General features: G+C 69.0%; 63 protein-coding genes (1 of these 63 only partly in view). 34 read left to right on the forward strand and 29 right to left on the reverse strand.

Annotation, left to right across the window (positions count from 1 at the left end; translation table 11 throughout):
- Positions 1–411: 411 nt before the first annotated feature.
- On the forward strand, positions 412–630 hold the full coding sequence (locus tag AC1DMQ_RS13410; RefSeq protein WP_477034058.1) for a hypothetical protein: 219 nt from the start codon (positions 412–414) through the stop codon (positions 628–630).
- A 4-nt stretch (positions 631–634) separates the two neighbouring features.
- Here the strand turns inward: AC1DMQ_RS13410 and AC1DMQ_RS13415 are convergent, their stop codons facing one another.
- From AC1DMQ_RS13415 to AC1DMQ_RS13425, 3 genes are all read right to left on the reverse strand, one after another.
- Positions 635–883: a DUF2188 domain-containing protein gene (locus AC1DMQ_RS13415; RefSeq protein WP_477034059.1), complete on the reverse strand. Its 249-nt coding sequence runs from the start codon at positions 881–883 to the stop codon at positions 635–637.
- Between the two features lie 256 nt (positions 884–1,139).
- Entirely contained in the window at positions 1,140–2,147 is a 1,008-nt protein-coding gene (gene cobS / locus AC1DMQ_RS13420) for a cobaltochelatase subunit CobS (RefSeq protein WP_477034060.1), read from the reverse strand.
- Positions 2,148–2,273: 126 nt separating this feature from the next.
- Positions 2,274–2,666 carry an RcnB family protein gene (locus AC1DMQ_RS13425; protein WP_477034061.1) on the reverse strand — a complete coding sequence of 131 codons (393 nt, stop codon included), beginning with the start codon at positions 2,664–2,666 and terminating at the stop codon, positions 2,274–2,276.
- Positions 2,667–2,866: 200 nt separating this feature from the next.
- Here AC1DMQ_RS13425 and AC1DMQ_RS13430 point away from each other — a divergent pair, with 200 nt between their 5' ends.
- The gene (locus tag AC1DMQ_RS13430; RefSeq protein ID WP_477034210.1) at positions 2,867–3,607 is read left to right on the forward strand and encodes a phosphatase PAP2 family protein; all 741 of its coding nucleotides are present in this window, start codon (positions 2,867–2,869) and stop codon (positions 3,605–3,607) included.
- Between the two features lie 3 nt (positions 3,608–3,610).
- Here the strand turns inward: AC1DMQ_RS13430 and AC1DMQ_RS13435 are convergent, their stop codons facing one another.
- Complete coding sequence (locus AC1DMQ_RS13435; RefSeq protein ID WP_477034062.1) at positions 3,611–4,261, reverse strand: J domain-containing protein; 651 nt, start codon at positions 4,259–4,261, stop codon at positions 3,611–3,613.
- 59 nt (positions 4,262–4,320) lie between these two features.
- Here AC1DMQ_RS13435 and AC1DMQ_RS13440 point away from each other — a divergent pair, with 59 nt between their 5' ends.
- On the forward strand, positions 4,321–4,593 hold the full coding sequence (locus tag AC1DMQ_RS13440; RefSeq protein ID WP_477034063.1) for a BolA family protein: 273 nt from the start codon (positions 4,321–4,323) through the stop codon (positions 4,591–4,593).
- Positions 4,594–4,683: 90 nt separating this feature from the next.
- Positions 4,684–5,118, forward strand: coding sequence for a cytidine deaminase (cdd, locus tag AC1DMQ_RS13445; RefSeq protein WP_477034064.1), 435 nt, complete (start codon positions 4,684–4,686; stop codon positions 5,116–5,118).
- Positions 5,119–5,174: 56 nt separating this feature from the next.
- Here the strand turns inward: cdd and AC1DMQ_RS13450 are convergent, their stop codons facing one another.
- On the reverse strand, positions 5,175–7,208 hold the full coding sequence (locus AC1DMQ_RS13450) for an alpha/beta hydrolase family protein (protein WP_477034065.1): 2,034 nt from the start codon (positions 7,206–7,208) through the stop codon (positions 5,175–5,177).
- 321 nt (positions 7,209–7,529) lie between these two features.
- Between AC1DMQ_RS13450 and AC1DMQ_RS13455 the strand changes: the two genes are divergently transcribed.
- Entirely contained in the window at positions 7,530–10,547 is a 3,018-nt protein-coding gene (locus AC1DMQ_RS13455; protein WP_477034066.1) for a TonB-dependent receptor plug domain-containing protein, read from the forward strand.
- A gap of 120 nt (positions 10,548–10,667) precedes the next feature.
- Here the strand turns inward: AC1DMQ_RS13455 and AC1DMQ_RS13460 are convergent, their stop codons facing one another.
- The 3 genes from AC1DMQ_RS13460 to AC1DMQ_RS13470 all read right to left on the reverse strand — a co-directional run bounded on the left by AC1DMQ_RS13460 (position 10,668) and on the right by AC1DMQ_RS13470 (position 14,092).
- Positions 10,668–11,036, reverse strand: a complete 369-nt coding sequence (locus tag AC1DMQ_RS13460; RefSeq protein ID WP_165184675.1) for a response regulator — start codon at positions 11,034–11,036, stop codon at positions 10,668–10,670.
- Positions 11,037–11,039: 3 nt separating this feature from the next.
- On the reverse strand, positions 11,040–12,629 hold the full coding sequence (locus tag AC1DMQ_RS13465; RefSeq protein WP_477034067.1) for a sensor histidine kinase: 1,590 nt from the start codon (positions 12,627–12,629) through the stop codon (positions 11,040–11,042).
- Between the two features lie 179 nt (positions 12,630–12,808).
- Positions 12,809–14,092, reverse strand: coding sequence for an HlyC/CorC family transporter (locus AC1DMQ_RS13470; protein WP_477034211.1), 1,284 nt, complete (start codon positions 14,090–14,092; stop codon positions 12,809–12,811).
- 116 nt (positions 14,093–14,208) lie between these two features.
- Here AC1DMQ_RS13470 and AC1DMQ_RS13475 point away from each other — a divergent pair, with 116 nt between their 5' ends.
- The 4 genes from AC1DMQ_RS13475 (at position 14,209) to AC1DMQ_RS13490 (ending at position 17,490) form a co-directional block, all read left to right on the forward strand.
- A complete protein-coding gene (locus tag AC1DMQ_RS13475; RefSeq protein ID WP_477034068.1) occupies positions 14,209–15,147 on the forward strand; it encodes a LysR family transcriptional regulator in 939 nt (312 codons plus the stop codon).
- Between the two features lie 136 nt (positions 15,148–15,283).
- Positions 15,284–15,994 (forward strand): SDR family NAD(P)-dependent oxidoreductase, encoded by a 711-nt coding sequence (locus AC1DMQ_RS13480; RefSeq protein WP_477034069.1) that lies wholly within the window; start codon positions 15,284–15,286, stop codon positions 15,992–15,994.
- A 115-nt stretch (positions 15,995–16,109) separates the two neighbouring features.
- On the forward strand, positions 16,110–16,346 hold the full coding sequence (locus AC1DMQ_RS13485) for a tautomerase family protein (protein ID WP_477034070.1): 237 nt from the start codon (positions 16,110–16,112) through the stop codon (positions 16,344–16,346).
- Positions 16,347–16,437: 91 nt separating this feature from the next.
- Complete coding sequence (locus AC1DMQ_RS13490; RefSeq protein ID WP_477034071.1) at positions 16,438–17,490, forward strand: NAD(P)H-dependent flavin oxidoreductase; 1,053 nt, start codon at positions 16,438–16,440, stop codon at positions 17,488–17,490.
- Positions 17,491–17,501: 11 nt separating this feature from the next.
- On the opposite strand, the gene aroB is transcribed toward AC1DMQ_RS13490, so the two are convergent.
- Positions 17,502–18,611, reverse strand: coding sequence for a 3-dehydroquinate synthase (gene aroB, locus AC1DMQ_RS13495; RefSeq protein WP_477034072.1), 1,110 nt, complete (start codon positions 18,609–18,611; stop codon positions 17,502–17,504).
- Positions 18,608–19,225 carry a shikimate kinase gene (locus AC1DMQ_RS13500; RefSeq protein WP_477034073.1) on the reverse strand — a complete coding sequence of 206 codons (618 nt, stop codon included), beginning with the start codon at positions 19,223–19,225 and terminating at the stop codon, positions 18,608–18,610. Before AC1DMQ_RS13500 ends, aroB begins: the two co-directional genes overlap by 4 nt.
- 121 nt (positions 19,226–19,346) lie before the next feature.
- Between AC1DMQ_RS13500 and AC1DMQ_RS13505 the strand changes: the two genes are divergently transcribed.
- The 3 genes from AC1DMQ_RS13505 to AC1DMQ_RS13515 all read left to right on the forward strand — a co-directional run bounded on the left by AC1DMQ_RS13505 (position 19,347) and on the right by AC1DMQ_RS13515 (position 22,084).
- Positions 19,347–20,786: a hypothetical protein gene (locus tag AC1DMQ_RS13505; RefSeq protein ID WP_477034074.1), complete on the forward strand. Its 1,440-nt coding sequence runs from the start codon at positions 19,347–19,349 to the stop codon at positions 20,784–20,786.
- Positions 20,783–21,712 (forward strand): site-specific tyrosine recombinase XerD, encoded by a 930-nt coding sequence (locus tag AC1DMQ_RS13510; protein ID WP_477034075.1) that lies wholly within the window; start codon positions 20,783–20,785, stop codon positions 21,710–21,712. Before AC1DMQ_RS13505 ends, AC1DMQ_RS13510 begins: the two co-directional genes overlap by 4 nt.
- Positions 21,713–21,862: 150 nt before the next feature.
- Positions 21,863–22,084 (forward strand): alkylphosphonate utilization protein, encoded by a 222-nt coding sequence (locus tag AC1DMQ_RS13515; RefSeq protein WP_056758688.1) that lies wholly within the window; start codon positions 21,863–21,865, stop codon positions 22,082–22,084.
- Here the strand turns inward: AC1DMQ_RS13515 and AC1DMQ_RS13520 are convergent.
- The 4 genes from AC1DMQ_RS13520 to AC1DMQ_RS13535 form a co-directional block, all read right to left on the reverse strand.
- Complete coding sequence (locus AC1DMQ_RS13520) at positions 22,081–22,743, reverse strand: hypothetical protein (RefSeq protein ID WP_477034076.1); 663 nt, start codon at positions 22,741–22,743, stop codon at positions 22,081–22,083. The genes AC1DMQ_RS13515 and AC1DMQ_RS13520 overlap by 4 nt on opposite strands.
- Positions 22,743–23,060, reverse strand: coding sequence for a PadR family transcriptional regulator (locus AC1DMQ_RS13525; protein ID WP_477034077.1), 318 nt, complete (start codon positions 23,058–23,060; stop codon positions 22,743–22,745). Before AC1DMQ_RS13525 ends, AC1DMQ_RS13520 begins: the two co-directional genes overlap by 1 nt.
- Before the next feature lie 219 nt (positions 23,061–23,279).
- Positions 23,280–23,762, reverse strand: coding sequence for a VOC family protein (locus AC1DMQ_RS13530; protein WP_477034078.1), 483 nt, complete (start codon positions 23,760–23,762; stop codon positions 23,280–23,282).
- A 97-nt stretch (positions 23,763–23,859) separates the two neighbouring features.
- Positions 23,860–24,186 (reverse strand): DUF1330 domain-containing protein, encoded by a 327-nt coding sequence (locus AC1DMQ_RS13535; RefSeq protein WP_477034079.1) that lies wholly within the window; start codon positions 24,184–24,186, stop codon positions 23,860–23,862.
- A gap of 124 nt (positions 24,187–24,310) precedes the next feature.
- On the opposite strand from AC1DMQ_RS13535, the gene AC1DMQ_RS13540 reads away from it, so the two are divergent.
- On the forward strand, positions 24,311–25,444 hold the full coding sequence (locus tag AC1DMQ_RS13540) for an aminotransferase class I/II-fold pyridoxal phosphate-dependent enzyme (RefSeq protein WP_477034080.1): 1,134 nt from the start codon (positions 24,311–24,313) through the stop codon (positions 25,442–25,444).
- Here the strand turns inward: AC1DMQ_RS13540 and AC1DMQ_RS13545 are convergent.
- A complete protein-coding gene (locus AC1DMQ_RS13545; protein WP_477034081.1) occupies positions 25,416–25,898 on the reverse strand; it encodes an Lrp/AsnC family transcriptional regulator in 483 nt (160 codons plus the stop codon). The two genes, AC1DMQ_RS13540 and AC1DMQ_RS13545, sit on opposite strands and share 29 nt — an antisense overlap.
- A gap of 111 nt (positions 25,899–26,009) precedes the next feature.
- On the opposite strand from AC1DMQ_RS13545, the gene AC1DMQ_RS13550 reads away from it, so the two are divergent.
- From AC1DMQ_RS13550 to AC1DMQ_RS13575, 6 genes are all read left to right on the forward strand, one after another.
- The gene (locus AC1DMQ_RS13550; protein WP_477034082.1) at positions 26,010–26,609 is read left to right on the forward strand and encodes a glutathione S-transferase family protein; all 600 of its coding nucleotides are present in this window, start codon (positions 26,010–26,012) and stop codon (positions 26,607–26,609) included.
- A 192-nt stretch (positions 26,610–26,801) separates the two neighbouring features.
- Positions 26,802–27,806 carry an aldo/keto reductase gene (locus tag AC1DMQ_RS13555; RefSeq protein WP_477034083.1) on the forward strand — a complete coding sequence of 335 codons (1,005 nt, stop codon included), beginning with the start codon at positions 26,802–26,804 and terminating at the stop codon, positions 27,804–27,806.
- Positions 27,807–27,873: 67 nt separating this feature from the next.
- Positions 27,874–28,521, forward strand: a complete 648-nt coding sequence (locus AC1DMQ_RS13560) for a hypothetical protein (RefSeq protein ID WP_477034084.1) — start codon at positions 27,874–27,876, stop codon at positions 28,519–28,521.
- 58 nt (positions 28,522–28,579) lie between these two features.
- The gene (locus tag AC1DMQ_RS13565) at positions 28,580–29,605 is read left to right on the forward strand and encodes a mechanosensitive ion channel family protein (RefSeq protein ID WP_477034085.1); all 1,026 of its coding nucleotides are present in this window, start codon (positions 28,580–28,582) and stop codon (positions 29,603–29,605) included.
- 119 nt (positions 29,606–29,724) lie between these two features.
- Positions 29,725–30,081, forward strand: a complete 357-nt coding sequence (locus AC1DMQ_RS13570; RefSeq protein WP_477034086.1) for a polysaccharide biosynthesis/export family protein — start codon at positions 29,725–29,727, stop codon at positions 30,079–30,081.
- A 170-nt stretch (positions 30,082–30,251) separates the two neighbouring features.
- A complete protein-coding gene (locus tag AC1DMQ_RS13575; RefSeq protein ID WP_477034087.1) occupies positions 30,252–31,301 on the forward strand; it encodes an HpcH/HpaI aldolase/citrate lyase family protein in 1,050 nt (349 codons plus the stop codon).
- Positions 31,302–31,380: 79 nt separating this feature from the next.
- On the opposite strand, the gene AC1DMQ_RS13580 is transcribed toward AC1DMQ_RS13575, so the two are convergent.
- Positions 31,381–31,797 carry an OsmC family protein gene (locus AC1DMQ_RS13580; RefSeq protein ID WP_477034088.1) on the reverse strand — a complete coding sequence of 139 codons (417 nt, stop codon included), beginning with the start codon at positions 31,795–31,797 and terminating at the stop codon, positions 31,381–31,383.
- 88 nt (positions 31,798–31,885) lie between these two features.
- A complete protein-coding gene (locus AC1DMQ_RS13585; RefSeq protein WP_337687235.1) occupies positions 31,886–32,086 on the reverse strand; it encodes a hypothetical protein in 201 nt (66 codons plus the stop codon).
- 395 nt (positions 32,087–32,481) lie between these two features.
- On the opposite strand from AC1DMQ_RS13585, the gene AC1DMQ_RS13590 reads away from it, so the two are divergent.
- From AC1DMQ_RS13590 to AC1DMQ_RS13625, 8 genes are all read left to right on the forward strand, one after another.
- Positions 32,482–33,444, forward strand: a complete 963-nt coding sequence (locus AC1DMQ_RS13590; RefSeq protein WP_477034089.1) for an acetyl-CoA carboxylase carboxyltransferase subunit alpha — start codon at positions 32,482–32,484, stop codon at positions 33,442–33,444.
- 107 nt (positions 33,445–33,551) lie between these two features.
- The gene (locus AC1DMQ_RS13595) at positions 33,552–34,244 is read left to right on the forward strand and encodes a hypothetical protein (protein WP_477034090.1); all 693 of its coding nucleotides are present in this window, start codon (positions 33,552–33,554) and stop codon (positions 34,242–34,244) included.
- 91 nt (positions 34,245–34,335) lie between these two features.
- Positions 34,336–34,770 (forward strand): carboxymuconolactone decarboxylase family protein, encoded by a 435-nt coding sequence (locus tag AC1DMQ_RS13600; RefSeq protein WP_477034091.1) that lies wholly within the window; start codon positions 34,336–34,338, stop codon positions 34,768–34,770.
- Positions 34,771–34,963: 193 nt separating this feature from the next.
- On the forward strand, positions 34,964–35,941 hold the full coding sequence (locus AC1DMQ_RS13605) for an NAD(P)H-dependent flavin oxidoreductase (protein WP_477034092.1): 978 nt from the start codon (positions 34,964–34,966) through the stop codon (positions 35,939–35,941).
- A gap of 154 nt (positions 35,942–36,095) precedes the next feature.
- A complete protein-coding gene (locus tag AC1DMQ_RS13610) occupies positions 36,096–38,321 on the forward strand; it encodes a putative bifunctional diguanylate cyclase/phosphodiesterase (protein ID WP_477034093.1) in 2,226 nt (741 codons plus the stop codon).
- A gap of 163 nt (positions 38,322–38,484) precedes the next feature.
- Positions 38,485–38,955, forward strand: coding sequence for a recombinase family protein (locus AC1DMQ_RS13615; protein WP_477034094.1), 471 nt, complete (start codon positions 38,485–38,487; stop codon positions 38,953–38,955).
- A 10-nt stretch (positions 38,956–38,965) separates the two neighbouring features.
- Positions 38,966–39,802, forward strand: a complete 837-nt coding sequence (locus tag AC1DMQ_RS13620) for a helix-turn-helix domain-containing protein (RefSeq protein ID WP_477034095.1) — start codon at positions 38,966–38,968, stop codon at positions 39,800–39,802.
- A gap of 70 nt (positions 39,803–39,872) precedes the next feature.
- Complete coding sequence (locus AC1DMQ_RS13625; RefSeq protein WP_477034096.1) at positions 39,873–40,406, forward strand: DUF1579 family protein; 534 nt, start codon at positions 39,873–39,875, stop codon at positions 40,404–40,406.
- Between the two features lie 94 nt (positions 40,407–40,500).
- Here AC1DMQ_RS13625 and AC1DMQ_RS13630 read toward each other — a convergent pair whose 3' ends face one another.
- The 3 genes from AC1DMQ_RS13630 to AC1DMQ_RS13640 form a co-directional block, all read right to left on the reverse strand.
- Positions 40,501–41,520, reverse strand: coding sequence for a beta-eliminating lyase-related protein (locus AC1DMQ_RS13630; RefSeq protein WP_477034097.1), 1,020 nt, complete (start codon positions 41,518–41,520; stop codon positions 40,501–40,503).
- A gap of 53 nt (positions 41,521–41,573) precedes the next feature.
- Entirely contained in the window at positions 41,574–42,674 is a 1,101-nt protein-coding gene (locus tag AC1DMQ_RS13635; RefSeq protein ID WP_477034098.1) for a Zn-dependent alcohol dehydrogenase, read from the reverse strand.
- A gap of 232 nt (positions 42,675–42,906) precedes the next feature.
- Complete coding sequence (locus AC1DMQ_RS13640; protein WP_477034099.1) at positions 42,907–43,374, reverse strand: chemotaxis protein CheW; 468 nt, start codon at positions 43,372–43,374, stop codon at positions 42,907–42,909.
- Between the two features lie 234 nt (positions 43,375–43,608).
- Between AC1DMQ_RS13640 and AC1DMQ_RS13645 the strand changes: the two genes are divergently transcribed.
- A complete protein-coding gene (locus AC1DMQ_RS13645; protein WP_477034100.1) occupies positions 43,609–43,998 on the forward strand; it encodes a hypothetical protein in 390 nt (129 codons plus the stop codon).
- Positions 43,999–44,154: 156 nt separating this feature from the next.
- Here AC1DMQ_RS13645 and AC1DMQ_RS13650 read toward each other — a convergent pair whose 3' ends face one another.
- Both AC1DMQ_RS13650 and AC1DMQ_RS13655 read right to left on the reverse strand, forming a co-directional pair.
- On the reverse strand, positions 44,155–44,955 hold the full coding sequence (locus AC1DMQ_RS13650) for an inositol monophosphatase family protein (protein ID WP_477034101.1): 801 nt from the start codon (positions 44,953–44,955) through the stop codon (positions 44,155–44,157).
- A 154-nt stretch (positions 44,956–45,109) separates the two neighbouring features.
- The gene (locus tag AC1DMQ_RS13655; RefSeq protein ID WP_477034102.1) at positions 45,110–45,331 is read right to left on the reverse strand and encodes a hypothetical protein; all 222 of its coding nucleotides are present in this window, start codon (positions 45,329–45,331) and stop codon (positions 45,110–45,112) included.
- 60 nt (positions 45,332–45,391) lie between these two features.
- On the opposite strand from AC1DMQ_RS13655, the gene AC1DMQ_RS13660 reads away from it, so the two are divergent.
- Both AC1DMQ_RS13660 and AC1DMQ_RS13665 read left to right on the forward strand, forming a co-directional pair.
- Positions 45,392–45,784: a hypothetical protein gene (locus AC1DMQ_RS13660; RefSeq protein ID WP_477034212.1), complete on the forward strand. Its 393-nt coding sequence runs from the start codon at positions 45,392–45,394 to the stop codon at positions 45,782–45,784.
- Positions 45,781–46,632: a sigma-70 family RNA polymerase sigma factor gene (locus tag AC1DMQ_RS13665; RefSeq protein ID WP_477034103.1), complete on the forward strand. Its 852-nt coding sequence runs from the start codon at positions 45,781–45,783 to the stop codon at positions 46,630–46,632. Before AC1DMQ_RS13660 ends, AC1DMQ_RS13665 begins: the two co-directional genes overlap by 4 nt.
- Positions 46,633–46,635: 3 nt before the next feature.
- Here AC1DMQ_RS13665 and AC1DMQ_RS13670 read toward each other — a convergent pair whose 3' ends face one another.
- Together AC1DMQ_RS13670 and thiE are read right to left on the reverse strand one after the other, a co-directional pair.
- Complete coding sequence (locus AC1DMQ_RS13670) at positions 46,636–47,043, reverse strand: hypothetical protein (RefSeq protein ID WP_477034104.1); 408 nt, start codon at positions 47,041–47,043, stop codon at positions 46,636–46,638.
- A 76-nt stretch (positions 47,044–47,119) separates the two neighbouring features.
- On the reverse strand, positions 47,120–47,767 hold the full coding sequence (gene thiE / locus AC1DMQ_RS13675; RefSeq protein ID WP_477034105.1) for a thiamine phosphate synthase: 648 nt from the start codon (positions 47,765–47,767) through the stop codon (positions 47,120–47,122).
- 149 nt (positions 47,768–47,916) lie between these two features.
- Between thiE and AC1DMQ_RS13680 the strand changes: the two genes are divergently transcribed.
- Together AC1DMQ_RS13680 and bfr are read left to right on the forward strand one after the other, a co-directional pair.
- Positions 47,917–48,102, forward strand: coding sequence for a (2Fe-2S)-binding protein (locus AC1DMQ_RS13680; protein ID WP_056440858.1), 186 nt, complete (start codon positions 47,917–47,919; stop codon positions 48,100–48,102).
- A gap of 365 nt (positions 48,103–48,467) precedes the next feature.
- Positions 48,468–48,947, forward strand: a complete 480-nt coding sequence (bfr, locus tag AC1DMQ_RS13685; protein ID WP_477034106.1) for a bacterioferritin — start codon at positions 48,468–48,470, stop codon at positions 48,945–48,947.
- Positions 48,948–48,992: 45 nt separating this feature from the next.
- Here the strand turns inward: bfr and AC1DMQ_RS13690 are convergent, their stop codons facing one another.
- Positions 48,993–49,490, reverse strand: coding sequence for a GNAT family N-acetyltransferase (locus tag AC1DMQ_RS13690; RefSeq protein WP_477034107.1), 498 nt, complete (start codon positions 49,488–49,490; stop codon positions 48,993–48,995).
- 81 nt (positions 49,491–49,571) lie between these two features.
- On the opposite strand from AC1DMQ_RS13690, the gene AC1DMQ_RS13695 reads away from it, so the two are divergent.
- Together AC1DMQ_RS13695 and AC1DMQ_RS13700 are read left to right on the forward strand one after the other, a co-directional pair.
- Positions 49,572–50,162 carry a TspO/MBR family protein gene (locus AC1DMQ_RS13695; protein WP_477034108.1) on the forward strand — a complete coding sequence of 197 codons (591 nt, stop codon included), beginning with the start codon at positions 49,572–49,574 and terminating at the stop codon, positions 50,160–50,162.
- 73 nt (positions 50,163–50,235) lie between these two features.
- Positions 50,236–50,877: a DUF2799 domain-containing protein gene (locus AC1DMQ_RS13700; protein WP_477034109.1), complete on the forward strand. Its 642-nt coding sequence runs from the start codon at positions 50,236–50,238 to the stop codon at positions 50,875–50,877.
- A gap of 4 nt (positions 50,878–50,881) precedes the next feature.
- Here the strand turns inward: AC1DMQ_RS13700 and AC1DMQ_RS13705 are convergent, their stop codons facing one another.
- The 4 genes from AC1DMQ_RS13705 to bufB form a co-directional block, all read right to left on the reverse strand.
- A complete protein-coding gene (locus AC1DMQ_RS13705; RefSeq protein ID WP_477034110.1) occupies positions 50,882–51,208 on the reverse strand; it encodes a DUF2834 domain-containing protein in 327 nt (108 codons plus the stop codon).
- A 67-nt stretch (positions 51,209–51,275) separates the two neighbouring features.
- Complete coding sequence (locus tag AC1DMQ_RS13710) at positions 51,276–51,746, reverse strand: DoxX family protein (protein ID WP_477034111.1); 471 nt, start codon at positions 51,744–51,746, stop codon at positions 51,276–51,278.
- Positions 51,743–52,513: an HvfC/BufC family peptide modification chaperone gene (locus AC1DMQ_RS13715; protein WP_477034112.1), complete on the reverse strand. Its 771-nt coding sequence runs from the start codon at positions 52,511–52,513 to the stop codon at positions 51,743–51,745. Before AC1DMQ_RS13715 ends, AC1DMQ_RS13710 begins: the two co-directional genes overlap by 4 nt.
- Positions 52,506–52,599 carry the final stretch of an MNIO family bufferin maturase gene (gene bufB / locus AC1DMQ_RS13720; protein WP_477034113.1) on the reverse strand. It continues 737 nt past the right edge of the window, so 94 of the gene's 831 nt are visible here — the last part of the coding sequence; its start codon lies beyond the right edge, outside the window — the gene reads right to left on this strand; the stop codon is at positions 52,506–52,508. The genes AC1DMQ_RS13715 and bufB overlap by 8 nt, the downstream gene beginning before the upstream one ends.

Raw genomic sequence — 52,599 nt, forward strand, 5'->3', positions numbered from 1 at the left:
AATACACGCGCTAATACACGCGCTTTGTCCCCGTTCGACGCCGACGGCGGGCGGGCTCCCCAACGATGGAAGTCCCCGGACCGCGCGAGTAACCCCCTCGCGCCTGTCCCCGCTCGATCGCCCCCCGCCGCCGCATTGGTCGCTGGCCTTGCGCCCTTTCCATGCGACGAGGTGGGATCAGGATACGGGCGCCGCGAAAGGGTGAGGGGAATAAAGATTTAAGCCAGCAAGATCAGCGCTCTAGCGGCGAACGCCGTGCGGAGTTCAGGTGCGCCCATGGGTCTGCGCCCGTCGACCCCCACGTGGAATGTCGGGAAGCTGACCGACGGCGCTTTCGCCATCGCATTAGGCTCGCGGCCTAGCGAAGGGCCGTCGTCATGGCGTTCCTTCGCCCTGGGCGGGCGAGCGCATATGGGGCAGACCTACACCTTCGTGGCCTTGACGACCGACGGCCGCTCGCCGTTCCTCGACGTGCGGGTGCTCGACGCCGGCGAAGACCTCGCCGCTCACGCCCGCAAGCTGCTGGCCGAGCATCGCAGCTGCTCGCGGATCGAGGTCTGGGACGGCCAGGTCCGCCTGATGGTGGTCGGCTGCGACCTCGCGGATGTGGGCGAGGTCGCGCCGGACTGAGGGCCTACTTCTTGCCGTCGACCACCTGGGTCGTGGGGCGGTCGTCGCCGGCCGACAGTTCGTTGTGCCACTGACCCCGGGCGTCTTCGTAGGAGATGCCGGTCTCTTCGCCGGCCACGCGCTGCTCGCCGGCCGCGCGCTGCGCCGCGTGGAGGGCGGCGTCATGGGTCTTGAAGGTCTCGGAGAACACGTCGCCCACCTTGTAGGCCCAGCCGCCGTCGTGCTCGACGATGTTGTAGGTGATGTCGGTCATGGGCATGGCTCCGTTCAGATTGGCTCACAGAAACTGCGCCTCGAAGGCCACGGTTCCAAGCGGGAAGTCTTGGACGGATGGGCTTTGATCCTTCTCCCCTTGCGGGAGAAGGTGTCGGCGCAGCCGACGGATGAGGGGTTTCTCAAACGACGCCGCCGCGACTGGCCTTTCGGCTGATCGCGGCGGTTCGAATCTTCAACCCCTCACCCGACCTCCTTCGGAGGCCACCCTCTCCCGCGGGGGGAGAGGGAAGATCTTAAGCCACCTTCACCCGCGCCGCGCTCTCGGGCAGGTCGGTCCCGAACGCGCGCTGGTAGAACTCGGCCACGGTCGGGCGTTCCAGCTCGTCGCACTTGTTCAGGAAGGTCAGGCGGAAGGCCAGGCCGATGTCCTTGTCGAAAATCTCGGCGTTCTGGGCCCAGGTGATCACCGTGCGCGGGCTCATGACGGTCGAGATGTCGCCGTTCATGAAGGCGTTGCGGGTCATGTCGGCGACGCGGACCATGGCGGCGATCGTGCGCTTGCCCTCGGCGGTGTCGTAGGACGGGTTCTTGGCCAGGACGATGCCGGCCTCGACGTCGTGGTCGAGGTAGTTGAGCGTCGTGACGATGCTCCAGCGGTCCATCTGGCCTTGGTTGATCTGTTGGGTGCCGTGATAGAGGCCCGTAGTGTCGCCCAGACCGATGGTGTTGGTCGTCGAGAACAGCCGGAAATAGGGATTGGCGCGGATCACCCGGTTCTGGTCCAGCAGGGTCAGCTTGCCGCCGGCCTCCAGCACGCGCTGGATGACGAACATCACGTCCGGGCGGCCGGCGTCGTATTCGTCGAACACCAGGGCGATCGGGCGTTGCAGGGCCCACGGCAGGATGCCTTCTCGGAACTCGGTGACCTGCTTGCCGTCCTTCAGGACGATGGCGTCCTTGCCGACCAGGTCGATGCGCGAGACGTGGCTGTCGAGGTTCACCCGCACCAGCGGCCAGTTCAGCCGGGCGGCGATCTGCTCGATGTGGGTCGACTTGCCGGTGCCGTGATAGCCCTGGACCATCACCCGGCGGTCATGGGCGAAGCCGGCGCAGATCGCCTTGGTCGTCTGGGGATCGAACTTGTAGGCGGTATCGACCTCGGGGACGTGGCTGTCCTTGTGGCTGAAGAACGGAACCTTCATGTCGCTGTCGACGCCGAACGCGTCACGAAGCGTGACCCACTTGTCGGGGGCCAGGGTGATCAGGGGATCGGCGGCGTGGCTGTCGGTCAGGTCGGGCATGCTTTCCGATTACCGCCTTGACCCCAGGGAGGGGAAGGGGCGAGGGGCCTTTCAGGCTTGAAAAAACGCAAACGCCCCGGGCGGCGAAGCCGTCCGGGGCGCTCGATGAGGCTCCTGGGAAAGGGCCTAGTTGTTGGCGATGATCACCGAGGCGATCAGGCCGGTGGCCACGGCGGCCAGGATGTAGCTGTCGTCCACGCGCTGCCAGCGATAGCCGCGGGGCGGGGCGCGCAGGCCGTGACGACGATAGTCGTTCACATAGTAGCGGTTGTCGCGATAGCGGGCGTCCAGGCGCTGGCCGCGCTGCCAGTGACGATATTCGCGGCGGTCGTCCCGACGGTCATGGGCGTAGTCGCGACGATCGTGGCCGTAGTCGCGGCGATCGTGATCGCGGCTATCGTGACGTTGGTCGTAGCGGCCGCGGTCGTCGTAACGTTGGCCGGCGGCCATGGCGGTCCCCGATAGAGCCGTACCGGCCAGCAGGGTGGCGGCCAGGGTGGTGATGATCAGACGCTTCATAACGAGGTCCTTTCCTGTTGTGTGGCAGTCCGACACTGCCGAACCTCTTCGATAGTCCGACACTAGCGAGAGTGGTTTGGACCGGACATGAACGGCGCTGGTCAGGAATGGTTCATCTTGTTTCGAGGCCGAAACATTTCGTGGCCGCCCCAGAATACTGGCGGGCGCGAATTCGATTTTTGTGCGTTCACTTGCACATGATGCGTTTTCCCTCCTTTCAACCTCGCCGGGATTTGCCGCGACTGCTGGCCGCGGCGCGAAACGAGCTCGGCGCCGTGGCGGCCTTGCTGGTGCTGGCGGGCGGCGCGCTGGCGTTCCTGGACCTATCCGAGGATGTGGCCGAGGGCGACACGACCGCCTTCGACCTGGCGGTCCTCAAGGCCCTGCGGCTGCCGGGCGATCCCAACAGCCTGATAGGTCCCAAGTGGCTGCACGTGGCGGCGGCCGACATCACGGCCCTGGGGTCGGTGACCGTGCTGGGACTGATCGTGGTCCTGGCCCTGGCCCTGATGCTGAGCCTGAAACGCTGGAGCGAGGCCCTGGTGGTGCTGATCGGGGCCGGCGGCGGGGTGGCGATCAGCCAGGGCCTGAAGCAGCTGTTCGGGCGCGAGCGGCCGGACCTGGTCTATCGCGCGGTCGAGGCGGCCAATCCCAGCTTCCCGTCCGGCCACGCCATGCTGTCGGCCGTGGTATTCCTGACCCTGGGCGCCCTGGCGGCCCGGTTCGCGCCCCGCAAGCGGGTCAAGGCCCTGGCCCTGGGCGCGGCGGTGCTGCTCAGCCTGCTGGTCGGCGCGTCGCGGATCTATCTGGGCGTCCACTGGACCAGCGACGTGCTGGCGGGCTGGAGCCTGGGCGCGGCCTGGGCCATGGCCTGCTGGGTGGCGGCGTGGGCCTGGGAGCGGAGGTTCGGCTCCCTCTCCAAAAACCCGGGGGGAAGCTGAACCCTACTTCGCCAGCCCGGACTTCTGCAGGGTCTTGTAGGCCTTGATCACCCGCTGGAGCTTGTGCTCGGCGCTGCGGTCGCCGCCGTTCATGTCCGGGTGGCAGCGCTTGAGCAGGTCCTTGTAGCGGGCGCGGATCGCCGCACCGTCGGCGCCGGCTTCCAGGTCCAGGTCCGCCAGGGCCTGGCGCTCCAGCTTGCCCAGGGCGCGGCCCGAGGCGGCCGACTCGGCCTTGCGCTGCTGGGCGCGGAACAGGCCGAACGGATCGTTGACGTGGCGGGCGTCGCGGGCGGCGGCGGCGGCGGCTTCGCGCGAGTTGGCGTCGGCCTTCATCGACCAGGTGGGCCGGCCGCCGGTCATCTTCTCTTTTTCCTGCGATGCGCGGATCTGGCCCTCGCTCATGCCGGCGTAGAAGTTCCAGTTCTTGTTGTACTCGGCCGCGTGGCGCTGGCAGAAATTGTAGTAGACCCCCGGCATGTCGCGCGACTTGGGCGCCTTGGCCGTGGCGGCCGAGCGGCACTCGGGGTGATCGCAACGCACTTCGCCCGGTTTCAGGGCGAAGACGTCGTTCTCCCGAGCCGCCTCCTCCGGCGATTTCGGGGGGCGGACACGGATGTCGAAAAACTTGGGGCGATATTCGAAGTCGGCGCTCATGGCGCTTAGAGTAAGCCGCAGCTATTTCCGTTCAAGGATTGACAAGCAAGGAAGCCATCATGGGCGCCGTCGCCGATGCCATCGCCGCCAAACTGACCACCGCTTTTTCGCCCACGAGGCTGGAGGTTGTCGACGACAGCGACCGCCACCATGGCCATGCCGGACACCGCGAGGGCGGGGAGAGCCACTTCAACCTGCTGATCGAGGCCCAGGCCTTTGCCGGTAAGGCCCGGGTGGCCCGCCAACGCCTGATTTTTCAGGCTCTTGCCGAGGAAATGGCGGGTCCCGTGCACGCCCTTTCGATCGTCGCCAGGGCGCCGGGCGAGGCCTGAGCCCGGCGCGCGAAATCGGGCTTGCAAGCGGGCCCCGCGACTGATTGCCTCTCCGCCCGGCGCGACCCTGCCGGAGAGGCAAATCACGGCATGAGCGCGCGCGAAATTCTTTCCGTTTCCCCTTCCGGCCCGGACGAGGACGAACTGGCGGCCGCCTTGCCGGCCCTGCTGGCGCGATCCTACGCCCGATATTCGAACTTCACGGTGGCCGCCGTGGTGATCGACGAGGACGGCCGCGCCCATCTGGGGGTCAATGTCGAGAACGCCGCCTATCCGTCCGGCACCTGCGCCGAGCAGACGGCGATCGGGGCGATGGTCACGGCCGGCGGGCGGGGAATCGCCAAGGTGCTGATCGCCGCCGGCTCCGACGCCGTGGTCCAGCCCTGCGGCGCCTGCCGCCAGCGCATCGCCGAGTTCGCCACGGACACCTGCGAGATCGTCTCGGTCCAGGGCGGCAAGGCCACGCGCCGCACGCCGTTCTGGAGCCTGCTGCCCGATTCGTTCGGACCCCGCGACCTGGACTAGGGCCAAGAAAAAGGGGCGACGTTTCCGCCGCCCCTTCGCCGTTGATCGCCTGGCCGCTAGAGGCCGCCGGGCTTGCACTCGTTCTGGAAGAACTTCTCGATCTCGACGAGCTGGGTCTCCATCATGGCCGGGGTCATGGTCATGTACGGGTGGCCCATGTCCTTGATTTCCAACCACTTGTAGGGCTTGTTCGCCGCCTTCAGCCCGGCGATGAAGCGCCGCGAGTCCTTGATGTCGACATTGGTGTCGCGCTCGCCGTGGTACAGGAAGATCGGGATCTGGGCCTCGCCGGCGTGCTGGATGGCGTCCAGACCGCCCACGAACGGGCGCTGGTATTCCCGCATGGTGCGGCTGTCGGCCGTGACCCGCTTCATGTCGGCCAGGCTGCCGCCCGCGCCCGACACCGCGCACTGGTAGAGGCCGTTGGGGCGGATGCTGGCGGCCAGGGCCGAATAGCCGCCGTAGGAATAACCGAACATGGCGACGCGCTTGGGGTCGGCGATCTTCTGGTCGATCAGCCACTTGGCGCCGTCGTCCTTGTCGTCCTGCATCTTCTGGCCCCACTCGTTGTCGCCGGCGGTCCAGAGCTTGCGGCCCCAGCCCTCGCTGCCGCGGAACTGGGGTTGCAGCACCGCGTAGCCCCGGCTGGCGAAGTACTGGGTCCAACCGCCCGGATCCCAGCCGAGGGTGTCGCGCGACCAGGGACCGCCATGCGGCAGGATGATCGTCGGATAGGGGCCCGGACCGGCGGAAGGCGGGGGCGTGGTCAGGAAGCCGGGAATCACCAGGCCGTCACGCGCCGTGTATTCGATCAGCCGGGTGTCGCCGAGCGTGTCGGGCTTGATCCACGGGCGCTCCTTGCCCAGCAGCGACAGCTTGCCGTCCTTGGTGAACAGGTAGTAGTCGCCAGGCTCCTTGGGGCCCGACTTCCGCACGATGATCGTGCCATGGTCGTCCGACCACGAATCCACCGACAGGTCGGCGCCGTCGGCGACGCTGATCTTGGCCTTCTGCCCGGTGCCCGGGTCGGTCCAGGCCAGGGGCGTGGTCTTGACCCCCAGCGCCGCGCGGACGCCCTTGTCCATCGCCGCCATCTGCGGATCGACCCAATAGATGCTGTTGCTGGCGCCCTGGTAGCTGAAGCCCAGCAGGCGGTCGGACTCGTCCTCGACCACCCCGCGGGCGTCGAACAGCTTATGCTCGAAGGCCGGTTCGACGATCTTCTTGGCCGTGACGTCGTAGACGTAGATCCCGGTCTTGTCCGCGCCGGGCTGGCGGCCCGCCACGTAGACGATGTTGGGGTCGTCGCTGAAACCGGCGACGCCGAAGATGTTGCGGTCCTTGAAGTAGGAGCGGAAGTGCGGCTCCCACTGCCCTTTCGGGTTCTTGATCCACTGGATGTAGACCGCCTTGCCGTCCTCGAAGTCCAGCTCGACCTTGGCGCGGATTTCGCCCTTGGCGTCGGCCTGCAGGTCTCCGAACTTCTCCGAACCGCGCTCCACACGCTCGGCCGTGCCGTTGTAGATGTTGGCCCGATAGACGTCGCCTTCGCCGTCGGTGCTGGTGTCCATCACCAGGATATGCTGCGGATCGCCGGGCAGGTGGCTGAGGATCGCCGGGCTGCCCGCCTGTTTCTCGAACTCGGCGCTGTCGCTGGTGGCGCGCTCCTCCGGCAGGGCCGGCTTCCAGTCCTGGCCCTTCAGGTCGGTGATGTAGATCTTTTCCAGGTGACCCTTCATGGAGCCGACGGTCAGGGTCTGCTGCACGACGATCGCCAGCCGGTCGTTCTTGACGAACTCGACGCTCATCAGCCGCATGTGCCGCGAGGCGATGATGAACGGCTGGCGGTCGGGGTGGGCGGTCTCCCAGACGGCCAGCAGGCGTTCCTCGCCGTCGGTGGAGATCAGGCCGGCGATATGCAGGCCGTCCGGCGAGATCACCACGTCCGACAACGCGGCGTAGCGCGAGAAGTCCTTGGCGCTGGGCGCCGCGGCCAGGGCGGCCGGCGCGCAAAGGGTCGCCGCCGAGGCCAGGCCCAGGCAGGTCGCCGCGGCCATGGCCATCAGCAGTTTCTTGGATTGAGTCCGCACGTGACCCTCATTGGAATGAACCGACTGTCCCGACGGTAGCGACAGTTTGCGGGTGTCCGCAATGTGGCGGCGATGTATCGCAATCCTGGGTCGTTGCAGGAAATCCAAATACGCCAGGTAGCGAGGCATGCCCAAGAAAGGCACGAAATACGGCTAAGCTAAGCCATTGTGGCGCCCATGTGACTAAATTGTAACTCGTGGCGCAAGAAATCACCGGTCGCCCATCGCGTTCGTTGAAGCGCGGCTTTTGACCTGCCTAACTGGCCGCTTGAGCCTTGGGGGACGCCATGTCGCAAGGCTTCTTCAGCGCGGGGAGTAAAAATGTTCTTACGTAAAACCCTATTGTGCACGACCATGATCGCCGGCGCGATCGTGGTGGGCGCGCCGACCTTCGCGGCGGCCCAGGACACGACCGCCGCCCCGCCCGCCGCCGCTCCGGATGGGACGGAAGTCGACGAACTGGTGGTCACCGGTTCGCGGATTCGCCGCAACGAGTTCAACAGCATCTCGCCGGTCCAGGTGATCACCACCGAAGGATCGACCCTGGCCGGTCTGGTCAGCGGCAGCGAGATCCTGCAGGGCGCCTCGGTCTCGGCCGGTTCGACTCAGATCAACAGCCAGTTCACCGGCTTCGTCGTCAACGGCGGCGGCGGCGTGAACACCGTCTCGCTGCGCGGCCTGGGCGACCAGCGCACCCTGGTGCTGCTGAACGGCCGGCGCCTGCCCCCGGCGGGCACCCAGGGCGCGGTCGCGGCCGTCGACCTGAACATCCTGCCCGACGCGATCGTCGACCGGTATGAAATCCTGAAGGACGGCGCTTCGTCGATCTACGGCTCGGACGCCGTGGCCGGCGTCGTCAACGTCATCACCCGCAACAAGCTGGACGGCGGCCGCCTGGAAGCCTCGGGCAAGTTCGGCGGCGGCGGCGACGGCGGCAACGAATACACCTTCAGCGGCGCCTACGGTAAGGTGCTGGACAAGGGGCGTTTCCAGATCAGCGGCCAGTACTACGAGCAGAAGGCGCTCAAGTTCGGCGACCGCAAGGACCTGATGTGCCAGGAGCAGTACAGCTTCAACCCGACCACCGGCGCGCGCAACGACTGGATCGACGTCGACACCGGCACCTTCAAGTGCCTGGGCCCGTCCGGCGCCCAGTTCAACTACATCCCGGTCTATTCCTCGTCGGGCGCCTTCTACGGCAGCCGGGCCAAGATCTCGACCGACGGTCCGGCCTATCCGGCCAACCCACCGATCGTCGCCGCGTCCGCCGCCGACCCGCGTCTGCCGGGCTACCGGTTCGCGCCGCTGAACGACCGCGATTCGGTCAACGCCCTGGAGCGTAACGTCGACTTCATCTCGCCGACCAAGCGCTACACCATCTATGCCGACGGTCAGTACGACCTGAACTTCGGCGAGGCCTATGGCGAGTTCCTGGGCCACCAGCGCAAGTCGTCCCAGACCAATATCCAGCAGCTGTTCCCGATCATCGCGCCGGAAGCGCCATGCGATGTGAACCCGTTCAACTGCGCCGGCGCGTCCTGGGCCAACGCCGCCCAGACGATCTCGGGCGTGGGCCTCTACGCGCCTCAGGCCCTGGCTCTGACGCCGTACAAGTTCACCCAGGATGTGACCGTGGTTCGCGGCATCGCGGGCCTGCGCGGCAAGTTCGGCGAGGGCCTGGGCTTCCTCAACGGTTGGACCTGGGACGGCTATCTCAGCTATTCGAAGAACCACGGCAAATACAGCCTGACGGGCATCGACAGCGAGAAGTTCCTGGCCGGCATCGGCGGCGACTGGGCGACCAGCGACTTCACGCCGATCCCCGCCGGCGTGCGCCACATCAACCTGTTCTCCGATCAAGTGCTATCGACCGGCAACCTCACGCCGGACGACTACGCCTATCTGAAGCTGACCGACAAGGGCGTCACCGACTACGAACAGACCATCGGCGAGTTCTCGGTGACGGGCGACCTGTTCAAGCTGCCGGCCGGCCCGCTGTCGGGCGCGTTCGGCGTGTCGTACCGTCATGACAAGCTCGACGACAAGCCGGGTCCGGACCTCACCGCCCAGAACTTCTACAACCTGGCCACCGCCAGCCGCACGAAGGGCAGCGACACCGTCTGGGAAGGCTACGGCGAACTGGAAGCGCCGCTCCTGAAGGCCCTGCCGGCGGTCGAATCCCTGACCGCGAACCTGTCGGGCCGGGTGTCGGACTACGACTCCTACGGCACCAACTACACCTACAAGGCCGGTCTGAACTGGCAGATCACCAACGCCTACCGGCTGCGCACCAGCTATGGCACCTCGTTCCGCGCCCCGGCGTTGTTCGAGCGCTTCCTGGGCGACCAAGGCGGCTACCTGGGGCAGGCCTCGGTCGACCCCTGCATCCGCTACGCTCCGCCGGAAGGCGGCGGCGTGTCGAACCCGACCATCGCGGCCAACTGCGCCGCGCAGGGCATTCCGGGTGATTACGGCGGCGCCAACCCGTCGGCGTTCATCATCACCGGCGGCGGCGAAAACCTGAAGCCCGAGAAGTCCAAGGCGTTCAGCGCGGGCTTCATCTGGACCCCGGACTTCGCCGACATCAACGTGGCGGTCGACTACTACGAGATCGACGTCAACGATCAGGTCACCAGCAACGGCGCGGCCGTGGTGGGTCAGTGCTACGCGGCGGCTGACTTCCCGACCAACCCCTTCTGCGCCCTGTTCACGCGTGACCTGGATCCGACCTCGCAGACCTATCTGGGCATCACCGAGATCGACGGCTCGTTCCGCAACATCGTCAGCCAGACGAGCCGCGGCATCGACCTGACGTTCCGCTACAACCGCGAGATCGGCCCGGGCAAGCTGACCCTGGACGGCCAGTTCAGCTACACGCTGGAAGACAGCCAGGAGCTCTTCCCGGGCAACACGGACGACTTCAACGGCGTGATCGGCGAACCGAAGGTGGTCGGCAACACCCAGCTGCGCTACCGCTGGAACGACTTCACCGTCACCTGGTCGACCGAGTTCGTGGGCCATCAGTCGAACTATGACTACCAGTTCGGCACCAACCTCTCGCCGCCGTCGAACCTGACGACGCCGCAGGGCGCGGCCTTCATCGCCAAGAACCACGCCGAGGCGATGTGGTACCACGGCCTGTCGGTTCGCTATGAGGCCGACAAGTGGGAAGGCATCGTGGGGGTGACCAACCTCTTCAACGAAGCGCCGCCCAAGGTGTCGCCGGCGCTGCAGGACCGCGGCAACTTCACCTACGGCCGTGTCGGCAGCTACGCCTTCGCGACCCAGTACGACTACATCGGCCGTCAGGTGTTCGTGAACCTGACCCGTCGCTTCTAGGTGTCGGAACTAGAGCCTGTCCCCGGACAGGCTCTAGGACGGCCGCGACGACCAAAGCAGAAGGGGCGGACCATCGGTCCGCCCCTTTTTCTTTTGCAGGTCGATGAAGGCGAGGCGGCGCTAGACCACCTGGGCGGCCAGGCCTTCCAGCACCTTGCGCAGGTCGGCTTCGCGGAACGGTTTCTGCAGCACGGTCGCGCCCTTGTGGCCTTCCGAGAGGCCGGCCTCGCCATAGCCGCTGGCGAAGGCGAACGGCACGCCGCGCTCCTTCAGGGCGTCGGCGACCGGGAAGATCGGACGTCCCCCCAGATTGACGTCCAGCAGGGCCGCGTCGATGTCGGCGCTGCCGGCCAGGCGCAAGGCTTCCTCCAGCTCGGCGGCGGGACCGACCACGACGCAGCCAAGATCGCTGAGCATGTCTTCCACCAACATCGAGACCAGCGCCTCGTCTTCGACCACCAGGACCTTAAGGGCGGCGAGGGTCTTCATTGTTCAGGGCTCCAGAGCACGGATCGGCAACCTCATGGTGCATACGAGGCCAAGGCTATCATAGGCTAGGTTGACCTGGGCGGACAGTTCGCCCGCCAGGCCCTTTTCGAGAAGACGTGCGCCAAATCCGTGACGCGTCGGCGGGGCGACCGGAGGGCCGCCTTGTTCGGTCCAGGTCAGGCGCAGGTGGGGAACCTCGCCAGACTCCAACGCCCAGACCACCCGCACCGTCCCCTCGGGAACCGACAGGGCGCCGTATTTCAGCGCGTTGGTCGCCAATTCGTGGACCGCCATGCCCAAGGCCACCGTCGCCTTGGGGCTCAGTTGCAGGTCCTGGGCATAGTTGAATTCGATGCGATCGCGGGCCGCGAAGGCCTCCAGCTCGAAATCGAAGATCTCGCGCAGGCTGACGCCTTCCCAGTTCTGCTCGGTCAGCAGGTTATGGGTGTGCGACAGGGCCATGATCCGGCCCTCGAAGGCGTCGCGGAAGGCCTCGGGCGTCTCGGTGGTGCGCAGGGTCTGGCTGGCGATCGACTGCACCGAGACCAGGGTGTTCTTCACGCGGTGGTTCAGCTCGTTGACCAGCAGCTTCTGGCGCTCCTCGGCGCGCTTGCGCTCGGTGACGTCCAGCGACACGCCGGCCATGCGCCGGGCCCCGCCGTGGTCGGTGGTCTGGGCGGCCCGGCCGCGGGCGTGCACCCAGCGGGTTTCGCCGGCCGGCGTGCGAACCCGGTACTCGATGTCGTATTCCGCGCCGTGACGGATGGCCGCCTCGATGGCGGCGGTCATCCGCTCGCGGTCGCCCGGATGCACCGAGGCGATCAGGTCGGCGAACGCGAAGTCGTCGTCGGGCCCGCGCCCGTAATTGGCCTTGCAGATGTCCGAGGCCAGGTAGGCGCGGGTCTCGACGTCCAGCTCCCATGAGCCCAGCCGGCCGGCGTCCAGGGCGAACTTCAGGCGCTCCTCGGCCCGGCGGCGCTGGGCCAGCTCGACCTGGGCGGCGTTGTGGGACCGCACGGACTCGATGGCGACCGCCGCCTGGGCGGCCAGGCCGACCACCAGGGTCTCGGCGCGCACGTCGAAGCGGCCCGTCGCTGGATGGCCGAAGAACAGGCCGCCCAGCACGGCGCCTTCGCGGGTGACCACCGGCACGGCCAGATAGCTGCGCACCGGCAGATGCCCCTCGGGCATGCCGCGGCGCGGCGCGTTCCTGCCGTAGCGGGGGTCCTTGGTGATGTCGTCCGACCGCACCACGCCCTCGCCGTTGAAGGTCGGGGCGAAGACGGCGGTGTTGCGCGGCATCGGGAAGGCTTCGAAAGCCGCGCGCGGCGCGCCCGACAGGCTGTAGAGCGTGAAGCTTTCGCCGGCCTCGTCGACGACGTTGTAGAAGAACGCGCCGAACTGGGCGCCGGTCAGCTCGACGCCGCCGTCGACGACCGTCTGGACCAGGTTCTCGGCGTCGTGCCCGGCCCCGATGGCCTCGGCGATGCGGTTGAGGGCGCGCGAACGGCGCACCTCCTCGGCCAGGGCCTCTTCGGCCGCGTTGAGGCGCGCGACAAGGTCCTCGAACCCGTCCTCTTCGGCGCGGCCCATAGCCTTGACCAATCCCGTGATCCCCCCAAACGCCCGTCTTCCGGGCGCGCTCACCAACGCGCCGCTACGGTGATGGTTCCCGAGGAGCGCATCCTGCGCCCGACCCGGGCCGCTTCAAAGCGGTTCGTTGCGGAAAACCGCCAAAATCAAGCGGTTGCGTCGGGTGGCCGACGGAGCGGCTAGCGGGCGCTTTCGTCCAGCCGTCCGCTGATCCGCAGGCCGGTGACCTGGTTGCGCTGGCGACGCAGCACCTGGAAGCGGTGGTGGTGGAAGATGAAGATCTGGCCCGGTTCCGGAATGGTCTGGGCCTCGTGGATCACCAGGCCGGCGATGGTCACCGCGTCGCCTTCCGGCAGGCGCCAGTCCATGGCCCGGTTGAGGTCGCGGACGGTGACGTGGCCGTCGACATGCACCGAGCCGTCGGCTTGCGGACGCAGGCCCTCGACCTTGGTGTCGTGCTCGTCCTCGATCTCGCCGACGATCTCCTCGAGGATGTCCTCCAGGGTCACCAGGCCCTGCAGCGCGCCGTACTCGTCGACCACCAGGGCGAAGTGGCTGCGGCGCTTGAGGAAGGCGTTGAGCTGGTCCTTCAGGTTGGTGGTGTCGGGGATGAACCACGGTTCGCGCTGGATGGTGGCCACGTCGATGTCGTCGATCGCCCCGTTGGCCGCTGCCAGGGCCCGCAGCAGGTCGCGGGCGTGCAGCACGCCGACGATGTTGTCGGGGTTCTCGCGATAGAGCGGGATGCGGGTGTGCTGGGCCTCCAGGGCCTCGGCCACCAGTTCGCGGATCGGCAGGTCGGCGTCGATCAGGGTGATCGACTTGCGGTGGACCATGATCTCAGAGACGTCCATGTCCGACAGGTCCAGCACCCCGCCCAGCATCCGCCGGTCGCCGCTTTCGACCCCGCCTTCGGAGTGGTGGTACTCGACCGCGCCGCGGATCTCCTCGTGGGCGGCCAGCACGTCGACCCCCATGTCCAGCTTGACCCCGAACAGCCGCAGGGTTCGGCGCACGATCCACTGGATCGTGTAGATGATCGGCCCGAACACCCGCACCACCAGCAGGGTGGGGGCCGACAGGAAGCGGGCCACGTCGTCGGACTTCAGGATCGCCAGGGTCTTGGGCAGCACCTCGGCGAACACCAGGACCAGCACGGTCATCGCGCCGGTCGCCGCCGCCACGCCCCAGGGGCCGGGGATGGCGGCGGTCAGCACCTGGGTCGCCAGGGCCGAGGCCAGGATGTTGACCAGGTTGTTGCCCAGCAGCACCGCCCCGATCATCGTCTCCTGGTCGGACAGCAGCTTGTTGACCCGCTTGGCCGGCTTGTCGCCCTCGCGCTCCAGCTGGTGCATGCGGGCCCGGGAGGCGGCGGTCAGCGAGGTCTCGGCGGCCGAGAACAGCGCCGAGACGGCCAGCAGGGCGATGATGATCGGCGCGAGGCCGAGGATGGCGGTCAGGATCATGGCGCGGTTGTACGACGCGGGCGCCCGCAGGGGGAGGGGCGGCATGGATTGTTCCGCCAAGCGGCGGTATGCTCGGCTCCTAACGGCCAATCTTGCTTCAAGCGGAAGATCGAATGGATCGTATCGAGGCGATGCGGGTGTTTGTCGCCGCCCTGGACGAGGGCAGCCTGGCCGGGGCGGGGCGACGGCTGGGCCGCTCGCCGGCCGCCGTCAGCCGGGCGATCGCCTTTCTGGAGCACCATGTCGGCGCCGAACTCCTGCACCGCACCACGCGCTCGCTGAGGCTGAGCGAAGCGGGCGATCGCTACGCCGCCGCCTGCCGGCGCATCCTGGTCGACCTGGAGGAGGCCGACCTGATCGCCCTGGGCGAACGCTCGGCCCCGCGCGGAACCCTGACCATCACCGCGCCGCCGATCAGCGGCGAGGAGATCCTGCGTCCGGTCATCGACGCCTTCCTGGACGCCTATCCGGCCGTGGCCGTGAACCTGCTCCTCCTCGACCGCCACGCCAGTCTGGTGGAGGAAGGGATCGACGTCGCCCTGCGGGTGGGCCAGCTGCCCGACTCCTCGATGGTCGCGGTCCGGGTGGGCGGCGACGTCAAGCGGGTGATCGCCGCCGCGCCGCGATACCTGGCCGAGCATCCCCGCATCGACGAACCGGCCGACCTGGTCCGGCATCGGATCGTCACCACCACGCATTTCGGCCACGACACCTGGGTCTTCCCGCCCGCGTCGGCCGGCGGGATCGCCCGGTCGGTGCACTTCAAGCCGCGGCTGGTGGTCAACAGCGTCCGGGCGGCCCTGGCCTCGGCGGTCGCGGGCTGCGGGGTGACCCGGCTCTACACCTATCACGTGGCCGAGCGCGTGCTGGACGGCAGCTTGCGCCTGCTGCTGCGCGACGCCGAGCCGCCCTCGCTGCCGGTGCATCTGATCACGCCCCAGGGACGGACCTCGACGCCGAAGGTCCGCGCCTTCCTGGATTTCGCCGCGCCTCGGCTGAGGGCCGAGTTCGCGCGGCTGTCGGCGGAAGCCGAGGCCCTGGTCCCGCGCTAGGCGTTGTTCCGTTTTACGGAAGGCTGACCGCCGTTCGACGAGTATTCAGTCGTTTCGCGGATGGGCCGACATAGACGCCATCGGTCGTCGAGACCGCCGGCCGCGATCCGCGGGCCGGGCGTCATGGAAGCAAGTCATGAGCAACGCACGCAAGGTCGCCATCGTCACCGGCGCATCGCAAGGCATCGGGGCCAGCCTGGTGAAGGCCTATCGGGACCGCGACTATCGGGTCGTGGCGACGTCCCGCTCGATCAAGCAAGGGTCCGATCCCGACATCCTGGCCGTGGCCGGCGACATCGGCGATCCGACGACGGCCGAGCGCGTGGTGGCCGAGGCCGTCGCCCGCTTCGGCCGGGTCGACACCCTGGTCAACAACGCCGGGATCTTCACGGCCAAGCCGTTCACCGCCTTCACCGCCGAGGACTTCGAGGCCAATCTCTCGACCAACCTGGTCGGGTTCTTCCACATCACCCAGCGCGTCGCCGCCGAGATGATCAAGCAGGGCTCGGGCCACATCGTCAGCATCACCACCACCCTGACCGACCACGCCATCGCCGACGTGCCCTCGGTGCTGGCCAGCCTGACCAAGGGCGGGATCAATTCGGCGACGAAGTCCCTGGCCATCGAGCTGGCCGGCAAGGGCGTGCGCGTCAACGCCGTCTCGCCCGGCGTGATCAAGACGCCGATGCACGCGCCGGAAACCCACGCCTTCCTGGCCGGCCTGCATCCGGTCAATCGCCTGGGCGAGATCCGCGACGTCGTCGAGGCGGTGCTCTATCTGGAAACCGCCGGCTTCGTGACGGGCGAGATCCTGCACGTCGACGGCGGTCAAAGCGCTGGTCACTAGGGCGTTTCCTGACCTGATTGCATCAGGCCAGGAGCTCTAGTCTCTTGTTTTGGCGCATTTTCTTCACGCGAACCGGAAGCTGCTTCGCTCGAAAATGCTGGAGGGAGAAACCGCCATGCCGATCGTCAACATCCAGGTCACGCGGGAAGGCTCCGGCCCCGGCCGCGACGCCGTCACTGCCGAGGAAAAGGCCGCGCTGATCGCCGGGGTCAGCCAGTTGCTGCTCGACGTGCTGCACAAGCCGCTCGACTCGACCTTCGTGGTCATCGAGGAGGTCGAGCTGGAGAACTGGGGCTGGGGCGGCCTGCCCGCCCTGGAGTACCGTAGGCGAAGGGCGGCGGGACAGGGCTGAACCCTCGGGGCCGCGCGCCGTCGCGGCCCCCTCCCGCACCTACCATCGACCGCTTCGGCGGAGACCCGATCCGGAAACAGGAGCGTTGTTCATGAGCCTCCAGAACCACCGCCGCCTGCTCGACCTTCTCGGCGTCGAGCTGCCGGTCATCCAGGCGCCGATGGCGGGCGCGACAACGCCGGACATGGTGATCGCCGTCAGTAACGCCGGCGGCTTGGGCTCGCTGCCCAGCGCGCTCTATTCCGAGACCGAGCTGCGCGCGGCGCTGGACACCGTGCGGGCCGGGACCAGCGGTCCGATCAACGTCAACTTCTTCACCCACCTCGCGCCGGCCGAGGATCCGGCGCGCCAGGCCGCGTGGCGACGCCGGCTGGCGCCCTACTATGTCGAGGCCGGGCTCGATCCGGACCAACCCCTCGCGGCCGGTGGGCGCGCGCCGTTCGACGAGGCCTTCTGCGCGGTGGTGGAAGACTACCGACCCGAGGTGGTCAGCTTCCATTTCGGCCTGCCGACGCCCGCGCTGCTGGACCGGGTGAAGCGCACCGGGGCCAAGGTGCTGTCCTCGGCCACCACCCTGGCCGAGGCCCAGTGGCTGGAGGCCCGGGGCGTCGACGCGGTCATCGCCATGGGGGCCGAGGCCGGCGGCCATCGCGGCAACTTCCTCACCGACGACATGGGCGCCCAGGTCGGCACGTTCGCGCTGCTGCCCCGGATCGCCGACGCCGTCTCGGTTCCGGTGATCGCGGCGGGCGGGATCGCCGATCGTCGCGGGGCGCTGGCCGCCTTCGCCCTGGGAGCTGAGGCCGTACAGGTCGGCACGGCCTATCTGCTGACGCCGGAAGCCAAGGTTTCGGCCGTCCACCGCGAGGCCCTGAAGTCGGCCGAGGAGGCGACGGCGATCACCAACCTGTTCACCGGCCGTCCGGCGCGCGGGATCGTCAATCGCCTGATGACCGAGCTGGGCCCGCTCTCCGACCTGGCCCCGGCCTTCCCGACGGCCGGGACGGCGCTGGCGCCGTTGCGGGCGGCGGCGGAGGCGGCCGGTCGCGGCGACTTCAGCCCGCTGTGGGCCGGCCAGGCCTTCCGCCTGGCCAAGCCTATGTCGGCCGCCGCGCTGACGCGCGGCCTGGGCGGCGTCGACTAGGGCGAGCCGTCCTAGACCGCGCCTTCCTCGATCAGGAAGGCCCGCAGGTCCTCGCGGTCCACGTTCTTGGCCACGAAGGCGTCGCCGATGCCGCGGACCAGGATGAAGGTCAGCAGTCCGCCCTCGGCCTTCTTGTCCTGGGCGCTGTGGGCGATCAGGGCGTCGGCGCTGAACGGCTCGGGGCGGATATCCGAAAGCTTGGTCGGCAGGCCGGCGGCCTTGATGGCGGCCTCGGCGCGGACGGCGTCCTGGCTGGAGCACAGGCCCTGGCGCGCCGAGAAGCGGAACGCCTGCGCCATGCCCAGGCCCACGGCCTCGCCGTGCTTGAGCGCGTCGCCGAAGCCCATCTCGCCCTCGACCGCGTGGCCGAAGGTGTGGCCCAGGTTCAGCAAGGCGCGGCGGCCGACTTCCTTCTCGTCCTCGGCGACGATCTCGGCCTTCATCTCGACCGAGCGGCCGACGGCGCGGACCAGGGCCGAGGTGTCGCGCTCCAGCACCGCCTGGACGTTGGCCTCCAGCCACTCGAAGAACGGGAAGTCGCCCAGCAGGCCGTACTTGATGATCTCGGCATAGCCGCAGGCCAGCTCACGGGCCGGCAGCGTGGCCAGGATGTCCAGGTCGGCCAGCACCAGGCGCGGCTGGTGGAAGGCGCCGATCAGGTTCTTGCCGCGCGGCGTGTCGATGGCGGTCTTTCCGCCCACGGACGAATCCACCTGGGCCAGCAGGGTGGTGGGGATCTGGATGAAGTCGATGCCGCGCTTGTAGATCGCCGCCGCGAAGCCGGTCAGGTCGCCGACCACCCCGCCGCCGAACGCGATGACCATATCGCCGCGCTCCAGCTTCAGGGCCAGCAGGCGGTCCGACAGGTCGGCCAGGCCCTCGAAGCTCTTGGTCTCCTCGCCGGACGGCACCAGGATCACGTCGGTGGCGATCCCCACGTGCTCCAGCGCATTGGCCAGCCGCTCGCCGTGGTGCTCGCCGACGATGGTGTCGGTGACGATGGCCACGCGCTTGCGCTTGAGCAGCGGGGCGATGTGCTCGCCCGCCCGGTCGATCAGGCCCGTGCCGACGACCACGTCATAGGCGCGCGCGCCCAGGCCCACGGGGATGGTGGTGATCACGTCGATTCACTTTCGGACTGGATTTGCAGGTGGCTCTTCAGAGCCTGGATCACGGCCTCGACCGCCACGCCGTGGGCGGTGTCGCCGGTCTCGACCGTCAGATGGGCCTCGCCGTAGGCGGGATAGCGCAGGGTGGCGTGCTCGCGCAGCACGTCCATCGGGTCTCGGCCCTTCAGCAGCGGCCGGCCCTCCTTGCGGCCCACGCGGCGGGCCAGCAACTCCAGGTCGGCCTTCAGCCAGACGGCGACGGCCTTGGACTTGATCAGGGCGCGGGTCTCGGCGTTGACGAAGGCCCCGCCGCCGGTGGCCAGCACGTGCGGCGGCTCGTCCAGCAGCCGGGCGATCACCCGCCGCTCGCCGTCGCGGAAGGCCGGCTCGCCCATCTCGGCGAAGATCTCGGGGATAGAACGGCCGGCGGCGGCCTCGACCTCGTTGTCGGCGTCGCGGAACGGCAGGTCCAGGGCGGTGGCCAGCCGGCGGCCGACGCTGGACTTGCCCACGCCCATCAGCCCGACCAGGACGATGGTCCTGTGGCGAAGGGCGGCCCTCGGGTCCGGACCCTGGGATTCAGGCGCCTGGATTTCGGGGCGGGAGGGAGCGGGATCGTCGGTCATGGCCTGATGGCGGTTTACACGAGGGCGAGGCCTCCCGCCAAGGTTTGGACCAAAGCCACGTTCAGGGTGTTCCGGAGGGCGAAAAGTTTCGCCAACCCCTGTCCTGCGGCATAGTTGAACCATGGCTCCTTCCAAGCGACTCACGACCTGTTCGGCCTTCGCCCTGGCGGCGGCGCTGTTCTCGACCGCGCCGGTCCTGGCTCAGGTGCAGGTCCAGTCCCTGTCCGCGCTGGACCTGTTCTCGCCGCCGGCGGCCGAGACGGGGCTGTCGGGCGATCTGTGGAAGGACGCCTCGCCCGGCGTGGTCAAGGAAGCCCTGCCCAAGCTGGCGACCAAGCCGCTGTCGCCGGCCGCCACCGGCCTGGCGCGGCGGGTGCTGGCCACCGGGGCCAACGCTCCCGCCGGGATCGGCGACGACCCGGAGCTGGGCGCGACCCGGGCCCTGGCCCTGATCGCCCTGGGCGAGGCCAAGGGCGCCGACGCCGTGCTCGACCGCGTTCCGGGCGTCGGGAGCAGCGCCCAGCTGTCGCTGGCGGCGGCCGAGGCGGCCCTGATCACCGGCGCCGACGACAAGGCCTGCAAGATCGGCGAGACGCTCAGCGTCGAACGGAGCGCGCCCTATTGGCTGCGGCTGCGGGCCTTCTGCCAGGCCCTGGCCGACCAGCACGACGCGGCCCAGCTGACCTTCACCCTGGCCGCCCAGCAGACCAAGGACGCCGACTACGCCCGGCTGATGAACGCCCTGCTGTCGGGCACGCCGGCTGGGGCGGCCAACCTGAAGAACGGGATCAACTACGCCCTGTCGCGCAAGCTGGGGCTGGACGTGTCGTCGGCCGCCGCCCAGGCCACCGCCTCGCCGGCGTTGAAGACGGTGATCAAGCCCGCCGACGCGCCGAGCGACCTGACCGCCGGCCAGGCCTCGACCCTCGCCGCCCTGCGCGCCGCCAAGGGCCTGCCCGCCTTCACCGACGCCGCCAAGGCAGCGCAGCCGACGATCGTCGCCCTGGCCGGAGCCGGCGCGCCGCTTGAAGACCCCGTCCTGTTCGCCCGCGCCGCCCTGGCCGCCGGCGACCTGGCCACGGCCCAGGCCATCCGGGGCAAGCTGACCGGCGACACCATTCCCGGCGCCACCACCCTGGACCTGGCCCTGCTGGACGCGACCCTGGCGGCGGCCGAAGGCAAGAAGGACAGCCAGATCCTCGACGGCCTGATCGAACGCGGCGTCCAGGGCGGCGCCAAATCGCCCGCCCAGCCGGCCGCCCTGATCCTGGCCGCGTTCGGCGCCGCCATGAGTCCCGAGGCCCGCGCGCCGTTCGCCGCCTTCGATCCCGGCAAGCCCGTCGCTCCGGCCGGGCGGCTGATCGTTCTGGATGACGCGGCCGCCGCCGGCCGCCAGGGCGAGACGGCGCTGCTGGCCCTGTCGATCGCCGCTGACGCCGGACCAGCCGGTCCCGCTCCGGTCGACCGCGCCCGGCTGGTTCGGGCCCTTCTGAAGGTCGGGCTCGAGGCCGACGCCCGCGCCTTCGCCGTGGAGGGGCTGCTGGCGCTGCAGCTGAAATGAGCGGCGCCCCTTCTTCGGGAAAGGCCACAGGGTGGATCGACGCCTTCCTCGAGATGATGGCGGTCGAGCGCGCGGCGGCCCGCAACACCCTGACCGCCTATGAGAAGGACCTGATCGACGCCCGGCTGTTCCTGGCCTCGCGCGGCGACCTGGACGGGGCCTCGGCCGAGGCGGTCGAGGCCTATTTCGCCGACCTGGGCGCGCGCGGCCTGTCGCCGGCCACCGCCGCCCGCCGCCGCTCGGCCCTGCGCCAGTTCTACCGGTTCGTGCTGGGCGAGGGCTGGCGCGACGACGATCCCTCGCGACGGGTCGAGGCCCCCAAGGCCGGCCGGCCCCTGCCCAAGGTGCTGTCGCGCGACGCGGTGCTGCGGCTGATCGCGGCCGCCGCCGCCAAGGACGGCGGCCAGGGCCTGCGCCTGGCCTGCATGATCGAGCTGCTCTACGCCTCGGGCCTGCGGATCTCCGAACTGCTGAACCTGCCCCTGGCGGCCCTGGCCCGCGACCCGGCGTTCCTGATGGTCAAGGGCAAGGGCGGCAAGGAGCGGCTGGCCCCGCTGAACGACGCGGCCCGCACGGCGGTGAAGGCCTATTTGGAGGCAAGGCCGCAATTCCTGCCAAAGGGCGTCAAGGAGAGCCCCTGGCTGTTCCCCTCGCGTGGCAAGGGCGGACGGCTGACCGCGCGGCGGGTCTCGCAGCTGCTGGAGGACGCCGCCATCGCCGCTGGGATCGATCGCGAGACCGTCAGCCCCCACGTCCTGCGCCACGCCTTCGCCACCCACCTGCTGGAGGGCGGCGCCGACCTGCGGGTGATCCAGACCCTGCTGGGCCACGCCGACATCGCCACGACCCAGATCTACACCCACGTGGCGGGCGATCACCTGGCCCAGGTGGTGAAGAGCAAGCACCCGCTGGGGCGGAAGGGATAGGTCGCGGCCGAAACTGGGGACACACACTCACAGCGCCTTCGGTTCCAGGACTGGCGAGGCCTTGGCGTGAGTGTGTGTCCCCACCTTCAAGCGCGGCATGACAAGGCGAGCAGTCGCCTGCTAAGCACGCCCACCTTTCAGGAGAACGACATGTCGGACGAAACCCGCGACAGCAACGGCACGATCCTGGCCGACGGCGACAACGTCACCCTGATCAAGGACCTGAAGGTCAAGGGCTCGGGCGGCGTGACGCTGAAGCGCGGGACCCTGGTCAAGAACATCCGCCTGACCGGCGACACCGACGAGATCGAGGCCAATGTCGAGAAGGTGCGCGGCCTGGTGTTGCGGACCGAGTTCGTGAAGAAGGCCTAGATCGCCAGCCGGGCCCTGGTCGTCCAGCGATCCAGGCCCAGGAACGCCGCGGCCGCGACCAGCAGCAAGGCGAGGGCCAGATAGTCCAGCCAGGCCAGCGCCGGGTGGATCAGATAGGGCGACGGCCAAGTCGCGATCAGGCTCAGGGTGTTGGCGGTATGGATCGCCGCGCCGACCCCGACGGCGATCGGCAGCCGCCTGAAGTCGCCTCGCGCCACGAACCAGGCCGCCGCCCCGAAGACGCCGGCCAGGCCCAGCATCGCGGCCATGTGCCAGGCGGGCATCAGCAGCAGACCGGCGGCGGCGCTCTCGGCGGTCTGGTCCTCGAACAGCGGGAAGCCGCCCGCCCATCCGTTCAGGCTGTTGCGCTTCAGGTCCGCGACAATGGCCAGCATGTAGAGCGGCAGGAAGGCGTGGGCGACGGCGGTCAGCAGGCTGACGGCGGCGACGGCCAGGCGGCCGGTCAGCAACGCGATCCTCATGAGCGAGATCCTTTGGCTGTAGGCGGTCCAGACGCAGCCGCCGGCGAACGCCAGGGCTTCTCCGGCGGAGGGTATGGCGACCAATTCGGCCCGCATGGCCAGGCCCCAGTCCCGGCGGTTCGCCGGCATGACCTTGGCGGCGTGGTCCAGCAGGCGTTCGGCGAGCGCGCGGGACATCAGGCGGGCTCCGGCGCGTTGGAGGTGGACGCGAAGGCATGGGGCGGAGCATCCAGGGTCCGTTCCCGCGCCAGGGCCGCGCCCTTGTCGGTCAGGCGATAGGCGTGGCGCGGCGGCCGGCCGGGCTGCAGGGGCTGGCGCCATTCAGCCTCCAGCAGGCCCTGGTCGCTGAGCCGGATCAGCAGCGGATACAGCGTGCCCGACTTCAGCCCGGTCTCCTTGGACAGGTCGTAGCCGTAACGCCAGGCCTGCGGCTGGGCCAGCAGGGCGGCGAGAACACAACGGGTCTGTCGCGAGATGTTTGGCGCACGGGTCATGCAGCCATTAGCAACATATGTAGAGTTTGAGTCAAGGAGGGCGTCTTCGAGCGCCCAAACAGGTCCTCCCCCTGTGGGGGGAGGTGTCGGCGAAGCCGACGGAGGGGGGAGTGGTCGGGCGGCTGCCGCCCGGATCGGCGATCCTGGAGCTCCCCCCACCGATCGCTGCGCGATCGGCTCCCCCACAGGGGGAGGGCCGGCTCCGCCGGCTCGGGCCTGCTACCCCTCGAACGCGGCCTTCAGCTTGGGCATGTCCAGCTTCACCATCTGCATCATGGCCGCGAACATCCGCCCGACGGCGGCCTTGTCGGGGCTGGAATAGAGATCGAGCAACTCCTGCGGCACGATCTGCCAGGACAGGCCGTACTTGTCCTTCAGCCAGCCGCATTGGCTTTCCTTGCCGCCGTCGGCGGTCAGGGCGTCCCAGTAGCGGTCGACCTCGGCCTGGTCGGCGCAGTGCACCATGAACGACACCGCCTCGGTGAAGGTGAAGTGGGGACCGCCGTTCAGGGCGGTGTAGGCCTGGCCGTCCAGTTCGAAGCTGACGGTCATGACCCGTCCGGGCGGCCCCGCGGGCGGTTGGGAGTCGCTGGGATAGCGAGCCACCTCGGTGATCTTCGAGTTGGGAAACAGCGAGACGTAGTAGTTCGCGGCTTCCTCGGCCTGGGTGTCGAACCACAGGAACGGGGTGATCTTCTGCATGGCGTCCTCCAGGGCCGGTCAGCGGCCGTTTGGTCGAAGGACGATCAAGACCCGCCGGTCCCGACATCGGCGCGCGCTTTTCGACCAACCGCCGGTGTCACGCGGCCGCCAGCAGGTCCGTGCTCCTGTGGTCGGGCGCGCAGCCAGGGACCAGGATCACGTCGCCCTGAGAATTGTCGGTGCGCAGGGCGAGGATGGCCTGGTAGGCGGGCGAGGCGTACCAGGCGCGCGCCGTCGCCAGGTCCGGAAAGGCTATGATCACGATGTCGCCGGGCCACTGGCCCTCCAGGACCTCGACCTTGCCGCCGTGGACGACGAAGCGGCCGTCATAGGGTTCGAGCGTGGCGTCGATGCGCTGCAGGTATTCGATGATGCCGGCGCCGAAATCGACGCTGCGCAGATGGGCGATGCCGTAGGCGGGCATAGCGGGGCTCCTCGTGTTGACGAGCAAGCTTCGCGCGCCGTGTGCGGGGAAGCGATGACCTGGGACGTCATGCCTCCGCAACGCCGCCGTTGCCGCCTTCGCCGCCGCGCACTAGTTACGCTGCATGCCCGCTTCCGAGATCGAACCCTTCCACGCCATCGCCATCAGCCGTCTGGCCCACCAGATGAAGGCGCAGGGCAAATCGATCATCCACATGGAGTTCGGCCAGCCCTCGACCGGCGCCCCCGCGGCGGCCATCGCCAAGGCGCATCATGTGCTGGACACCGACGGCATGGGCTATTGGGAAAGCCCGCTGCTGAAGGCGGCGATCGCCAAGCGCTATGCCGAGCTGGACGGGGTGAGCGTTGATCCCGAGCGGATCATCCTGACCTGCGGCGCCTCGCCGGCCCTGGTGCTGGCCCTGGCGTCCAACTTCCAGCCGGGCGACCGCGTGGCGTTGGCGCGGCCCGGCTACGTGGCCTATCGCAATACGCTGAAGGCGCTGAACCTGGTCCCGGTCGAGATCGCCTGCGGGGCCGAGAGCCGCTTCCAGCTGACCGCCGACCACCTGGCCGCCCTGGAGCCCGCCCCGGCCGGGGTGATCATCGCCAGCCCGGCCAATCCGACCGGCACCATCATCCCCGCCGCCGAGCTGGAGGCCATCGCCGAGGTCTGCCGCGAGCGCGGGATCCGCGTGGTCTCCGACGAAATCTATCACGGCCTCAGCTACGGCGAGCCGGCCCGCTCGATGCTGGCGTTCCAGCCGGACGCCCTGATCGTCAACAGCTTCTCCAAGTATTTCAGCATGGCCGCCTGGCGGCTGGGCTGGGTGGTCGTGCCGGAGGGCCAAGTCCAGCGGGCTCGGGCCTTCATGGGCAACCTGTTCCTCACCCCGCCGTCGCTGAGCCAGCACGCGGGCCTGGTGGCCATGGACTGCCTGGACGAGCTGGAGGGCCATGTGGCCGTCTACCGCGCCAACCGCGCCCTGCTGCTGAACGCCCTGCCGGTCCTGGGCCTGGCCTCGATCGCCCCGCCGGACGGGGCCTTCTACATCTATGCCGACATCGGCCACCTGACCGACGACAGCCTGGCCTTCTGCGAGGCCCTGCTGCGCGACACCGGCGTGGCCACCGCGCCGGGCGTCGATTTCGACCCGGTCGACGGCCGGCGGTTCATCCGCTTCAGCTTCGCGGTCTCGACGGCGGAGGTCGAGGAGGCGCTGCGGCGGATCACGCCGTGGTTCGCGGCGAGGACTTAGAGAGCAGCGCCTTGCCGATCGGCCTTGGCGGCTGGCTCTGCAGCACCACCGAGGTCGTCACCGGGCCGAAGCGGCCGATCGTGTCGACGATGGTCGCCAGGTCGCCGGCCGAGGGGACCAGCGCCTTGAGCACGTAGCAGTCGTCGCCGGTCACCCGGTTGACCTCGACGATGTAGGGCAGGCGCTCGAAGGTCTCCAGGCAGGCGCGCATGTGCTCGTGGGTGGTCTTCAGGCGGATGATGGCGCTGAGCGCCAGGCCCAGGGCCAGCGGATCGATCCGCGCGCCGTAGCCGGTGATGATCCCGCGCTCCTCCAGCCGCTTGACCCGCTCCGACATCGACGGCTGCGACAGGCCGATCCGCCGTCCCAGCGCCGACAGCGAAATGCGCCCATCGGTCTGAAGCGCCTCCAGAATGGCGATATCCTTGGCGTCGAGGCCATCCGGGAGGGACATTTGCAATTCCTACCTTGAATTCATCGGAACTATCGCGCTTTGACCGATGAATGGCCATGCACTTTGGGTCGTGGTTCGACCATCCTGAGCAATGAAGCGAGGGAGAGCGCGATGCGACTGATCGGGATGCTGGATTCGCCCTATGTGCGGCGCGTGGCCGTGGCGTTGCGGCTGCTGGACCTGCCGTTCGAGCACGAGCCGGTCTCGGTGTTCCGCCACTACGAGGTCTTCGCGGCGACCAATCCGGTGGTCAAGGCGCCGACCCTGGTGACCGACGGCGGCGTGGTGCTGATGGAGTCCGGCCTGATCATCGAGCACCTGGAGCGCCTGGCGGGGCGGAGCCTGGCGCCCGCCGGCGTCGCCGATCACGCCCGCGCCCAGCGGATTCTCGGCCTGGCCCTGGCCGCCTGCGAGAAGACCGTGTCACTGGTCTACGAGTTCAACCTGCGCCCCGAGGACAAGCATCACGCCCCCTGGATCGACCGGGTGCGGGGACAGGTCGACGCGGCCTGGAGCCTGCTGGAGGCCGAGCTGGCCTCGCCGCCGGCCTGGCTGGAAGGTTCGCACGCGTGGCTGACCTGCGCGGTGGTCTGGACCTTCGCGACCAGGACCCTGCCGGAGTCGGTCGACGCGGCGGCCTGCCCCAGCCTGGTCGCCCTGACCGCGCGCGCCGAGGCGACGCCGGCCTTCCTGGCCACCCCGTTCGACTGAAGACGCGTTTGGGGAACCAGGCCAAGCCGCGGCCAGGGTCATTGCTCGATCCGGCGAACGTCTTGCCCATTCCTGCGCCGTCGATTTCGAGGCCTTATAGTCGCGGCGAACGGCGCCCATCTTCCTTCGTGGCCCACCTCCCTCGTGGAAGGCGGACCTTCCCACGCGACATTCCAAAATCAGGAGCTCACCATGAAGACGCGCAAACTCGGCGACGGGCTGGAAGTCTCGGCCATCGGCCTGGGCTGCATGGGGATGGGCCAGGTCTACGGCACGGCGCTGGACAAGGCCGACGCCTTCAAGGTGCTGGCCCGCGCGGTCGAACTGGGCGTGACCTTCTTCGACACCGCCGAGGTCTACGGCCCCTATCTGAACGAAGTGCTGGTCGGCGAAGGCCTGAAGCCGTTCCGCGACAAGCTGGTGATCGCCACCAAGTTCGGCTTCGACATCGCTCCGGAAGGCACGGGCGAAGGCTTCAGCCGCATGCGCGGGACCGACAGCCGGCCCGCCCACATCCGCGAGGTGGCCGAGGCGTCGCTGAAGCGCCTGGGCGTCGAGGTGATCGACCTGTTCTACCAACACCGCGTCGATCCGAACGTGCCGATCGAGGACGTGGCCGGGACGGTCAAGGACCTGATCGCCGAGGGCAAGGTCAAGCATTTCGGCCTGTCGGAAGCCGGTCCCGAGACCATCCGCAAGGCTCACGCCGTGCAGCCGGTGGCGGCCCTGCAGAGCGAATATTCGCTGTGGTTCCGCGACCTGGAGGCGACGACCTTGCCGGTGCTCCGCGAACTGGGGATCGGCCTGGTGCCCTACAGCCCGCTGGGCCGGGGCTTCCTGACCGGCGCGATCAAGGCCGACGCGCCCCTGGCCGACAACGACTTCCGCCGCGGCTTGCCGCGCTTCCAGGGCGAGGCCCTGGCCAAGAACTTCTCCCTGGTCGAAGCCCTGACCCAGATCGCCGCCGACAAGGGCGTGACCCCGGCCCAACTGGCCCTGGCCTGGATCCTGGCCCAGGGCGAGCACATCGCCCCGATCCCGGGCACGACCAAGATCAGCCGGCTGGAGGAGAACCTCGGCGCGGTGGACGTGGCGCTGTCGGCGGACGACCTGGCCAAGATCGCCGCCGCGGTGCCGGAAACGGCGGTCGAGGGCGAGCGCTACAGCGCGGCGGGCCTGGCGATGGTGGGCAGATAGCCGCTCCAGGCCGCGTGGTCGTCGCGGAGGCCTTGATCGCGGCGGCAGGGCCTGAGCAACATCGGCCATGCATCGTCGTCGCGTGAGCCTTGCGATCCTGTGGGCGGCCGCCGCGACGGCCGCCCAGCTCGTCGTCGCCGGTCCGGTCGCCGCCGATCCCGTGACCGCCCAGGCGATGCGGATCCAGGCCGTTCCCGCGGGGCCGATCCTGCTGGACGGACGCTGCGACGAGGCCGCCTGGACCAAGGCCGCGCCGATCTCCCTCGATAATGGGCTGACCCTGTCGGCGGTCGCCGACCGCGACAGCGTGACGGTCTGCTGGCGCTTCCCGATCCAGACCCTGAGCCTGGACCTCTATATCGAGGACGCTGGAGGCGCGTTGCACGACCTGCATGTCTCGGCCCAGACCGGCGAGCGCACGCGAACCGCCCAGGGCTGGCCGGACTGGACGGTGTTCGGCCAGCATCACGGCTGGTACGGGCCGCCGTTCGCCTTCAGCGGCTTCAAGACGGACGAGTCCGGAACCCGCCGCATCGTGTTCGCGCCCCAGCCCTATCGCGAGCTGCAACTGACCAAGGCGCGGTTCGGGCCGGGGCCCTGGCGGGTGATGGTCGAGGCCCAGGCCATGGCGCCCGGAGCCAAGGTCGTCCGCTATCCGGCCGAAGCGTCGCCGGACGACCCGGCCACCTGGGGACGCCTCGACCCCGGGTCGTGACGCCCGGCCGCCACCCGAGGGGTTGAACCGGGCGCGATGCTAGGCACACACTCCGCCCATGGCCGACAACCCCTTCGCCCGCCCGGACGCCATCGAGCTGGTCAAGCTGGGCAAGACCTCGATCACCCTGGGCGGGGTGGGGGCGGCGATCGTCATCGTCGTGGCGTCGATCTACCTCTCGCGCCTGGTGGCCTCGGGCCTGCGCAAGCTGCGCGAGCGGGCGGTCGGCAGCGCGCCGACCCTCTACATCATCGAGAAGCTCAGCACCTACGGCCTGCGCACCGTCGGCCTGCTGGTGGCCCTGTCGGTGATGGGCATCAACCTGACCTCGCTGGCGGTGTTCGCCGGGGCTCTGGGCGTCGGGGTGGGCCTGGGCCTGCAGGGCCTGGTCAAGGACTTCGCCTCGGGGGTGTCGCTGATGTTCGAGCGGCTGGTGGCGGTGGGCGACTTCGTCGAGCTGCAGAACGGCGCGCGCGGCGTGGTGCACGAGATCGGCCCGCGCTCGACGCGCATCCGCACCAACGACAGCACCGACGTGATCGTGCCCAACTCGGTGCTGGTCAACGAGCAGGTGATCAACTGGACCCTGCACCACACCACCCGCCGCATCCACGTGCCGTTCGTCACGGCCTTCGGGACCGACAAGGAGAAGGTGCGCGAGGCCGTCTTGAAGGCCGCCCATTCGGTGTCGTTCACCTCGCCCGACGACGCCAACCGCAAGGCCCAGGTCTGGCTGGTGGGCTTTGGCGAGTCGTCGCTGAAGTTCGAGCTGATCGTCTGGCCGACCGTCGACTCGGTGCGCCGTCCGGCGGCGATCTTCGCGGCCTACACCTGGGCGATCGACGACGCCCTGCGCGGAGCGGGGATCGAGGTGCCCTACCCGCAGCGGGACGTGCGCCTGCGCGGCCTGTTCGGCGAGGAGGGCGACGACGCCCGCGCCGCCCTGCGCCTGGAGCCCCGCGCCGGCCGCAAGGCCAAGGCCAAGGCCGCCCTCGTCTCCAAGAACGACGCGGCCGAGGACCTCAAGCGCGAGGATCCCGAGGAGCCGCCGCTGCCGGTGCAGGGGCCCCCGGCGAAGGCGTAGGCGCGGATGACAAGGGCCTCGCCAGCCGCCCGCTTCGCCACCTTGTGATGGAAGCGCCTATCTGCTGGTATCCACGGCCGCGCTTCCAGGGCGCGTTTGCGTGAACGAGGCGAGCATCAATGGCCAGGCAGCCAATCTTCATGGTCTCCATGCTCAGCGTCGCGCTGCTCATGCCCGCAGGGTTGGCGTCGGCTCAGACCAAGTTGTCTCAGTCTGTCGCCGCGGAGGGGCCCGCCGCGGCGCGCCGCCTTGCCCCAAAGGACAGGTTGCAGATTGACGTCGCCGGACGAGGCGGCTTTCAGGGGGCCGCGGAAGTTCAGGAGGATGGTCTTATCTTTCTTCCTTTCGGCTCGGTCAGGGCCAAGGGCCGCACGCCGAGCGAGCTGGCGGACCAGATCGCCAAGGTCGTGAAGGATAGCGGACTCGTCGCCGAGCCGGTTGTCACGGTTGAGCTCATACAGGGCGAAAATCGCTGAATGACCTTGAACGATCGGCCGCCCGCGCCTTGAGGCGGCCAAGCCGAGCTTGAGGGCTCCGAGGCTCATCCTGCTTCCCTCACCCTTGCGTCAGCCTTGACCCTGTTCCCGCACTGCCGCAGTCTTCTCGCAACTGCGAAATAAGAAACGACGACGCCGGGAGCGAGCGCATGAAGACCCCCCGAGGCTTTTTCAAACCCCTGGCGATCGGCGCGCCGACCCCGTGGCGCGAACCGCCGGCCCGGGTCGAGCGCATGATCCACTTCGTGCCGCCGCATCTGGACAAGGTGCGCGCCAAGGTCCCCGAGATCGCCCCGACCGTCGACGTGATCCTGGCCAATCTGGAAGACGCCATCCCCGCAGAGGCCAAGGGCGCGGCCCTGGCCGGCGCCATCGCCATGGCCCGCGAGACCGACTTCAAGGCCCTGGGCGTGGGGCTGTGGGTGCGGATCAACTGCCTCAACTCGCCCTGGCACCTGGACGAGGTGGCCACCCTGGTCGAGAAGGCCGGCGACCGCATCGACGTGATCATGGTCCCCAAGGTCGAGGGGCCGTGGGACATCTTCTACATGGACCAGTTGCTGGCCTCGCTGGAGGCCAAGCACGGCGTCACCCGGCCGATCCTGCTGCACGCCATCCTCGAGACGGCCGAGGGGGTGATGAACGTCGAGGCCATCGCCGGGGCCAGCCCTCGCATGCAGGGCATCAGCCTGGGCCCGGCCGACCTGGCCGCCAGCCGCGCCATGAAGACCACCCGGGTCGGCGGCGGTCACCCCGGCTATCGCGTGATCGAGGACCCGCATGCCGACGGCTCGCCCCGCGTCTCCGTCCAGCAGGACCTGTGGCACTACACCTTCGCCAAGATGGTCGACGCCTGCGCCGCCCATGGGATCAAGCCGTTCTACGGTCCGTTCGGGGCGATCGACGACCCGGTGGCCTGCGAGCAGCAGTTCCGCAACGCCTTCCTGATGGGCTGCGCCGGGGCCTGGAGCCTGCACCCCAGCCAGATCGCGATCGCCAAGTCGGTGTTCTCGCCCGCGCCGGACGAAGTGGCCTTCGCCAGGCGCATCCTGGAGGCCATGCCCGACGGCACGGGCGTGGCCATGCTGGACGGCAAGATGCAGGACGACGCGACCTGGAAGCAGGCCAAGGTCATGGTCGACTGCGCGCGGCAGATCGCGGCCAAGGATGCGGAGTATGCGGCGCTGTATGGGTTCTAGGAGGGCGGTGGCTCACCCGCTTGCCCCTGTGGGGGAAGACGGTCGCGAAGCGACCCGTAGGGGGAAGTGCTCGCCGCTCCTACGCCTCGGTCGTCACCACCCGCGACCCCGCCACCAGCATCTTGTGCACCGGGCAGGCCTCGGCGATCTCCATCAGCCGCGCGCGCTGGGCTTCGTCCAGGTCGCCGCCCAGGGTGATCACCCGCTCGAACACATCGGCCGGCTGCGAGGACGGATCGCGCCGCCAGGTCACCTCCACATGCATCGCGCCCACCGGCCAGGCCTTGCGCCTGGCGTAGAGCCGCAGCGTCTGGGTGGTGCAGGCCGCCAGGCCGGCGGCCACCAGGTCATGGGGATTGGGTCCGATGTCCAGTCCGCCGTCCACGGGGCCCAGGTCGGCCGCGAAGCGGATGGGGCCGGCGGTGACGAGGATCTGCACGCCGCCGTGGCCGCTGTCGTCGGCGATGGCGGAAGGGCGGGCGGGGGCGGCGATCATGAGGCGACTCCGGGCTGGGGCCAGAAACTGCCATCGCCACGCAGAGCCGTCTTGGATGGATTTGAAGCCATCCCCGGAATTGTGGACTTCAGGCGGCCGCCTGCTGGGCCGACGTCACGGCGAACAGTTGGGTCGCCCCGCGCCACACCTCGACGGTGTCGCAGCCGCGATGGACGCCGACCAGTTCCTCGGCGCGGCGACGCGCGGCCTGGTCGTCAGGGCAGGGGGTGACGTCGAAACGCGGCACCGAGCCATCGGACTCGACACAGAAGAAGGTGAACACCTGCATGGGAACATCCGTTCGCATCAGGCGGGACCGGGTCCATATTCGATGGGCGGGGCCGCGGGCGTCGGCGGGATTCTCAGCCGACCAGAAGGATATAGGTGAGAAGCCGGCGATTAACCAGAGAGCGCAGGTTTCAATACAAGACTCTCCACAGGACTCTCACGAAGACGAATCCCTGAGACTCGCAGGGGTTCCGGCCGAGTCATGGTGTCGCTGCGACGACGAGTCGCAGGCCTGGGCCCCGCGCATCCTTCCTGAAACCCCAATGAGTCCGGCGTGAGTCCCCTACAAGGCGAGGTTTGGCGATTTCGAGGCGCCGAACCGCCAAAAGCGGTTTCGTTTTCGGTTATCGCGCTCTAGGTTCGCCACCTTTCCGCAACGGCGACGTTAAGAGACCCATGGCCGCGCATTATCTCGACTTCGAGCGACCCATCGCCGATCTGGAAAGCAAGATCGAGGAGCTGTCGCGGCTCTCCGAGACGGCTGGTCCGGGTGCGTTCGAGACCGAGATCCAGGCCTTGCGCGACCGCGCGCAGCAGCTTCGCAAGGAAGCCTATGCCGGTCTGGACGCCTGGCAGAAGACCATGGTCGCCCGCCATCCCGAGCGTCCGCACCTGAAGGACTACGTCGCCGGCCTGATCGACGAGTTCGTCGAGCTGCGCGGCGACCGCAAGTTCGCCGACGACCAGGCGATCGTCGGGGGGCTGGGCCGGTTCCGCGGCATCCCCGTGGTCGTGATGGGCCACGAGAAGGGCCACGACACCACCACCCGCCTGAAGCACAACTTCGGCATGGCCCGCCCCGAGGGCTACCGCAAGGCCGTGCGCCTGATGGACATGGCCGAGCGCTTCAATCTGCCGGTCATCACCTTCGTCGACACCGCCGGCGCCTATCCGGGCCTGGGCGCCGAGGAGCGCGGCCAGGCCGAGGCCATCGCCCGCTCGACCGAGCGCGGCCTGGTTCTGGGCACCCCGATGGTCGCCACCATCGTCGGCGAAGGCGGCAGCGGCGGCGCCATCGCCCTGGCCGGCGCCAACAAGGTGCTGATCCTCGAGCACTCGATCTATTCGGTGATCTCGCCGGAAGGCGCGGCCTCGATCCTGTGGCGCGACGGCGCCCGGGCCAAGGACGCGGCCGCCAACATGAAGATCACCGCCCAGGACCTGATCCAGCTGAAGATCGTCKACCGCATCGTCGAGGAGCCGGCCGGCGGGGCCCATTCCGATCCGTCCGCCGCCATCGAAGCCGTCGGCGACGCGGTCGAGGACGAGCTGAAGGCGCTGATGAAGCTGTCGCCCGCCGAGCTGAAGAAGCAGCGCGCGGCGCGGTTCTACGCCATCGGCCGCGAAGGCCTGCAATAGGCCGCCAAAACCGCGAAGCGTTTCGCGAAGGGACCGCTAACACGGCGATTGACCTGTCGCCGTCGGAACTTCATCCTCAATTGTAATAACAATAGGGGAGGCCGGTCATGAACCGTCGTATGTCTTTGGCCCTGGGGTTCGCGCTGGTCGCCGTCGGCCTCGGCGCGGCCGGTCAAGGCGCGGCGCGGGAGGACGAGGCGCTTCCCGTGGTGACCGAGGGGCTGGTCTCGACCCTGCCGGGCGGGGTGATCAGCATCAAGGCCGATCCCGTGCTGTCCAACGGCCGGTTGGTCCTGCGGGTGGCGGCCTTCAACAACGGAACGGCCCCGGCCGTCATCAACCCCGCGGACATCAAGCTGTTCACCGCCGCCGGCCAGCCCGTGGCGCTGATGTCGCTGGACCAGTTGATCGCGGAGGTCGCGAGCCCCGCGCCCGCCCGACCCACGGGGTCGGCGACCGGCTATGGCGGCCCCGCCATAGCGACCGGCCAGGACGGCCGGATGGACGTCAGCGGCTTTTCCGGCGCCAATCAGACGGTGGCCGGCGGGCTGTCGAGCCAGGTCCAGTCGCAGATCGCCACGCCCGGCCGCAAGCTGAGCAAGGCCGACCAGACCCAGGTCGACGGCCTGAAGGCGGCGATCCTGCAGCCCACCCCGGTGGAGCCGGGCAAGGCGGTCGGCGGCCAGATCGTCAGCGAGAAGCTGAAGTTCGATCGCGACGGATCCCGCGAGCTGAAGATGCTGGTCCGCTTCAACGGCGAGAAGCACGGCTTCATCTTCACCGCCCCTCCGGCCCGCTGACGCGAATTTTCCGCGCCCGGCGTGTCACGTATCGCCGGGCTGCGTCGTCTTGTTTCCGAAGCCCCATCCAGGGGCAGATGAGGACAAGACCATGAGCGCCGAAACCGCCCCCTTCCGTCACGACATCAATGTTCCGGCCGTCTACCAGGCCTTCATCGCCGCCGAGACCGCGGCGGTGGGCGCCGGGGTCGACGCGCACCTGGTTCATCTGGTCAAGCTGCGGGCCTCGCAGCTGAACCAGTGCGCCTTCTGCGTGAAGATGCATTCCAAGGAAGCCCGCGACGACGGCGAGACCAACGAGCGGCTGGACCGCCTGGTGGTCTGGAGCCACGTGTCGGACTTCACGGCCAAGGAAAAGGCCGCCCTGGCCTGGACCGAGGCCCTGACCCAGCTGCCGACCCACACCGAGCTGGGCCCGCTGCGCGCCGCCCTGCGCGAGCACTTCAGCGACGTCGAGGCCAGCGCCCTGACGACGGTGATCGCCATGATCAACCTGTGGAACCGGCTGGGCGTGTCGGTGCACTAGGTCGGCTCAATAGGCTCCTCCCCCTGTGGGGGAGGCGGCCCGAAGGGGCCGGTGGGGGGAGCGAACCCATGTCGGCAAACTCCCCCCTCCGTCGGCTGCGCCGACCCCTCCCCCACGGGGGGAGGAACTTCGGGGCTTGCCTCTCCCCAACGTCACCCGGCCATACTCCCCCAAAATCAGAGGGAGCACGCCCGTGGCCATCAAGACCCGCTTCACGGAGATGTTCGGCGTCGAGCATCCGATCGCCCAAGGCGGCATGCAGTGGGTCGGCACCGCGCCGCTGGTCAGCGCCGTGGCCAACGCCGGAGCCCTGGGCTTCCTGACCGCCCTGACCCAGCCGACGCCCGAGGCCCTGACCCGGGAGATCGCCCGCACCCGCGAGCTCACCGACAAGCCGTTCGGCGTCAACCTGACCATCCTGCCGGCCATCAAGCCGCCGCCCTATGCCGAGTACCGCGCCGCCATCATCGAGGCCGAGATCAAGATCGTCGAGACGGCGGGCTACAAGCCGCAGGAGCACGTCGACGAGTTCAAGGCCCACGGGGTCAAGGTGATCCACAAGTGCACCGCCGTGCGTCACGCCCTGTCGGCCGAGCGGATGGGGGTGGACGCCATCAGCATCGACGGCTTCGAATGCGCGGGCCACCCGGGCGAGGACGACATCCCGGGCCTGATCCTGATCCCGGTGGCGGCCTCGAAGGTGAAGATCCCGATGATCGCCTCGGGCGGGTTCGGCGACGCGCGCGGCCTGGTCGCGGCCCTGGCCCTGGGCGCCGACGGGGTGAACATGGGCACCCGCTTCTGCGCCACGCAGGAAGCGCCGATCCACGACAACTTCAAGCAACAGATGGTCGCCAACGACGAACGCGCCACCGACCTGATCTTCCGCACCCTGCACAACACCGCCCGGGTGGCCAAGAACGCCATCAGCCAGCAGGTCGTGGCCATCGAGCGGGCCGGCGGGGCCAGGTTCGAGGACGTGGCCGACCTTGTGAAGGGCGCGCGTGGGCGGGAAGGGCTGATCAGCGGCGACACCGACCACGGCGTCTGGTCGGCCGGCATGGTCCAGGGCTTGATCCACGACGTGCCGACCGTGCGCGAGCTGATCGACCGGATCGTTTCGGAGGCCGAGGAGATCATCCGCGGGCGGCTGGCGGGGATGGTGAGCTAGAGGGCTCCCCGCCAAGGTTGAGGGGCATGGTGAACACCCTCGCAAACACTGTGACGGCCCTATGAAGTTTTCGCGAAATAGCAGCGCTTCCGACCCCGGATTAGCCAGTCGTTAGGTCAGAAATGGTCCCTCCACCCGCGAGTGGAGGCGTTGAATGTTCACCCTGCGAGACACCGTGTCGTCCCTGGTTCCGGCCCGCGCCGACACGCTGGGCAAGACGCTGTACGAACGGTTCCGCGAGGAGCCGGACACTCTGATCGTGCCGGTGCTCGACGCTGACGACCGGCCGATCGGCCTGGTCGAGCGCAACGCCTTCTTCCTGCGCATGGCCGCCGAATACGGCCGCGCCCTTTACGCCCTGCGCCCGATCTCGGTGCTGATGGACAACGACCCGCTGGTGGTCGAGGCCGACGTCGAGCTGGCCGCCTTCACCAGCGACAGCCTGTCGTACCGGGCATCGGACCTGCTGCGCGGCTTCATCGTCACGGACGGCGGGCGCTATCTGGGCGTCGGCACGGTGCTGGGCCTGCTGCAGGCCGCCAACGAGACCAACCGCCGGGGCGTCGCGGAACTGGCCGCGGCCAAGGCCAGCGCCGACCAGGCCCACACCTTCATGACCGCGGTCGTCGAGTCGATCCCGTCGATGGTGTTCGTCAAGCGGGCCGACGACCATCGCTACGTGCTGTTCAACCGGGCCGGCGAGAAGATGCTGGGCTATAATCGCGCCGACATGATCGGCCGCACCGACGCCGATTTCTATCCGACCGAGCAGGCGGCGATCTACGCGGAGCGCGACGCCGAGGTGGCCCGTTCGGGCGAGGTGCGGGTCATCGAGGAAGACCACGTGCCGCGCCGCGACGGCTCGACCGCCTTGCTGCGCACCAAGAAGATCGCCATCCCGGGTCCCGACGGCCAGGCCGAGTACCTGCTGGGCATTTCCGAGGACATCGCCGAGCGCAAGCGGGCCGAGGCGCAGATCGCCCGCCTGGCCCACTATGATCCGCTCACGGACCTTCCCAATCGCCTGCTGTTCCAGAAGGACCTGTCGGCGGCGCTCAGCCGCGCGGCGCGGCGCGAGGACCTGGTGGCGGTGCACTGCATCGACCTGGACCGCTTCAAGACCGTCAACGACACCCTGGGCCATCCGATCGGCGACGCCCTGCTGAAGACCGCCGCCGAGCGCCTGCGGGCCTGCGTGCGCGAGGGCGACACGGTCGCGCGCCTGGGCGGCGACGAGTTCGCGGTGGTCCAGTGCGGCCTGACCGACCTGGGCGGCGCCACCCGCCTGGCCGGCCGCATCGTCGAGGCCCTGGCCGAGACCTTCGAGCTGCAGGGCCACCAGGTGATGATCGGCGGCAGCGTCGGGGTGGCCGTGTCGCCCAACGACGGGTCGGACAGCGACGAACTGCTGAAGAAGGCCGACATGGCGCTCTACCGCGCCAAGGCCGACGGGCGCGGGGCGTTCCATTTCTTCGAGCGGGCCATGGACGAGGCCCTGCAGGCCCGCCGAGCCCTGGAGCTGGACCTGCGCCTGGCCTTGGCCGAGGGCCAGTTCGAGCTCTACTACCAGCCGCTCTACAGCCTGGGCGCCGACCAGGTGATGGGCTGCGAGGCCCTGCTGCGCTGGAACCATCCGACGCGGGGCATGGTCTCGCCGGGCGACTTCATCCCGATCGCCGAGGAGATCGGCCTGATCAATCCGCTGGGCGAGTGGGTGCTGCGCGAGGCCTGCCGCGAGGCGGCCGGCTGGCCCCAGCACGTGCGCCTGGCCGTGAACCTGTCGCCGGCCCAGTTCCGCGACAAGCACCTGGTCGGCACCGTGGTCTCGGCCCTGGCGGCCTCGGGCCTGCCGGCCGAGCGCCTGGAGCTGGAGATCACCGAGTCGGTGCTGCTGCAGGACAGCGTCGGCAACATGTCGATCCTGCACGACCTGAAGGCCCTGGGCGTGCGGATCTCGATGGACGACTTCGGCACCGGCTATTCGTCGCTGAGCTATCTGCGCAGCTTCCCGTTCGATAAGATCAAGATCGACCAGACTTTCGTGCGCGACATCCTCGACGACGCCGACGCCCTGGCGATCATCAAGGCCGTGCTCGACCTGGGCGCCAGCCTGGGCATCACCACCACGGCCGAGGGCGTGGAGTCGGTGGAACAGCTGGACGAACTGCGCCGCCAGGGCTGCGGCGAGATCCAGGGCTACTTCATCAGCCGTCCCAAGCCGGCCGCCGAGATCGCGGCGATGCTGGGGGTGACGGTGGAGAACAAGCTGAAGGCGCCGGTCGTCACCTTCGCCCATGGGGAGAAGGAGGGGCCCGCGACGAAGTCGTGGGAGGATGAGGGGGTTCCGAGTCCGACGGCGCGCCGGCAGGGCGCCGAGTGAAACCGCCAGCTGTGTAACCCCTCACCCTCCCACCGCTGCGCGGCGGGTCCTCCCTCTCCCTCTGGGAGAGGGTGTCGGTTGGCGGGAGAGGCATTTATCCCCGACCTTTCCGCACTCGCCCCTAGCCACCCGCCCCGCGCTTTGCCACACACCGGCCATGCGCATGGTCGGCTATCTCAGAGTTCCGCCCGTCAGGGGCGTGGTGATCGACGGGCCGCAGTCGCAACGGCTGTTCGAGGCCGGCTGCGACCAGCTGTTCCACGATCGCTGCTACGGCCTGGCCGTGCACAAGCCGGGCCTGGATTCCGCCCTGGCGGTCCTGAAGCCCGGCGACGTGCTGGTGGTGATCAACCTCCACGCCTTCGCCGCCCATCTGGTCGACCTGCTGGAGGTGTTGGCGCGGTTCGAGGCGGCGGAGATCCATCTGCTGACCCTGACCGAGGGCGTCGACACCCGCGCGCCCGGCGGCTTCTTCACGGCCTGCGCCCAACTGGCCCGCTTCCACGACCAGCGCCGCATGGTGCGCACGGCCGAGGAAAAGATCGTGCGGGAAGGCGGACGGCGCCCGATTCTGGAGGCGGGCCCGGATGGACAAGAGGCCGAACCGATCCCAGATCTCTATCCCGAGGCCTGAGGAGAACGGCATGACGTCGACGCCCGCACCGAAACGTCCTTCGGAAGGGCGCCCGGCCATCGGCGTGCTGCTGCGCGAGCAGCGGGAGCAGCGGCGCATGAGCCAGCTGGACCTGGCGCACGACTCCGGGGTCTCGGCCCGCCATCTCGGATTCATCGAGGTCGGCAAGGCCCAGCCCAGCCGCGAGGCCATCGCCCGCCTGGCAGACGCCCTGGGCCTGCCGTTGCGCGAGCACAACGCCCTGCTGCTGGCGGCCGGATACGCCCCGCAATATGACGAGCGCGCCCTCGCCAACCCGGCGTTGGGGCCGCTCAGCCAGGCGATCGACCTGATCCTGAAGCACCAGGAGCCGTATCCCGCCTTCGTCATCAGCCGGCGCTTCGACGTGCTGGCCGCCAACGACGCGGCGGTGCGGGTCAACACGTTCCTGATGGAGGGACGGCAAAGCCCGCACACCAACCTGCTGCACCAGGTGTTCGATCCCGCCGACTTCCGCCCGGTGATCGCCAACTGGTCGGAGGTGGCGGCCAAGTTCGTGCGCCAACTGCAGGACGAGCTGATGGCCTCGCCCAACGACCCGGCGATCCGTCGGCTGCTGGACGAAATCCTCGCCTATCCCGACGTGCCCGCCGCCTGGCGGCTGCGCGCGCTGGGCGACGCGCCCGAACCGGTGCTGACCATGGTGTTCAACAGCCGCGCCGGGCCGCTGCGCTTCTTCGAGACGATCACCACCTTCGCCGCCCCGCGCGACGTGACCCTGGACGAGCTGAGGATCGACTGCGCCTTCCCGGCCGATGCGCACACCGCCGAGGTCTGCGCCAGGCTGGCCGCCGGCGAGCTGCACTGACCTTCCAGGTAGTTGCGGCGCCAGACCCGACCGCGCACGTCTGCCTTCGTCATCATCGGAAGGACGGATCATGCGGATTTGGTGGAAGGCGGCGTTTCTGGCGGGGCTGATCGGCACGGTGGCCCACGCCGGGCCCCTGGACGCCGAGCACGCGGCGCTGGCCCGGTTCGCGGGCCGCTGGTCGGTGAAGCAGAGCTACTGGACCAGCCCGGACAAGCCGCCCGTCGTCGACCGGGGCGAGGCCGACCTGGCCATGGTGCTGGACGGCCGCCACCTTCGGCAGGACCTGCGCATCGACGCCAAGGACAAGCCGTTCCAGGGCCTGGGCTATATCGGCTACGACACCGCCGCCAAGACCTTCTTCAGCACCTGGATGGACGTCAACTTCACGGGCTTCATCGTCGCCAAGGGCGGCTATGACGCGGCGGCCGGGCGCTACACGTTCGTCGGCGAAACGCCGGACTTCGACCATCCGGGAAAGGCGATCCCGCTGCGCGAGGTGATGACGCGCCAGGACGACGACCACTTCACCTACGACTACTACGAGACGCGCGAGGGCCGGGAAGCCCAGGCCGTGCGGCTGGAATACGTGCGCGTGCGGTGATCCGAGGCCGGGGACATGCCCTCGCGGCGTGTCCCCATCCGCGTGGCGGTCCTGCTGGGGACACGCGCGAGCGCATGTCCCCGTCCGTAGCGTCTCAGGCCACCGCCTTCAGCGCCTCGCCCAGTTCCTCGACCATCTCGGGCGTGGTCGCCCACGAGCACATGAAGCGGGCCGTGCCGTCCAGGAAGCGGTAGACGAACCAGCCGTGCTCGCGCAGGCGCTCAAGGGCCGCGTCGTCCATGTCGACGAACAGGCCGTTGGCCTCGACCGGATGGCGCAGGGGGAAGGGCATGAGGGCGGCCAGTTTCCGGGCCATGGCGTTGGCGTGGGCCGCGCGGGCGGCCCAGGCGCCGCCGTCGCCGGTCTCGCCCAGCAGGCCAAGCCAGGGGGCGGCCAGGAACCGGCCTTTCGAGACCAGCTGGCCGGCGTGCTTGAGGCGGGCGTCCAGGCGCCGGCCGAGGTCCTTGTTCAGGAACACCACGGCCTCGGTCGGGGTCGAGCCGGCCTTGGTGCCGCCGATCACCAGGATGTCGACGCCGATCTGGGCCACGCGCCTGAGGTCGAAGCCGGCGGCCACGGCGTTGGCCAGCCGCGCGCCGTCCAGGTGCACGCCGTATCCCTTGGCCTTGGCCGGGGCGATCAGGGCGGCCAGGTCGTCGGCCGAATAGACGGTGCCGTACTCGGTGGCGTTGGTCAGGGACAGGGCGGCGGCCGGCTGGCGGTACGAGACGTCCGGCTCGTTCAGGGCCAGCTCCAGCCCCGGCAAGGCGATCTTGCCCGAGGCGCCCGGCAGGCCGATCAGGCCCACGCCCTGGCCGAAGAAGCCCGGGGCGCCGGTCTCGTCGGTGCAGATGTGGGCATGCTCGTGGGCCAGCACCGCCTCGTGCGGATGGGCCAGGCAGGTGAGGGCGAAGGCGTTGGCCGCCGTGCCCGAGGCGGTGAACCGCACCTCGGCGTCGGCGTCCAGCAGGGCGCGGATGCGGTCGGCGGCCGCGGCGCTGACATGGTCGGTTCCGTAGCCCGACGCCGTCCCGGCGTTGGCGGCGACGATCGCCTCGATGACTTCCGGCATGGCGCCGGCGACGTTGTCGGAGGCGAAGTCGTAACGGGCCATGGGCGGGTCTCGCGTGGGTCGGGAACTACGTCCCGATGCCACGCCGGCGAGGATCAATCAAACACGATCACCGACCGCGCCAGCTCGCCGCGCCTCAGCTCGTCGAAGGCCGAGTTGACCTCCTCCAGCCTGATGCGGCGCGAGATCAGTTCGTCCAACTTCAGCTTGCCGGCCATGTAGGCGTCGACCAGCCGGGGCATGTCGACCGGGAAGCGGTTGGAGCCCATGAAGCTGCCCTGGATCTTCTTCTCGCCCAGGAAGTCGGGGCCGTGCAGCTCGATCATCGTGCCCACCGGGATCATGCCGATGATGTTGGCCGTGCCGCCCCGGCGCAGCATCTTGAACGACTGCTCGGCGGTGGCCTTCAGGCCGATGGCCTCGAAGCTGTGGTGGACGCCGCCGCTGGTCAGTTCCTGCACCTGCTTCACCGCGTCGCCGTCGCTGGCGTTGATGACGTCGGTGGCGCCGAACTGCCTGGCCAGCTCCAGCTTGTGGGGGATGCGGTCGATGGCGATGATCCGGCCGGCGCCGGCCATGGCCGCGCCGTTGATGGCCGCCAGGCCCACGCCGCCGCAGCCGAGCACGGCCACGGTTTCGCCCAGGCGGACGTTGGAGGTGTTCACCACCGCCCCGACCCCGGTCATCACCGAGCAGCCGATCAGGGCGGCGCGGTCGAACGGCATGTCCTTGCGGATGGCGACGCAGGCGTGCTCGTGGACCAGCATCATCTCGGCGAACGACGACAGGTTCAGGAACTGGGCCATCCTGGTCTCGCCGGACCCGGACAGGTCCTCGCGGAACAGGCGCGGCTCCTCGCTCTTGGAGCGGCGCGTCTCCGGGCTGATGCACAGGTTCATGTGCCCGGTCAGGCACACTTCGCAATGGCCGCAATAGGGGTTGAGGCAGGTGATCACGTGGTCGCCGACCTTGACGGTGCGGACCTCGGATCCGACCGCCTCGACGATCCCTGCGCTCTCGTGGCCCAGCACGGCGGGCAGGGGGTGGGGGTAGGAGCCTTCGATGAAGTGCAGGTCGGAATGGCAGACGCCGGCGGCCTTGGTGCGGATCAGCACCTCGTGCGGGCCGGGCTTGCCGATCGAGACGTCCTCGATCTGCAGCGGCTTGCCCACCTCGCGCAGTACGGCGGCCTTCATCGGCGATCTCCCTCTTTGTTGGAGGGGACCCTAACGGCAGGGCGGGGGGCGAAGGAAGAGGTTATTCGAACAAATGTTTGGAAGTCGTGGCTCAAACAACTTCGTTGTCATCCCGGACAAGTCCGGCGAAGCCGGGCGCAGATCCGGGACCGCCGTAAGCATGGCGCTCAGGCGTCGGTCCCGGATCTTCGCGCTGCGCGCTCGTCCGGGATGACAGCCGCTCTGGATGCGATCAGGCCGCCAGGGCGATCTTGCGTTCGGGCAAGATGGCGTCGACCGACAGCAGCACGACCATGGCCGTCTCGGTGGTGATCACCGCCGACACCAGGGGCGAGGCTTCCTCGCCCAGCGGCGGGGGCGGGCTGATGCTGTCGGCCGAGACGATGAAGCTGTCGCAGACCGCGTCGACCAGCAGGCCGGCGACGTCGTCGTGGTGCTCGACCACGATGATCACCTGGCGGGCGCTGTCGGCGGCGACGCCCTTGCCCAGGCGTTCGGACAGGTCGATGACCGGCATCACCTGGCCGCGCAGATTGATCACGCCGCGCACATAGGGGGGAGCGTCCGGAAGCGGGGTGGCCGGGGTGACGCCGCGGATCTCGCGGACCGCGCCCACGGGCACGCAATAGGTCTGGGTTCCGACTTCGAACGACAGGATCTGCAGATCCTCGCCGGCCGTGTAAGCCACGTTCCTGGACATCGCCTGGTCGCCTTCAAGCCTGTCGTCGCCCGTTCTGGGCGCCGTCTTGGCCTCACCCTCGCGCGGAAAGGTGAATAAATCGGCCTTCTTTCAACGATTTGAGTCTCGAGGGGCGCAAGGTCCGACCCGTGAAGCTGACGGCCCCGTTCAGCCTGCGTTCAGCCGCCGGGGCGGAAGATGAATCCCAAGATGGAGAGGCCTGTCGGAACGCCTTTTCAGAGAGGACATCGTGTCATGAACCGCAATCTGAAGACCCTGATCGGCCGTGTCGCCGCCGGCGCCGCCGCCCTGGCCATGGTCGCCGGCGCGAGCGCGGCCTCGGCCGACTCCTACCGCCACGGCGGCTATTACGGCCACCGCGGCCATCACAACAACAACGACGTGGGCGTCGCCATCGCCGGCGGCATCGTCGGCCTGGCCCTGGGCGCGGCGATCGCCGGCAACAACAACAACCACTATCGCAGCGGCTACAGCTACGGCTACGCCCCTCCGCCGCCGCCCCCGCCGCGCTACTACGGCGGCTACGGCCGCCCCTATGGCTACGGCTATGGCCGCGACTGCTGGACCACGCGCGAATACGACCCCTATCGCGACCGCGTGTACGAGCGGACCGTCTGCCGCTAGCGCCGTCATCCTCGGACTTGTTCCGAGGACCCCTGCCGGGGTTCGCGTTTGAAGACAAAGAAAGGGGCGCTGCGTCGGCAGCGCCCCTTTTTCATGCCGCCTTGCCGGCGGATCGCGGGGTCCTCGGAACAAGTCCGAGGATGACGGATGGGAGAACTAGCCCTGGGCCGCCTGCAGACGTTCCAGCACCAACGGGTGCAGTTCCTGGTTCGAGGCCAGGATCGAGGCGCCGTCCACCGGGTTGCCGTGCTCCTCGATGGTCGAGACCTTGCCGCCGCTCTCGGTGACCATCAGCACGCCGGCCGCCACGTCCCAGGGCTTGAGGTTGCGTTCCCAGTAGCCGTCGAAGCGGCCGGCCGCGACCCAGGCCAGGTCCAGCGACGCCGCGCCGAAGCGGCGCACGCCGGCGACCTTCTGGCTGATCTGGTGCAGCTCCTTCAGGAACTGGGCGTGGCCCGGCTTGCCCAGGAAGGGCACGCCGGTGGCCAGGATGCTTTCGTCCAGGTGACGGCGGGCGGCGACGCGCAGGCGCTTCTCGGCGCCCAGATAGGCGCCCTTGCCCTTTTCGACCCAGAACAGGTCGTTGGTGATGGGGTTGTAGGTGACGCCGGCCACGACCTCGCCCTCGCGCTGCAGGGCGATGTTGACCGCGAAGTGCGGGATGCCGTGCAGGAAGTTGGTGGTGCCGTCCAGCGGGTCGACCACCCAGGTGTGGGTCTTGTCGGTGCCCTCGATCATGCCGCGTTCCTCGCCCAGGAAGCCGTAGCCGGGGCGGGCCTTTTCCAGGATCTCGAAGATCACCTGCTCGGCCTTCTGGTCGGCGGCGGTGACGAAGTCGGCGGGGCCCTTCTTGGACACCTGCAGCTCGGTGACTTCGCCGAAGTCACGGGCCAGGCCGCGGGCGGCTTTGCGCGCGGCGTCGATCATCACGTTCAGGAGGGCGGAAGCGGTGGCCAAGGCAGGTGTTCCTCATAGTTCCCCCTGCGCGGCGTCGCCCAAGGGGGAGCGACGGCGGGGGATATGCATGCGGGCGGATAGAAAGATCGGGAAAGTGGGCGCGATACCTAGTCGCCTGGGCCGCCGAAAGCAAGGCGAGGGGGTTTTGCCGCGCTCACCGCGCGTCCAAAAGCGCGCGTCCTGCTTCCGTCCACTCGCCGCAACGTCCGCCGCCCGTGACGACAATGAGACCGTACTTCTCGAGCAACGCCATGGCGTCTTCGCCGGCGCCCATGCAGAGGTTATCCAACGAACCATCCTGAGTCTGAAGGTACTGGGCCGCCATCCAGGCCAGCGCCTTCAACAGCCGGTCTTCGCGATAATTCGTCGGCGTCATGTCACGTTCGTCCAGCCTGCGTCGTCATGTCCCCAAGACTTAAGCGGAGTGGGCGTGACGATGCGATGGGCGAAATGGATCCTGCCGGCGATCCTGGCGATCAACGGCGCGGTGATGATGCTGGCGCCGGCCTGGTGGTATCCGCGCGTGCCGGGCGTGATCGAGACCGGGGCGTTCAACGACCACTTCGTCCGCGACATCGGCGCGGCCTTCCTGGCCTGCGCTCTGGCCATGGGCTGGGCGCTGAAGGACCCGGCGCGGGGCCTGGGGCTGGCGGTGGTCTCGGCGGCCTTCCTCTGCCTGCACGCGGTGATCCACCTGGTCATGCCGTTCTGCGGAACCTCCCTGCCGTGGCCGCTGCTGGCCCGTGATTTCCCGGGCGTGTTCCTGCCGGCGATCATCAGTCTGCTGGTGGTGCGATCGTGCATTCGGCGCCAGAAAGTCAGCGCATGAGCGATCAGGACATCTTCGAGAGCCGGCGCGGGGCGATGACGGGCCTGGCCTACCGCATGCTGGGCTCGCGGGCCGACGCCGAGGACGTGGTGCAGGACGCCTGGATCCGCTGGCGCGCCGTCGAGGCCGACGAGGTCGCCAACCCGGCTGGCTTCCTGAACAAGGTGGTCACCCGCCTGTGCCTGGACCGGCTGAAGTCGGCCCGCGCCCGGCGCGAGGTCTATGTCGGCGAGTGGCTGCCCGAGCCGGTGGTCGACGAGGACCACTCGACGCTGGGCGAGGACCTGTCGGTGGCCTTCCTGCTGGCCCTGGAGCGGCTGACCCCGCTGGAGCGGGCCGCCTTCCTGCTGCACGACGTGTTCGACGTTCCCTTCGCCGAGATCGCCCGCACCCTGGGACGCGGCGAGGCGGCCTGCCGCCAGCTGGCCGCCCGGGCCCGCGAACACGTCAAGGCCGGCAAGCCGCGCTACCACCCCAGCGCCGAGGAGGAGCAGCGCCTGACCAGCGCCTTCCTGGCCGCCACGATGAGCGGCGACGAGGGCCTCTTACGCGACATCCTGGCCCAGGACGTGGTCATGCATTCCGACGGCGGCGGGCTGGCCAAGGCGACGATCAACCCGGTGTTCGGCCTGGAAAAGGCGATCCGCCTGGCCGTGGGACTCAAGAAGAAGTTCCCCACGCCGGAGGGTACGACCGCCCGCCTGGCGCGGATCAACGGCGCGCCCGGCATCGTGCTCAGCCACGACGGCGTGGTGTTCCAGACCATGGGCCTGGAGATCGTCGACGGCCGCATCGCCGCCGTCTACACGATGCGCAACCCGGACAAGCTGGCGCGGTTGAATTCTTAGGGCCTAGGGCAAGGCCACCTTCGGCAGGGTGTCCTTGGTCTCGCAGGCCACGCGGCCCGCGCCGCCGGCCGCGCCCTTGATGTCCTCGATCTTCTCGCCCTTGCGCCAGCCCTTGGGCAGGCCCTGGTCGCCGGAGAAGTCCATGCCCAGGTCGATCCACTTGTCTGTCGCGCAGTCCAGCGCGAACAGCATGATCGGACCCTTGCTGGCCGGCCAGGCCTTGTAGGGGCCGTTGGGTCTGCCTTCGGCGATGCGCATGACCACCAGGCCGGACGTTTCGTCCACCCGCATGAAGTCCGCGTCGTAGAAGGTCTTCGCCTCGCCGGGCGAGGGCTTCCAGTTCTCCGCCAGGGCGGCTGGCGCCAAGCCCAGAACGGTCACGCCAAGCAAACACAGTCCAAGCCGCCGCATGGGCGTCCTCCCCGTATTTTATCGTTGGGAGGAGGCTACGCCCGACAAGCTTGAGCGGCAAGTTCCGCGAACGGCGTTACGCGTTTCGCGCCGCCAGGCCTTCGGCGATGGCCGCGTTGATCGCCGCGACGCCCGCCGCCGGGCCTCCCGGATGCTTCCAGACCCCGGCCGAGACGGCCAGGAAGTCGGCGCCCGCCGTGGCCAGGCCGGCGGCGTTGTCGGCGGTGATCCCGCCGATCGCCACGGACGGGACCTCCATCGTCTCCTGCCAGATCGACAGGATCTCGGGATCGGCGGTGGTCGGGGCGTCCTTGGTGGTGGTCGGGAAGAAGGCCCCGAAGGCCACGTAGTCGGCCCCGGCCTCGGCGGCCTCCATGGCCAGGTGGCGGCTGTCGTGGCAGGTGACGCCGATCATCGCGCCCGGGCCCATGATCTTGCGGGCCTCCTTGAAGGGCGTGTCGCTCTGGCCGATATGGACGCCGTCGCAGCCCAGCCGGGCGGCCAGGTCGGGACGATCGTTGAGGATCACCGCGACCTCGCGCGCCCGGGCGATGGGGCTCAGCGCCTGGACGGCGGCGGCGATCACCTCGTCGGGGGCGTCCTTCAGGCGGATCTGCAGCGCGGCCACGTCGCCGCCGTCCAGGGCGGCGGCCAGGTCGCGGCCGAAAGCGGCCAGGTCGTCCAGGGCGGGCGGGGTGATCAGATAGAGGCGGCAGTCGGTCATGAGGCCGGATTACGCCGATTTGGGCGAGGCGGCTACGGTTGGGGACAGGCGCATGCGCCTGCCCCCATTTGTCGCACTGCGAGTCAGTTGCAAAAGCTCCACGCCTCCGCTACATGAGAATGACAATCATTCGGTGGGGCGAGTCTCCCTTGTACGTCTGCAACTGTAACGGCATCCGCGAGCGCGAAGTCCGCGCCGCCATCGACGCAGGGGCCACCCGCCCGGCGGACGTGTTCCGTCACAAGGGCTGCCAGGCCCAGTGCGCCAAGTGCGTCTGCGAGATGCGCCAGATGATCCAGGACAACCGCGAAGCCCTGGCCTTCGCCGCCGAATAGATTTTCGTTCCGCTCATCCCGGCGAATGCCGGGACCCAGATGGAATGACTTTGAGCCTGACGCCATGAGCGCCGTGCTATTTCCAATCAGCCTCTCCGCCTTTGGATCTGGGTCCCGGCATTCGCCGGGATGAGCGGATTTTGGGGTATTCCCCGCTCACGCGAAGCAGTCTCACGCTTTTCCATGAGGCTGAGAAACACTTGCAGACATAGCGGTTGAAGCAACCCAGGCGATAGATCAGGGTCCGCTCTGCCTGAGTCCTTCGGACGCAGGCAGCCCTTTTTATGTGGGCGCGCGATGGTCGCCGAAACCGGCGTCCACTTTCGGCTATCGCGCGCCGTTATTCGAATCTGAGGAGACCCGCCATGCAAGGCGATCCCGGCATCATCCGGCTCTTGAACGCGGTGCTCACCAACGAGCTGACGGCGGTGAACCAGTACTTCCTGCACGCGCGGATGTACGACAACTGGGGCTTCAAGCGCCTGGGCAAGATCACCTATGACGAGTCGATCGGCGAGATGAAACACGCCGACAAGCTGATCAACCGCATCCTGTTCCTGGAAGGCCTGCCCAACCTGCAGGACCTGCACAAGCTGAAGATCGGCGAGACCGTGCCCGAATGCCTGGCCAGCGACCTGTCGGTCGAGGTCGGCGGCCGCGAGACCCTGATCCCCGGCATCATCCAGTGCGAACAGGCCCGCGACTATGTCAGCCGTGAACTGCTGCGCGAGATCCTGAGCGACACCGAGGAGCACATCGACTTCCTCGAGATGCAGCTGGGCCTGGTGAAGTCGCTGGGCGAGCAGAACTACCTGCAGAGCGCCGTGGGCGAACTGCCGGCATAGGGTTCCGTTTGGGGACACGCGCATGCGCGTGTCCCCAGCCAAGCCCTAGAAGTCCCGCACCATGAGCACCCGCGCGTCCTCATCCAGGCCACGCGCCAGGTGCTCCTCCCGGATCGCCGCCATCCCCGGCGTCAGGGCCGCCACCTCCCCGAACCCCAGCCGCCGGTAGTACGGCGCGTTCCAGGGCACTTCGCGGAAGGTCGACAGCGACAGGCCGTCCAGTCCCGCCGCCCGCGCCTGCCGTGAGACCTCGTCCAGCAGCGCCGCCCCGATCCCCCGGCCGGCGAAGGCGGGCAGCACGTCCAGCTGTTCGACATAGGCGCGGCTTTCGACTCGCCGGAACATCGCGAACCCCACGACCGCCTCGTCCTCCACCGCGACGACCAGGCCGCCGTCGGCGATCCGGATCGCCAGGATCGACGCCGGGCTGGGCTCGTCGGCGGCCAGGGCGTCCATCAGCCCGACGAAACGCTGGGCCGAGGCGCGTTCGAGCGCTCGGATCGTCTCGATCTCTTCGAGCAGGGCGGGGCGAAAGACGACCATGGAACCCTCAAACCGTGTCGCCGCCTGGGAACCAAGGTCCAGCTAGGCGGGTTACAAGCATGTTTAGCGAGGAGTTCCGTCATGCACATCCCGAATGGCCGATCCCACGGGAGGCGGGCTCACGCCGGTCGCGAGTCGTTCGAGATGGACGTCAAGGCCGACACGGCCAGCACGGCCGGCGCCCAGCTGGTGCTGGGCCTGGCCCTGGCCGGCGGCGCGATCCTGGCCTCCGCCCTGCTGGGCCGTCGCCACGAGAAGATGATCGACGACGAGGAATACGCGGTCGGCTACGCCGAGATGCACGAGCCGGTCGCCCATCAGCCCAAGGCCCTGACCAGCCTGATCCTGCCGCCGCTGTTCATCGCCATGACCCTTTCGGGGCTGCGCATCTGGAACGCGCCGTCCAGTCCCACGCGTACCCGGGCTCTCACCCTCTGGAGCCTGGTCCAGGGCTTCAACGCCCTCTGGTTGGCCCTCGGCGCCAAGCGCGTCGGGGGACAGCTTGGCGCGGCGACCGCGTCCCTGGCCGCGTCGGGCGCCTACGCCCTGCAGGCCCGCAAGCTGGTGGCCCCGGCCTCGGGCTTTTCCAGCCCCTATCTCGGCTGGTTGGGCTTCGCCAACGCCCTGACCGAAGAGCTGTGGAAGCGTCCGCGCCGGGTGACGGTCCACTAGAAAACGCCGTTCAGCGGCCGTTCAGGCGGCCAAGCTTTAGCTTCCCCCAAGCCTTGCTTAGGGGAGCTTTCACATGCGTCGTCTTTGGGTTCTCGGATTGGCCGTCGCCGTCGCCGTCGGCGCGCTGGCCGGCTGCGCCACCATGAGCAAGGAGGCCTGCCTGCAGGGCGACTGGGCCGGGGTCGGCTTCAAGGACGGCGAAGCGGGGCGCCCGCAAAGCCGCTTGGACGACCACGCCAAGGCCTGCGCCAAGGCCGGGGTGGTCCCCGACGCCGCGCCCTATTTCCAGGCCCGCGACCAGGGTCTGAAGCTCTATTGCACCCAGGACCGGGGCTTCGGCGAGGGGCGCAACGGCAATTCCTACGCCGGGGTTTGCCCGCAGGGGGCCGAGCGCGGGTTCTTGGTGGGCTATGCCGACGGCCAACTGGTCCACGCCGCGGTCTCGCGTCTGAGCCAGGCGGAATCCGACCGCCAGAGCGCCGACAACCGCGCCGAGAAACGTGACCGCGAGGCGCGCGGCGTCGAGGACGAGCTGAAGAATCCCAAGCTGAACGACGAGCAGAAGCACGAACTGCGCGACCGCCTGAACCGCCTGCGGTCCGAGCGCCGACAGGCTGTCGAGGACGGCCGCCGCGCCGAATGGGCGGCCCGCGACGCCGAGCGCGAGGTCAGCGAGCTGCAACACCGGTTCGGGCCGCGCTACGGCGGCTGGTGACCGATCAGACGGCCGAGCGTTCCGCGTGGCGCTCGCGCAGGGCCAGCAGCATCGGCAGGCCCAGCGAAACGCCGACCAGGAACACCGCCGCCGCCGTCATCCACACCGCCCGCCAACCCAGGCGGCGCGCCTCGAAGATCGCGAAGACCAGTAGCGCGACCGCCGAGACGATGACGTCCCAGCCGAAGAAGGCGCCGATCCGGGTCGAGAACAGCTCGGCCACGAACCGAGGGATATCCAGCCCGTGCTCGACCAGCCACGGCAGGAACGCCGCATAGGGCAGGACGACGCCCGGGATGCAGAGCGCCCAGTAGAGATGGCTGCGCGACATGGTCGAGGTCTCCTGGCCCGCCGCGACGAGAGCGTGGCTGGGCTGGAGCGGTCAAGCGCGCCAGGCCTCAGCGGATGCCGAACACCCGATCCAGGCTGAATTTGCCGCCGCCCTTGGCGATCAGGAACAGCAGGATGGCGGCCCAGGACAGGTGGGTGCTCCAGGCGTCCGGGTAGACGAACACCTCGATCACCAGGGTCATGCCCAGGAAGGCCAGCGCCGAGAGCCGGGTGAACAGGCCCAGCACCAGCAGGATCGAGAACAGGTGCTCGCTGTAGGTCGCCAGGTGGGCCGCCACGTCCGAGGGGATCAGCGGCAGGGCGTATTCCTCGGCGAACAGCGAATAGGTCCCGTCGGTGATGTGCAGGATCCCGTCGACCTTGGTGCGTCCCGACAGGAAGAACACCGAGGCGATGCCCAGGCGCGCGACCAGGGTCAGGACGCCGTCGGGCAGGGCGCGATGGGCCAGGACCGCCAGTTGGTCGAGCGGACGGCTCCAGGGGCGCGAGGCGGCGGGGACGAGCATCTGGTCGGTCACGCGGGGTCTCCAAGGTCGAGGCCGCTGAACACGCCGTCGGCGATCAGGGCGGCGAAGAGGGTTGCGAGGTCGGCGGCGGGGTCGGCCTCTCCGGCGGCGGTGATCGCCTCCCCGAGGGTCGCGCCGTCACGGGCGGCGGCCAGGAAGCCGAAACCGGCGAGGTCGAGCAGGCGGCTGTGCACCGCGTCGTGGGGACGGACGATCAGGACGCCCTGTGGGGCGTCCGTCAGTTCCATCTCGCCGGGATCAGGTTCGCGGGCGGCCAGCCACAGACCGGGCAGGCCGGTGTCGAACCAGGCGAAGGCCAGGCTGGGGTGCAGGCGCGGACGGGCGGCGGCCAGGGCCTCGGGATCGAGCGCGAAGGCCTCGGCGGCCAGGGGCTCGGCCTCGTCCGCGAACAGGGCGGTGGTCCATATCCGGTCCAACTGGGCCATGGCGGGCAGGTAGGGCAGATCGTCGGCCGGCGGGAAACGCTCCAGCCAGTCGGGGAAGGCCTCGCCATAGGCCAGCAGGGCGGCCCCGGTCGGTGGATGCTCGCGGGCGAACAGGGCGGCGGCGGCACGGAACCAGTCGTCGCCGACCAGGCTGGCCACGGTGGGGAAGTTGGCGGCCAGGGCGTCGACACAGCCCTTGGCGATGGTGTTGCGATAGACGGCCAGACCGGCGGGTTCGGCCTCGTGGTCCAGCAGCCAGGCGGCGATCGGCGCGGCGGTTCGCTCGGCCAGGGCGGCGGCGAAGGCGTCCTGGAAACGGCCCAGATCAGACATAGGCCGGCTCCCGTCGGGCCAGCATGCCATGCGCGCGATCCCGCTCGGCCATAAGCACCTCGAAGGCGGGGATATCGTCGTCGCGC

The sequence above is a fragment of the Caulobacter sp. 05L422 genome (assembly GCF_056397765.1).

Bases quoted from the DNA above. Each gene is read 5' to 3' on its own strand.
- AC1DMQ_RS13690 (WP_477034107.1), bottom strand. From the start codon at position 49,490: ATGGTCGTCTTTCGCCCCGCCCTGCTCGAAGAGATCGAGACGATCCGA.
- AC1DMQ_RS13570 (WP_477034086.1), top strand. From the start codon at position 29,725: ATGGCCAGGCAGCCAATCTTCATGGTCTCCATGCTCAGCGTCGCGCTG.
- AC1DMQ_RS13630 (WP_477034097.1), bottom strand. From the start codon at position 41,520: ATGGCCCGTTACGACTTCGCCTCCGACAACGTCGCCGGCGCCATGCCG.
- AC1DMQ_RS13440 (WP_477034063.1), top strand. From the start codon at position 4,321: ATGGGCGCCGTCGCCGATGCCATCGCCGCCAAACTGACCACCGCTTTT.
- AC1DMQ_RS13505 (WP_477034074.1), top strand. From the start codon at position 19,347: ATGGCTCCTTCCAAGCGACTCACGACCTGTTCGGCCTTCGCCCTGGCG.
- AC1DMQ_RS13655 (WP_477034102.1), bottom strand. From the start codon at position 45,331: ATGACGCCGACGAATTATCGCGAAGACCGGCTGTTGAAGGCGCTGGCC.
- AC1DMQ_RS13425 (WP_477034061.1), bottom strand. From the start codon at position 2,666: ATGAAGCGTCTGATCATCACCACCCTGGCCGCCACCCTGCTGGCCGGT.
- AC1DMQ_RS13535 (WP_477034079.1), bottom strand. From the start codon at position 24,186: ATGCCCGCCTACGGCATCGCCCATCTGCGCAGCGTCGATTTCGGCGCC.
- AC1DMQ_RS13645 (WP_477034100.1), top strand. From the start codon at position 43,609: ATGAACCGCAATCTGAAGACCCTGATCGGCCGTGTCGCCGCCGGCGCC.
- AC1DMQ_RS13700 (WP_477034109.1), top strand. From the start codon at position 50,236: ATGCGTCGTCTTTGGGTTCTCGGATTGGCCGTCGCCGTCGCCGTCGGC.
- AC1DMQ_RS13595 (WP_477034090.1), top strand. From the start codon at position 33,552: ATGAACCGTCGTATGTCTTTGGCCCTGGGGTTCGCGCTGGTCGCCGTC.
- AC1DMQ_RS13555 (WP_477034083.1), top strand. From the start codon at position 26,802: ATGAAGACGCGCAAACTCGGCGACGGGCTGGAAGTCTCGGCCATCGGC.
- AC1DMQ_RS13430 (WP_477034210.1), top strand. From the start codon at position 2,867: ATGCGTTTTCCCTCCTTTCAACCTCGCCGGGATTTGCCGCGACTGCTG.
- AC1DMQ_RS13565 (WP_477034085.1), top strand. From the start codon at position 28,580: ATGGCCGACAACCCCTTCGCCCGCCCGGACGCCATCGAGCTGGTCAAG.
- AC1DMQ_RS13620 (WP_477034095.1), top strand. From the start codon at position 38,966: ATGACGTCGACGCCCGCACCGAAACGTCCTTCGGAAGGGCGCCCGGCC.
- AC1DMQ_RS13560 (WP_477034084.1), top strand. From the start codon at position 27,874: ATGCATCGTCGTCGCGTGAGCCTTGCGATCCTGTGGGCGGCCGCCGCG.
- AC1DMQ_RS13455 (WP_477034066.1), top strand. From the start codon at position 7,530: ATGTTCTTACGTAAAACCCTATTGTGCACGACCATGATCGCCGGCGCG.
- AC1DMQ_RS13640 (WP_477034099.1), bottom strand. From the start codon at position 43,374: ATGTCCAGGAACGTGGCTTACACGGCCGGCGAGGATCTGCAGATCCTG.
- AC1DMQ_RS13540 (WP_477034080.1), top strand. From the start codon at position 24,311: ATGCCCGCTTCCGAGATCGAACCCTTCCACGCCATCGCCATCAGCCGT.
- AC1DMQ_RS13475 (WP_477034068.1), top strand. From the start codon at position 14,209: ATGGATCGTATCGAGGCGATGCGGGTGTTTGTCGCCGCCCTGGACGAG.
- AC1DMQ_RS13580 (WP_477034088.1), bottom strand. From the start codon at position 31,797: ATGATCGCCGCCCCCGCCCGCCCTTCCGCCATCGCCGACGACAGCGGC.
- AC1DMQ_RS13545 (WP_477034081.1), bottom strand. From the start codon at position 25,898: ATGTCCCTCCCGGATGGCCTCGACGCCAAGGATATCGCCATTCTGGAG.
- AC1DMQ_RS13665 (WP_477034103.1), top strand. From the start codon at position 45,781: ATGAGCGATCAGGACATCTTCGAGAGCCGGCGCGGGGCGATGACGGGC.
- AC1DMQ_RS13480 (WP_477034069.1), top strand. From the start codon at position 15,284: ATGAGCAACGCACGCAAGGTCGCCATCGTCACCGGCGCATCGCAAGGC.
- AC1DMQ_RS13575 (WP_477034087.1), top strand. From the start codon at position 30,252: ATGAAGACCCCCCGAGGCTTTTTCAAACCCCTGGCGATCGGCGCGCCG.
- AC1DMQ_RS13490 (WP_477034071.1), top strand. From the start codon at position 16,438: ATGAGCCTCCAGAACCACCGCCGCCTGCTCGACCTTCTCGGCGTCGAG.
- AC1DMQ_RS13615 (WP_477034094.1), top strand. From the start codon at position 38,485: ATGGTCGGCTATCTCAGAGTTCCGCCCGTCAGGGGCGTGGTGATCGAC.
- AC1DMQ_RS13435 (WP_477034062.1), bottom strand. From the start codon at position 4,261: ATGAGCGCCGACTTCGAATATCGCCCCAAGTTTTTCGACATCCGTGTC.
- AC1DMQ_RS13660 (WP_477034212.1), top strand. From the start codon at position 45,392: ATGCGATGGGCGAAATGGATCCTGCCGGCGATCCTGGCGATCAACGGC.
- cobS (WP_477034060.1), bottom strand. From the start codon at position 2,147: ATGCCCGACCTGACCGACAGCCACGCCGCCGATCCCCTGATCACCCTG.
- AC1DMQ_RS13635 (WP_477034098.1), bottom strand. From the start codon at position 42,674: ATGAAGGCCGCCGTACTGCGCGAGGTGGGCAAGCCGCTGCAGATCGAG.
- AC1DMQ_RS13670 (WP_477034104.1), bottom strand. From the start codon at position 47,043: ATGCGGCGGCTTGGACTGTGTTTGCTTGGCGTGACCGTTCTGGGCTTG.
- bfr (WP_477034106.1), top strand. From the start codon at position 48,468: ATGCAAGGCGATCCCGGCATCATCCGGCTCTTGAACGCGGTGCTCACC.
- AC1DMQ_RS13515 (WP_056758688.1), top strand. From the start codon at position 21,863: ATGTCGGACGAAACCCGCGACAGCAACGGCACGATCCTGGCCGACGGC.
- AC1DMQ_RS13410 (WP_477034058.1), top strand. From the start codon at position 412: ATGGGGCAGACCTACACCTTCGTGGCCTTGACGACCGACGGCCGCTCG.
- AC1DMQ_RS13500 (WP_477034073.1), bottom strand. From the start codon at position 19,225: ATGACCGACGATCCCGCTCCCTCCCGCCCCGAAATCCAGGCGCCTGAA.
- AC1DMQ_RS13705 (WP_477034110.1), bottom strand. From the start codon at position 51,208: ATGTCGCGCAGCCATCTCTACTGGGCGCTCTGCATCCCGGGCGTCGTC.
- AC1DMQ_RS13525 (WP_477034077.1), bottom strand. From the start codon at position 23,060: ATGACCCGTGCGCCAAACATCTCGCGACAGACCCGTTGTGTTCTCGCC.
- AC1DMQ_RS13510 (WP_477034075.1), top strand. From the start codon at position 20,783: ATGAGCGGCGCCCCTTCTTCGGGAAAGGCCACAGGGTGGATCGACGCC.
- AC1DMQ_RS13610 (WP_477034093.1), top strand. From the start codon at position 36,096: ATGTTCACCCTGCGAGACACCGTGTCGTCCCTGGTTCCGGCCCGCGCC.
- AC1DMQ_RS13585 (WP_337687235.1), bottom strand. From the start codon at position 32,086: ATGCAGGTGTTCACCTTCTTCTGTGTCGAGTCCGATGGCTCGGTGCCG.
- AC1DMQ_RS13415 (WP_477034059.1), bottom strand. From the start codon at position 883: ATGACCGACATCACCTACAACATCGTCGAGCACGACGGCGGCTGGGCC.
- AC1DMQ_RS13465 (WP_477034067.1), bottom strand. From the start codon at position 12,629: ATGGGCCGCGCCGAAGAGGACGGGTTCGAGGACCTTGTCGCGCGCCTC.
- thiE (WP_477034105.1), bottom strand. From the start codon at position 47,767: ATGACCGACTGCCGCCTCTATCTGATCACCCCGCCCGCCCTGGACGAC.
- AC1DMQ_RS13600 (WP_477034091.1), top strand. From the start codon at position 34,336: ATGAGCGCCGAAACCGCCCCCTTCCGTCACGACATCAATGTTCCGGCC.
- AC1DMQ_RS13715 (WP_477034112.1), bottom strand. From the start codon at position 52,513: ATGTCTGATCTGGGCCGTTTCCAGGACGCCTTCGCCGCCGCCCTGGCC.
- AC1DMQ_RS13530 (WP_477034078.1), bottom strand. From the start codon at position 23,762: ATGCAGAAGATCACCCCGTTCCTGTGGTTCGACACCCAGGCCGAGGAA.
- AC1DMQ_RS13625 (WP_477034096.1), top strand. From the start codon at position 39,873: ATGCGGATTTGGTGGAAGGCGGCGTTTCTGGCGGGGCTGATCGGCACG.
- cdd (WP_477034064.1), top strand. From the start codon at position 4,684: ATGAGCGCGCGCGAAATTCTTTCCGTTTCCCCTTCCGGCCCGGACGAG.
- AC1DMQ_RS13695 (WP_477034108.1), top strand. From the start codon at position 49,572: ATGCACATCCCGAATGGCCGATCCCACGGGAGGCGGGCTCACGCCGGT.
- AC1DMQ_RS13485 (WP_477034070.1), top strand. From the start codon at position 16,110: ATGCCGATCGTCAACATCCAGGTCACGCGGGAAGGCTCCGGCCCCGGC.
- AC1DMQ_RS13520 (WP_477034076.1), bottom strand. From the start codon at position 22,743: ATGTCCCGCGCGCTCGCCGAACGCCTGCTGGACCACGCCGCCAAGGTC.
- AC1DMQ_RS13460 (WP_165184675.1), bottom strand. From the start codon at position 11,036: ATGAAGACCCTCGCCGCCCTTAAGGTCCTGGTGGTCGAAGACGAGGCG.
- AC1DMQ_RS13550 (WP_477034082.1), top strand. From the start codon at position 26,010: ATGCGACTGATCGGGATGCTGGATTCGCCCTATGTGCGGCGCGTGGCC.